Genomic DNA, 56656 nt, shown 5'->3' on the forward strand with positions numbered 1-56656 from the left:
AGCAGCACCAGATCGGCTCCGGGCGGCGCCTCGGCCAGCGCGCGCCATTGCAGCCGCCCGCGCTCGATCAGCGGATCGAGCCCGTCGAGCGCGAGCAGGCGCGCGCGCGGATCAGCCATTGCCGCCGCCAGCGCCGCCGGATCGCCGCGCAACCGATCGGCGCGGTCGATCGTGGCACCCGTGAAGCCGGGCCTTACCCGGCCACGCTCAGCGCGCGGCAAGGTCGCGATAGACCGCGGCGATCATCTCGTTGCGCAGCGGCCATTTGTCGGCGGGGAAATAATTGACCATGCCGGTGCCGCGCACGCGGTTCCTGGGGTCGACCCAGGCGATCGTGCCGGCAGCGCCACCCCATCCATAGGTGCCCGCCGCCGGACCGCCGGGCACGTCCTCGAGCGTGACCGATCCCGCCGCGCCATAGCCGCTGCGCGGCAACGCCGCACCTCCGGTCGCGCCCGCGACGCCGCCATAGGTGACGCCCGCCGGCAGCAGGTTCGACATTGCGATCCGCGCCGTCTCGGCCTTCATCACGCGCCGCCCGTCGAGCTCGCCCAGATTCTGGAGCATGTGCAGGAACCGGTCATAATCGCGTGCCGTCGATACCAGCCCCGCACCGCCATAGGCGAAGGACGGCGCATCGAGAAAGGTCGAGGTCGCCGCCGGATCGCCGGGCAGCAGATTGTCGCCCGCCCAGATGTAGTTGTCGGCCAGCCGCCCCGCCTCGCTCGCGGGCACCTGCCAATAGGTGCTCGTCATGCCCAGCGGTTGCAGGATGCGCGTGGAAACGAACTGCTCGAACCCCATGCCCGATGCCGCCTCGATCACCGCGCCGAGCACGTCGATGCTCATCGAATAGCTCCACTGCGTGCCCGGATCGGCGATCAGCGGCAGCGTGGCGGTACGCTCGGCGAACTGCTTCAGGCTCGTCGGCCGGACGGGGCGCACCGCCGCCTCGATCTGGCGGTTGGCGGCAAAGGGCACGAGGCCCAGCCGCTCATATTCCTTGAGCAGCGGCCCTTTGGTGTTGATCGAATAGCCGAGCCCGGCGGTGTGCGTCAGCAGGTGCCGTACGGTGATCGCGCGCGTGGCGGGGCGCGAGGCGAGGCTGTTGGCGGGGTCGGTGAGCACCGTCATCTTGGCGAAGCCGGGAAAGAAATCGCTGATCGGCTGGTCGAGCGCGAGCTTGCCGTCCTCGACGAGCATCATCGCCGCCATGCCGGTGATCGGCTTGGTCATCGAATAGATGCGCCACAGCGTATCGGGCGTCGCAGCGGCCGCGCCCGCACCGGTGGCGATCGTGCCGGCAGCGGCGAAGCGGGTGGGCGCGTCGCCCTGCCCCGTGGCGAGGACGATGCCCGGCGCCTTGCCCTCGGCGACATAGCGCGCCGCCATCGCATCGAGCGCCGATTCCGCGCGCGCCGGGGCGGCGGGTGCGCGCGCCGCCTGTGGCTCGGCAGGTGCGGTGGCAGCGCAGCCGGCCAGCACGAGCGCCACTGCCGCACTGGCGGCAATTCCCTGAACCAGCTTCATTCGCGCATCCCCTCGAACATTGCAGCCGCCTTGGCGAACACCGTCGGCAGCCCGGCCGACTCGATTTGGGCGATCGGCCACCATTCGCCGTCCGCCACCGCGATGTGCCCGTCGATTACGGCGCTCGCAAGCGCCGAGACGAGCGTGAAATGCGTGAAGCCATGCTCGCTGGTCGCCGGGCTGATACGCCAGTCGGCCTCGGCGGGCGCATCGGCAAGGCCCGGCGGCGCGTCGCTCCACGGCCCCGTCGGCAGCGCGCGCATGCCGCCCAGCAACCCGCGCGCGGGTCGGCGAACCAACAGCACCGCGCCATCGCGCTCGAGCCAGAACATCGTGCCGTGGCGCACCGGTCGCGCGCGCTTCGTCGGCTTCACCGGAAAGCGATCGGGCACGCCTGCCGCCAGCGCGCGGCAATGGCGCGCGATCGGGCATAGCAGGCAGCGCGGCGCGCGCGTGGTGCAGATGGTCGAGCCCAGATCCATCATCGCCTGCGCGAAATCGCCCGCATGCGCATCGGGCGTGATCGCGTCGGTCGCGGCGCGGATCGCCGGCTTGGCGGCGGGCAGCGGCGTGTCGATCGCCGCGAGGCGCGCGACGACGCGCTCGACATTGGCATCGACGACGACGGCGCGCCGCCCGAACGCGATCGCGGCGATGGCGGCGGCGGTATAATCGCCGATGCCGGGGATCGTGCGCAGCGCCGCCTCGCTGTCGGGCAGGCGGCCGCCATGGTCGGAAACGATGGCGCGTGCGCCCTTCAAGAGGTTGCGCGCGCGGGCATAATAGCCAAGCCCCGCCCAGGCGGCCATCACCTCGGCATCGTCGGCGGCGGCCAGGCGGGCGAAATCGGGCCAGCGCGCCACCCAGCGCTCGAAATGCGGGCGCACGGTGGCTACCTGCGTCTGTTGCAGCATCACTTCGGACAGCCAGACGCGATAGGGGTCGGGCGGCGGCGTGCCCGGCGGCGCGCGCCACGGCAGCTCGCGCGCGTGGCGATCATACCATCCGAGCAGATCGCTCGCGACCGAAGGAAGATTGGCAGACACAGGCCGGCTATGGCATGAGCATGCGCGATGTCGAAGGCGCCCCGCACCCGTCAGCCGCAAAGCGTTGCTCCGCCGCCGCGCTCGAACCGCGTGCGGCCGGTGGCCGATCTTCTGCCCGACATCGGCGGCGCCGCCTTTCGCCGCTTCGGCTTCGTCCAGTCGGCGGTGGTGAGCCGCTGGGGCGAGATCGTCGGCGAGCGCTATGCGCGCGTCTCCTCGCCCGAATCGATCCGGTTCCCGCATGGCAAGCGCGCCGACGGCACGCTGACGCTGACGGTGGCGGGCGCGCACGGCCCGATGATGCAGCATATCGCGCCCGAGATCGTCGAGCGCGTCAACCGCTTCTTCGGCTATGCCGCGGTCGCGCGCATCGTGATCCGCGCCGGCGAACTGCGCCGTCCGCGCGCGCGTGCGACGCCGCGCCCGGCCGCGCCGCCGCTGCCCGCCGAGCTCGGCGATTCGCTGCGCGACATCGCCGATCCCGAGTTGAAGGCCGTGCTCGAGGCGCTGGCCTCGGGGCTGGCCGAACCCAAATCGATCCCCGTTCTTGGCAAGGTGCGTTGATGCGTCTGTTCTGGTTGCTTGCCGCGCTGATGAGCGCGTTCCTCCTGTCCGCCGGCGCCGATGCGCAAGGGCAGCGCGACTGGCGCAAGGCCGTGCGTGCGACGCCGGGCGGCGCGCATGTCGTCGGCAATCCGGCAGCCAAGGTGAAGCTGGTCGAATATCTGAGCTACACCTGCCCGCATTGCGGCGAGTTCGTGCGCGATTCGAAGGCGCCGCTGCTCGACGGCATGGTCCGCAACGGATCGGTGAGCATCGAATTGCGCCCGCTGACGCGCAACGGTATCGATCTGGCGGCCGGCATGCTGGTGCGCTGCACCGGCCCCGCCGGGCTGCTCGCCGCGCAGGAAGCGGTGTTCGCGCAGCAGCCGGCGATGCTCGCCAAGGCGCAGAGGCTCCAGATCGCGCAGGACGCGCCGCAGGCCCAGCAGCTGAAGGCCGCCGCCGATGGCACCGGCCTCACCGCCCTGCTCGACAAGCGCATCCCCGGCGGCGCCGCCAAATGTCTCGCCGCCACTGCCGATCGCGACCGGCTGATCGCCATCGCACAGGGCGCCTCGGGCCGCATCCGCGGCACCCCCAGCTTCGAGATCAACGGCCAGCTCGTCGAAGGGCATGACTGGGCGAGCCTCGAACCGCAACTGCGTGCCGCCGGCGCGCGCTGAACCCCTATTTCCGACGGAGTGAAACTGATGCGTGTCATCCTGGCACTTGCCCCCATCGCGCTGCTCGCCGCCTGTGGCGGCGACGCCGGCAATTCGAGCGCGCCCGCCGAACCCGTTGCCGGCGCGACGCCACCCGCCGGCCAGCAATGGACCGAAGTCGTCTCCGAGACGCCCGAAGGCGGCTTCCGCATGGGCAACCCCGATGCGCCCATCAAGCTCGTCGAATATGGCTCGCGCGGCTGTCCTGCCTGCGCCGCCTTTGCGCGTGACGGCTATGAACCGCTGACGCAGATGGTCAGCTCCGGCAAGGTGAGCTTCGAGTTCCGCGACTTCCTGCTCGGATCGGGCGCCGACATCGCCGCCGCGGCGCTGGGGCGCTGCGGCGGGCCGGGGCCGTTCTTCCCGATCATGGAGCAGATGTACGCCAACCAGCCGCAATTCTTCGAGCGGCTCCAGGCGATGACGCCCGAGGTGCAGGCACAGATGCAGAATATGAGCCCCGCCGAGCAGGTGACGGCAGTCGCCGAGCAGGGCGGCTATCTCGAATTCGTTCAGCAGCGCGGCATTCCCGAGGCACAGGCGCGCGCCTGCCTCGCCGATACCGCGACGATCGAGCGGCTGGTGAAGGCGACGCAGGACGCGACCGAAGTAACGGGCACGCCGAGCTTCTTCATCAACGGCGACAAGATCGACGCGGTGAGCTGGGAACAGGTGCAGGCGGCGCTGCGCCAGCGCGGCGCCTGACGCACGACGAATGCGGATCACGCGGCTCCGCCTGACCGGCTTCAAGAGCTTCGTCGATCCCGCCGACCTGCATATCGCGCCGGGCCTCACCGGCGTCGTCGGCCCCAATGGCTGCGGCAAGTCGAACCTGCTCGAAGCGCTGCGCTGGGCAATGGGCGAAAGCTCGGCCCGGTCGCTGCGCGGCGCGGGCATGGAGGACGTGATCTTCGCGGGCACCGCGACGCGGCCCGCGCGCGAATTCGCCGAGGTGGCGCTCCACGCCGAGGGACTGGCAGGCGCCGACGAGGAGGTAGAGGTCGTCCGCCGGATCGAGCGCGGCGCGGGTTCGGCCTATCGCATCAACGGCCGCGACGTGCGCGCCAAGGACGTGGCGCTCCTGTTCGCCGATGCCGCAACCGGTGCGCATTCGCCTGCGCTCGTCAGCCAGGGGCGCATCGGCGCGATCATCGCGGCGCGCCCCGCCGAGCGCCGCGCGATGCTCGAGGAAGCCGCCGGCATCGCCGGGCTGCATGTGCGCCGCAAGGATGCCGAGGCGCGGCTGCGCGCGACCGAAGCCAATCTCGAGCGGCTGGGCAGCGTGATCGCCGATCAGGATGCGCGCGCCGGCGCACTGCGGCGCCAGGCGCGCCAAGCCGAACGCTATCGCATCCTGTCGGACCGCATCCGCACCGCCGAGGGCCGGATGATCTTCGCGCGCTGGCGCGACGCCGCCGCCGCCGCCGATCTCGCTCGCACCGAGGCTGCCGACGCCGACGCGCTGGTCGCCGCTCGGCAGGCGGCACAGGCAACCGCCGAGCACGCACAGGAAACGGCACAGCGCGCGCTCGGCGATGCGCGCTCGGCAGCGCAGGCGGCGCGCGATGCCGCCACCGCCGCCGCCGGCCATCTCGATGCGCTGCGCCGCGAACGCGCCGGCGTCGAGCGCCGGCTCGACGAGCTGACACAGGCCGCCAGGCGGCTGGCCGAGGACCGCGCACGCGAAGGAAGCCTCGCGAGCGACGCCGCCGCGACGATCGCGCGGCTGGGCGACGAAGCCAAGGCGCTCGACCGGCGGATCGCCGACGCGACACAGCGCATTCCCGCGCTCGACACCGTGCTCGCCACCGCCGAGCGTGATGCGCGCGATGCCGAGGTCGCGCTGGCACAGGCGCTGGCAGCACAGGCGGCCGAAGCCGCCGAGGTGCGGGTCGCCGAGGCTGCGCGACTCGCCGCGCAGGCACGCCACGAGCGCACGCGGCGCGACGCCGCGCGCATCGATGCCGAGCGCGCGACGCTGGGCGACGCGGCCCCGCTGCACAGCGCGCGCGATGCCGCCATGACGGCGCGCGCCGCCGCCGCGCGCAACGCTGCTGCCGCGCGCGATGCGCTCGCCACCGCCGATGCCGAGGAGCGCGGCGCGATCGAGGCGCGGCAGCGTGCGCAGGCAACGCGCGCACAAGCGCATGCCGATCTCGCCACGCTCGACAGCGAAGCCGCCGCACTCAGCCGCGCCACGCGGCCGGGCCCGCGCGAGCGGCTGCTCGATCTCGTGCGCCCCGCCCCGGGCTATGAGCGCGCACTCGCCGCCGCGCTCGGCGACGATCTCGAGGCAGGGCGCGACCCCGCCGCCGATCGCCACTGGACGGGCGCCGATGCGCAGCCGGGCGATCCGCCGCCGCCGCCGGGGGCCGTGCCGCTAGCCACGCAGGTCGCAGCGCCCGCGCTGCTGGCCCGCCGGCTGGCACAGACCTTCGTCGTCGAGAGCGACGACGGACAGCCGCTCGCCGCGGGGCAGCGCATCGTGACGCTGGCAGGCGAGATGCGCCGCTGGGACGGGCTGATCGCGCGCGGCAGCGGCGCGGCGGCGGCCGAGCGGCTCGAGCGGCTGAACCGGCTGCGCGCAATCGAGGCCGCGCGCCCTGCCGCCGCCAGCGCGCTCGATGCCGCCGATGCCGAACTCGCACGCATCGAGGCGGCGATCGCCGGCGCGCGCGCGGCGGCGGCCGACGCCCGCCGCCTGCTCGAAGCGAGCGACCGCAGCGAACGCGAAGCGGCGCGCGGCGAGGATCGCGCGACCACCGCGATCGAGCGGCTCGATGCGCAACGCACCGATCTCGACGCACGCGCGGCGCGTGCCGGCGCCGATCTGGCCGAGGCTGCCGACGAACTCGCGCGCGCCGATGCAGCAATCGCGGCGCTGCCCGACGGTCGCGCGACGCGCGAGCGTGTCGTGAGCCTGTCGACCGATGCCGACCGGCGACGCGTCACCGTCGCGGTCGCGCGCGGCGATCGCGCCGCTCTCGAGCAGGCGCTCGCACAGGATCGCGAGCGGCACGCCGCCGCGCTTGCCGAGGCCAAGGGCTGGCGCGCGCGTGCCGGCGAAGCTGCGCGCCGCATCGCCGAGCTCGTCAAGCGCGGCCGCGAGACCGATGCCGAGCGCGCACGCCTCGCCGACCGGCCCGCGCAACTGCTTGCGGCGAGCGCCGATGCCGAACGCGCCGCGCGTGGCGCCCGCGACGCGGCCGATACGCGCGCCGACGCCGAGCGCGCGGCAGAAACGACGCTCCGCCACGCCGAGACGACCGCGCGATCGGCGAGCGAGGCGCTCGCAGAAGCGCGCGAGGCACGTGCGGGCGCCGCCGCGCGTGCCGAAAGCCAGGATCTGCGCCGCGTCGAGATGGGGCGTGTGTCGGGCGAGCGGTTCGAATGTCCGCCGCCCCTGCTGCCCGAACGCGCGGGCTTCGAGGCTGTCGAAGTCGGCACCCCCGCCGACGAGGCCGCGGCGCACGAGCGGCTGATGGCCGAGCGCGAGCGGATCGGGCCGGTCAACCTCATCGCCGAGGCCGAACTCGCCGAGCTCGACGCCGCGCGCGGCGCCAATGCGCGCGAGCATGACGAGCTGGGCGAAGCCGTCACGCGGCTGCGCGGCGCGATCCACACGCTCAACCGCGAGGGGCGCCAGCGGCTGCTCGCGGCGTTCGAGGCAGTCGACGGCCATTTCCGCCGCCTGTTCGCGACCTTGTTCGACGGTGGCGAGGCGCATCTGGCGCTGGTCGATTCGGACGATCCGCTCGAAGCCGGGCTCGAGATCATGGCGCAGCCGCCGGGCAAAAAGCTGCAATCGCTGACGCTGCTGTCGGGCGGCGAACAGGCACTCACCGCCGTCGCGCTCATCTTCGGCCTGTTCCTCACCAATCCGGCGCCGATCTGCGTGCTCGACGAGGTCGACGCCCCGCTCGACGACGCCAATATCGACCGTTTCTGCGACCTGCTCGACGCGATGACGCGCGAGACCGATACGCGCTATCTGATCGTCACGCACAATGCCGTGACGATGAGCCGCATGCACCGGCTGTTCGGCGTCACGATGATCGAGCGCGGCGTCAGCCGGCTGGTCAGCGTCGATCTGGGCGCCGCCGACGCGCTGCTCGCCGCCGAATAGCGCGTCAGGCGATCGGCAGGCGCTGGCGGCGCGTCGCCGCGACATAGGCCTGCATCCCGCCGACCGCCGCCTGCGACAGCGCCATGAAGGCGCGCCGACGGTCGAACGGATCGTCGCTGCGTTCGAGCAGGCCGGCTTCCTGCATCGTCTTGATCCAGCGAAGCGCCGTCGTCGAAGGCACCTGCGCCGCGATGCACAGGCTCGATACTGATACGCGCGCGCGCTCCAGATGCGCTGCGAACAGGTCGAGCAGCATGTCCCAGGCGGGATCGGCGAACAGATCGGCGGGGAAGAAGCGCGCGCGGAGGCGGCGTGCGGCGATGGTCGCGCGGATTTCGCCCGCGTCGATCGCGGGCGTCGCTTCGGCCGGCGGCTGCGCGACGAAGCCCATGCTGCGATCGCGCAGATTGTCGGCGGCGAGCGGCGGCTCGCTTCGCGCCAGCCGCGCCAGCGTCTCGGCGATGCGGGCCACCTCGGCGTTGAGCGTGCGCAGCCGGTGCTGCTCGGCCTCGCGCGCGGCATCGTGGAGGCGCGGTGCTTCGGTTTGCAACGCCAGAATGGCGGCGACGCGATCGAACGGGTCGGGATCGCACAGCAAATGCGCATCTGGATGCGTCAGCCGCGCGGCGACGAGATCGAGCCGGTCGGCGCCGAAACTGGCGATCACCGGGATCGCCCGCTCATGCGCCAGCAGATCGATGCCGGTCAGCAGATCCTCGGCCAGCGCGTCGGGCACGCCGGCCAGGTCGATGGCGATCGCCTCGATGCGCGGCGTCCTGGCGATCGCGGCGCCGGCTTCGGCCGGGTCGAGCTGCTGCTGGATGCGCGCGCCGGCGGCGGTGCCGGCCTCGACGATGTCGGCGCGGCCCGAGCCTTCGCATGCGATCACCAGCATCGCACGCTCGTCGCGGCCATCGAAGGCATATACGGTCGGCTCGGCTTCATGTCGCATCATGCCCATGTTCCTGTAAGGACCGGGCCGATCATGCGGCAATATACGCAAGTTGCGCAATCCGCTGCTGTCAAATCGGATCGAAAGAATTGAGCTGCGCGCTATTTTCGGTCCGAAACGGCTATGTTCTCAATCGAGCGCCTTCACGATTTCCTCGACCATCTTTTTCGCGTCGGCAAGCAGCATCATCGTGTTGTCGCGATAGAACACGTCGTTGTCGACGCCGGCATAGCCCACGCCGCCCATCGATCGCTTGATGAACAGCACGGTCTTGGCCTTCTCGACGTCGAGCACGGGCATGCCGTAGATCGGCGAGCTCTTGTCGGTCTTGGCGGCGGGGTTGGTCACGTCGTTGGCGCCGATGACGAAGGCGACGTCGGTCTGCGCGAACTCCGAATTGATGTCCTCGAGCTCGAACACCTCGTCATAGGGGACATTGGCCTCGGCGAGCAGTACGTTCATGTGGCCGGGCATGCGGCCGGCAACGGGATGGATGGCGTATTTGACGCGCACGCCATGTTCCTTGAGCTTGTCGCCCATCTCGCGCAGCACATGCTGCGCCTGCGCCACCGCCATGCCGTAGCCGGGGACGATGATGACCTGTTCGGCCTGCTGCATCAGGAACGCGGCATCATCGGCCGAGCCGCGCTTCCACGGGCGCTGCTCCTTCGCTTCTCCACCCCCTGCCGCCGCCTCGGCACCGAAGCCGCCGGCGATGACCGAGAGGAAGCTGCGGTTCATCGCGCGGCACATGATGTAGCTGAGGATCGCGCCCGAGCTGCCCACCAGCGCGCCGGTGATGATCATCGCGCTGTTCTCGAGCGTGAAGCCCATCGCGGCGGCCGCCCAGCCCGAATAGCTGTTGAGCATCGAGACGACGACGGGCATGTCCGCCCCGCCGATGGGAATGATAAGCAGGAACCCGATCGCGAAGGCGAGCACCAGCAGCACCCAGAACGGCCAGCCGTCCTGCGTATGCGCGAACTGCGCGACGAGAATGAGGATCGCGGCGAGCGTACCGAGGTTGATGAGGTGGCGCGCGGGCAGCAGGATGGGCTTGCCCGACATGTTGCCGTTGAGCTTGAGAAACGCAATCACCGAGCCTGAGAAGGTGATCGCGCCGATCGCCGCACCCAGCCCCATCTCGACCTTGCTGACCGGATTGATGACGGCGAAGGGCTGGCCGATCATCGGCACCACCATGTCGGCGATGCCGAACGCCATTGGGTTGAGATAGGCCGCGACCGCGACGAGCACCGCGGCCAGGCCGACAAGGCTGTGGAACGCGGCGACGAGCTGCGGCATCGCCGTCATCGCGATCCGCCGCGCGGTGACGATGCCAATCACCGCGCCGACACCGATCGCGGCGAGGATTTCGAGCATCGCGACGATGTCGATCCGGGCGAACAGCGGCCCGGTAGCGACAACGCTACCTTGGGGTCCTTCGAGCACCAGGCCGACGCCCTGCATCGGCAGATGCGTCACCAGCGTCGTCACGACCGCGATGGCCATGCCGATCATGCCGAACCGGTTGCCGCGCTGGCTCGTCGCCGGCGACGACAGCCCGCGCAGCGCCAGGATGAAGCATACGCCCGCCACCAGATAGGCCAGCGCCGCGAACGAATTGCCGGCGGTTACGTGCTCCATCCCTCGACCCCTCTCGTCACCCCGGCTTAGCGCCGGGGTCCCGCTTCTTCTTCTCGGTGCTAGTGCTTGGCCGGCGCCGCCGGCCGTTCCTTCTTCTTGTACATCGCCAGCATCCGGCTGGTGACGGCGAAGCCGCCGAAGATGTTGATGCTCGCCAGCACCACGGCGATCAGCCCCAGCCATTTCGACACCGCGAACCCCGCTGCCGCCGCCGCCACCAGCGCGCCGACGATGATGACGCTCGAGATCGCATTGGTCACCGCCATCAGCGGCGTGTGCAGCGCCGGCGTCACCGACCAGACGACATAATAGCCGACGAAGCACGCCAGCACGAAGATCGACAGGATGCTGATGAAGTCCATGAGCCTACCTTTCATCCTCCCCGGCACGGGGAGGGGGACCATGCGCAGCATGGTGGAGGGGGGCCGCCGCCGACGCAACGATCATTCGGACCACAGCGTCGATGTCACATAGCACATCGCGCGCAGGCACGCGGTACAACCGATAGCGGTTCGTGCGAAGAAACCGGTCGCGCTCGATGTCGCGCGCGGGCCTGTCGGCCCGGTCGTGCGCCTCTCCATCGACCTCGACGCAAAGGCGCGCGGACGCGGCGTAGAAGTCGATTACATACGGGCCGATCGGGTGCTGGCGGCGAAAACGAAGGCGTGCGCGGCTGCCGCAGAGCGCTTGCCAGAGCAATATTTCAGGGTAGCTCATATCGCGGCGCAGCTTCCGCGCGATCGACACCTCCGGGCGGAGAACCCGCGGCACGCCCCCTCCACCGCGCTTCGCGCGGTCCCCCTCCCCGTTCCGGGGAGGATTTGGGCTCACCGCCCACCCCCCAATATGTGCCGCGCCAACACCTGCTGCACCGCGACGATGTTCGACCCCGCCGAAACCTTAACCTCAAGCGGCTCGTCGGTGCCCGTGATCCAGATCGCCAGATCGGCGTCCATGTCGAAGGTGCCCGCGCGCTCGATCGACCAGCGCGTGATCGAGCGATAGGGCACGCTCTCGATCTCGACCTTGCGGCCCGTCAACCCCTGCACATTGACCGTGCACAGCCGCAAATTGGTGAGGAACACGATATCGCGGATCGTCTTGAAGGCGATCAGCACCTGCTCGCCTTCGATCAGCACCGGCGCATATTCGCGCGCGACGCTCGCGGCGCTCGTCTCGGTGGCGTTAAACAGCCCCATCAGCGCGCGCCGGCGCCGGTCACGACAGCAGCCGCGCGTGCACCACCTGCCCGCCGCGCGTCAGGCGGATCGCGTCGCCGATCTCGTCGCCATCGGGCAGCGCGGGGCGGCCGGCATCCTTGTCCCAATGCGCCGACAGGAAATTGTAGAGGTTGCGCGCGAACAGCGCCGATGCGTCGGCGGCGAGCCGGCTGGCGACGTTGCGATGGCCCACGATCTTCACGCCGTGCCGCTCGACCGTCTCGCCCGCCACCGCGCCCTCGACATTGCCGCCCTGATCGACCGCGAGGTCGACGATCACGCTGCCCGGCCGCATCGAGGCGACCTGCGCGTCGCTCACCAGCCGCGGCGCCGCACGGCCGGGGATGAGCGCCGTGGTGATGACGATATCCTGCTTGGCGATGTGCGACGAGACGAGCTCGGCCTGCGCGGCCTTGTAGGCGTCGCTCATCTCGGTGGCATAGCCGCCACTGCCCTCGCCTTCGATGCCCTGCACCGCCTCGACGAAGATCGGCTTGGCGCCGAGCGACAGGATCTGTTCCTTCGTCGCCGAGCGTACGTCGGTCGCCGATACCTGCGCGCCCAGCCGGCGTGCCGTCGCGATCGCCTGCAAGCCGGCGACGCCCACGCCCATCACGAACACGCGCGCGGCCGAGATCGTGCCGGCGGCGGTCATCATCATCGGGAAGGCACGGCCATATTCGGCCGCCGCGTCGAGCACCGCCTTGTAGCCGGCGAGGTTCGACTGCGAGGAAAGAATGTCCATCGACTGCGCGCGCGTGATGCGCGGCATCCATTCCATCGCCATCGCCTCGGCGCCGAGCGCGGCATAGCGATCGACACGCGCGCGCTGGCCGAAGGGATCGAGCCCCGCGACGATCCACGCGCCGGGCTTGAGGCCGGCAAGCGTATCGGGATCGGGGCCCTGCACGCCGAGCACGATATCGGCATCGGCGAGCACCGCCGCGCGGTCGCCCACGCTGGCACCGGCGTCGCGATAGGCGGCATCGTCGATCGACGCGGCCAATCCCGCGCCCGCCTCGACGGCGATATCGGCGCCGAGCTGTGCGAACTTCTTCGCCGTTTCGGGCGATGCTGCGACACGCCGCTCCCCCGCGGCGGTTTCGCGGAGGACGGCGATGCGCACGATCAGGTAGCGATCAGCCAGATGACGGCGGCAGTGACCACCACCGTAATCCCGGTGCCGAGCTTCAGGAAGCGCATGAAGCCGGCAAAGGTATCGTCGCGCAGCGGCGTTTCGGCATGGTCGGCCTGGTGTTCGGCCATCGAAGCAATTCTCCCAAGATGTCGCCTATCCTTAATCATGCGCCCCCGGCTGCGGCAAGCCGGATTTGCCGGCATCCGGCAGCGCACGCCGCGTCTTTAAGCGCATCTTCACCCGCGCGCTTTAGCCCGGATGGCCGAAACCGGGACAGTGGGGACAGCCAGTGACGATAGGCCAGCGCCTGTGAAGCGTAACGGACAGCGCATGCTGATGCTGATCGACGACGAGCCCGCGCAGCGCCGGCTGGTCGCGGTCATCGCCGCGCGGCGCGGCTGGCGCACGGTGTTCGCCGGCGATCACGAAATGGCGCTGGCGATGCTCGGCACGCCCGACGGCATGGCGCTCGATGCGATCCTGCTCGATCACTGGGCGCCCGAATGCGATGCCGCAGCGCTCATCGCCGAGTTGCGCGCCAACCGCCCCGCGCTGCCCATCCTGATGCTCACCGCCAACGGATCGGTCGCCAACGCCGTCGAGGCGATGCGCGCGGGTGCCACCGATTTTCTCGTCAAGCCACTGGCGGCCGAGCGGCTGCTGTCGGCGCTCGACGCCGCGATGGGCGGGCCGAGCGCGGGCGAGCTGCGGCCGCTCACCGAGAAACTGTCGATGCCGCTGGCGTTCGACGAGATCGTCGGCTCGGCACCACAGTTCCGCGCCGCGCTGGCGATTGCCGCCAAGGCGGCGCGCGCGCGCGTGCCCGTACTCATCGAAGGGGAAAGTGGCGTCGGCAAGGAAGTGATCGCCGAGGCGATCCACAATGCATCGCCGCGCGCGCGCAAGCCGCTCATCCGGGTCAATTGCGGCGCTATTCCAGCCAATCTGGTCGAATCGGAACTGTTCGGCCACGAGAAGGGCGCCTTTACCGGCGCGTTCGAGCGCAAGATCGGCCGCTTCCAGGAAGCCGAGGGCGGCACCATCTTCCTCGACGAGATCGGCGAGATGCCGCTCGACGCGCAGGTCAAGCTGCTGCGCGTGCTGCAATCGGGCGAGATCCAGTCGCTGGGCGCGCGCCATACCCGCATCGTCGACGTGCGCGTGCTGGCGGCTACCAACAAGACGCTCGCCGACGAGGTCGAGGCCGGGCGGCTGCGCGAGGACCTCTATTACCGCCTCAACGTCGTGCAGGTGACGATCCCGCCGTTGCGCGATCGCCCCGGCGACGTGCCGCCGCTGGCACGCCACCTGCTCGCGCGCGTCACCGAGCAACCGGGCCTCAGGCCGCTGGGCATCACCGACGACGCGATCGCGCTGCTCGCGGGCTATGAGTGGCCGGGCAATGTGCGCCAGCTCCAGAACGCGTTGTTCCGCGCGGCGGTGCTGTGCGACGGCGATGCGCTGACGCGCGCCGATTTTCCGCAGATCGCCCAGATGGCGGCGGCGCGCACGCATCCGGTGCCCGCCAATCACGGCATCGCCCCGTCGGGCGGCGTCACGCTGTTCCGCGCCGACGGCAATCTGCGCGCGCTGGAAGAGATCGAGGCCGACGTCATCCGCCTCGCGATCGGCCATTATCGCGGGCGCATGACCGAAGTCGCGCGCCGCCTCGGCATCGGCCGCTCGACGCTGTACCGCAAGCTCGGCGAACTGGGGATCGATCAGTCGGCGGCGTGAGCCGGGCTTACGCCGCGCACCCCTCCACCACCCGCTGCGCGTGCAGTCCCCCTCCCCGTTCCGGGGAGGTGCGTGTAGGGTGCGCGAATGGACTTCACCCGCCGCACCGCACTCGTCACCGGCGCCGCATCGGGCATCGGCCTCGCCACCGCGCGACTGCTCGCCGGGGCGGGCGCGCGGATCGTCGCCATCGACCTGAACCGTGACGCGCTCGCGGCGGCATTGCCCGAGGCGATGTGCCATGTCGGCGACGTCGCCGATCCTAACTTCTGGGCGAACCTCGTGCTGCCGCCGCTCGATCATGTCGTCGTCAATGCTGGCGTCGCGGGCGCGGCGCCGATCGTGACGATGGACTTCGCCGAGTGGCGGCGCATCCTCGGCGTCAATCTCGACGGCGCGTTCCTCACGCTCGCGGCGGGGCTGCGTGCGCTGCGCGACGGCGGCAGCATCGTCGCGGTCGCATCGGCTGCAGGGATCAAGGCCGAGCCGGGCATCGCCGCCTATGGCGCATCGAAGGCCGGGCTGCTCCAGCTGATGCGCGTGGCTGCCAAGGAAAGCGCATCGCGGCGCATCCGCGTCAATGCCATCGCGCCCGCCGGCGTCGAGACGCCGGTGTGGGACGCGGTGCCGATGTTCGCCGATCGCGCCGCCGCGATCGGCCGCGACGCCGCCTTCGCCGAACTCGCGGCACTTGCGACGCCGCTCGGCCGCTACGCCACCGCTGACGAGGTCGCGCGCCAGATCGCCTTCCTGCTGGGCGACGAGGCGGCACTCGTCACCGGCAGCGTGCTGGTGAGCGACGGCGGCTATCTGCTCTGAGGGAACCCGCCCCGGCCTCGGGCGCTTGCCCAACAAAGCCAGCCGGGAGCGCCTGCATGTCCGATCAGCCGTTGAGCCGCCGATACTTCATGCAGCTCGGCGCTGCGGGCGCCGCCAGCGCGATAGCGAGCGGTGCCGCAGCGCAGGACCGGCGGCTCGACCTGCCCAATCGCGCGATCGGCCGCCCGGCGCCGCAACTGGGCGGTCCCGCCGAGCTTCCCGATGCCGAGAAGGTCGGCATCGCCGTCGTCGGCCTGGGCAAGCTGGCGCTGGGCGAAGTGCTGCCCGCCTTCGGCCAGTGCAGGGCGGCGAAGCTCGCGGCGGTGGTGAGCGGCGATCCGGCGAAGGCGCGGCGCGTGGCGGCGCAGGCCGGGCTGCCCGACGATGCGATCTATTCGTATGAAAGTTACGACCGCATGGCGCAGGACCGACGGATCGACGTCGTCTACATCATCCTGCCCAACAGCCTGCATGCCGATTATACCGTCCGCGCGTTCAAGGCGGGCAAGCACGTGCTGTGCGAAAAGCCGATGGCGACGACCGAGGCCGATTGCCGGCGGATGATCGCCGCCGCCGAAGCGGCGGACCGCAAGCTGATGATCGCCTATCGCTGCTTCTTCGAGCCCGCCAATCTGGAAGCGATGCGCGTGATGCGCTCGGGCACGCTCGGCAAGATCCGTTCGTTCTCGAGCGACAATGGCCGGCCGTCGAGCCTTTCGGACCCCGCCGACCAGTGGCGGCTCGACGGGCCGCTGTCGGGCGGCGGCGCGCTCACCGACATCGGCATCTACGGCATCAACGGCGCGCGCTATCTGCTGGGCGAGGAACCCGTCGAGGTCCGCGCCTGGGCCTATACCGACAAGAGCGATCCGCGCTTCGCCGAGACCGAGGATGCCATCCACTGGCAGTTCCGCATGGCATCGGGCGTGATCGTCAACGGATCGACGAGCTTCTCCTATGCCTCGACCAGCCGGTTGCAGGCCGTCGGCGAGAAAGGCCGGCTGGTGATGGACCCCGCCACCAATTATCGCGGCATTCAGCTGGCGGTGCACGAAGGTGGCGTCGAGCGGCGGCCGCAGACCCCGGCGATCGATCAGTTCGCACGCGAGATGGACGAGATGGCAATGGTGGTGCGCCGCAATCGCCCGATCGCCGCAACGGGCGAGGAAGGGATGCAGGACGTGCGGCTGATGCTCGCCATCCTCGAATCGGTGCGGCAGGGCGGCGCGGCGGTGCGCACCGACTGGGGCTACAAGCGCGCCGTCGATCCGGTCGAGCTGGCCGACCGCAAGGCCTGAGTTTCAGCGCCCCACCAGCGCATGGTCACGCAGGCCGCGCCATATGCGCAGCGCCTGCACGCTGTCGGCGACGTCGTGGACGCGCAGCAGTTGTGCGCCCGCCTCGGCGCCTCTCAGCGCCAGCGCGATCGAACCGCCCAGCCGCTCGGCCGCGGGCGCCTCGTTCGACAAGGCGCCGATGATGCGCTTGCGGCTGGCCCCCAGCAGGATCGGGCAGCCAAGGCCGTGCAGCATCGCCAGTCCGTTGAGCAGCGCCAAATTGTGCCCCAGCGCCTTGCCGAAGCCGATACCCGGATCGACGACGATGTTCGCGCGATCGACACCGGCGGCGACCACTGCCTCGATCCGCGCCTCGAGCCAGTCGAACACCTCGACCAGCGCGTCGTCATAGCGCGCATCGCCATCGGCGCCCTTCTTCGGATCGGGCGAGTGCATCAGCACTACCGGGCAGCCCGCCTTCGCCACCACCTCGGCGGCGCGGTCGTCCCAGGCGAGCGCCGCCACGTCGTTGACGACGTGCGCGCCCGCCGCCAGCGCGGCTTCCATGACGCTGGCCTTGCGCGTGTCGATCGCGACGGGAACGCCGCTCGCCGCCAGCCGCTCGATCACCGGCACGACGCGCTTCGCTTCCTCGCCTTCCCACACCAGCGGCGCGCCGGGGCGCGTCGATTCGCCGCCGACATCGATGATCGCGGCGCCCTTCTCGGCCATCGCGACGCCTGCCGCGGCAGCGGCGGCGGGATCGCCATGATGCGTGCCGCCATCGGAAAAGCTGTCGGGCGTCACGTTGAGAATGCCCATCACCAGCGGCTGGTCGAGCCGCAGCACGCGCTCGCCCGCGCGGATCGGCGGACGCGGCGCGGCGATGCGATTCTCAAGCAGGCGCAAGCGATCGGCCTGCGCGGCGGGCAGTCGCTCGATCAGCCCGGGCAGATCGGCGACCCCGATCGTGCGCTGCGCCACGCGCGCGCCGGCATCGACCGCGATCAGCTCATAGCCCGCGAACCACTGCATTCCGCCCGCCAGCCGCGTGACCTCGCCATCGCGGCCGATCGGCGTGTCGACGAAATGGAAAGGGCGCAGATATAGGCGCGCGGAGGCGGGAACGGCGATCATCCCCGCGCTGTACCGGCGCCGCGCGGCGTGCGAAAGAGCGCGCCATGCCGCCCCGGTTCCGTGACGCCACGCCTGCCGATGTGCCCGCGCTGCACGCGCTCGTCGAGCGTGCGTATCGCGGAGAAGCGGCGCGCACCGGCTGGACGCACGAGGCCGATCTGCTCGGCGGCCAGCGCACCGATCCGGCGATGCTCGCAGCGCTGCTCGCCGATCCCCGCCATGCGATGCCGCTCGCGTTCGATCCTGCCGGCGTGCTGCTGGGGTGTGTCAGCATCACGCAGCGTGCCGATCGCCTCGCCTATCTTGGAATGCTGACCGTCGATCCCGCGCGACAGGCGGCCGGCCTCGGTCGCGCGCTGCTGGCCGAAGGCGAGCGCGTCGCCGCCACGCGCTTCGGCGCGACGCGCATTGAGATGACGGTGATCGTCCAGCGCCCCGAGCTGATCGCCTGGTACGAGCGCCGCGGCTATTGCCTGACGGGCGAAACGCGCCCCTTCCCGCACGGTGACGCGCGCTTCGGTGTGCCGGTGCGGCCCGATCTGGCGTTCGTGGTGCTCGACAAGCTGCTCGGCTGACGCCTCAGCGCTCGGCGCGCCAGCCGCCGGCATCGCCCGGTGCCGGCTCGATCGTGCGGTCGCCGACCAGGCCTTCGAAGCGGCGTCCGTTCGCCGTGAACGTGATGCGATCGCCGCGCAGCATGGCGTCGGTCAGGATCGCGGCGTCGAGCGTGCCCGAAATCCGCTGATAGCGCTGTTCGATCGTCAGCGTCGCGGCGCCCCCGCCGGGCAGCGCCATGCGCCATTGGCCCCCCGCGACGGCGGGCACGATCCAAAGATAGACGCGGCGTTCGTCGACGCGCGTGAAGCCGTCATGCGTCCAGTCGCCCATGTCGAAGGCGTGCGCCACCACGCGGCTGCCGGGACGCATCTCGTTGAGGATGCGCGGGCGCAGTTTCAGGTTCATGTCGGGCATCAGGTACAAGGTCAGCACATCGGCGTCGCGCAGCCGCGTGTCGAACAGGTTCTCGCGGCGAAAGCGTACGCGCGGCGAAAGCTCGGCCTCGCGCGCCAGCCAGTTGGCGCGCGCGACCAGCCGCGAATCGATGTCGATGCCCAGCGCCTCGGCCCCGCGCTTGCCCGCCGCGATCGCGATGCGCCCGTCGCCCGAGCCGAGGTCGATCAGCAGATCGTCGGGGCCGACCTCGGCGATATCGAGCATCGCCTCGACCACGGGTTCGGGCGACGGGACGAAGGGCGCGTCGCGCTCCTGCCCGAACGCGGACAGGAGCAGCGACAGCGAGACGAGCGCGGTAATCATCGTCGCCGTCTAGCGCTATTTCGCGCTGCGCTGAAGCGGTGCCGGCCCGCTCCCCCACCCGGCCACCCACGAGAGTATCCTGTTGGGTGGCCGGGTGGGGGAGCGGGCCGGCACCGCGCTGTTCAGCTCTGCTAAACCAAAGACCGCGACGATGCGCCAGCTTGGCGCGCGCTCAATCGGTCGGGAAGCCGCGTACCTTGAGCAGCGCGTTGACGTCGGGGTCGCGCCCGCGGAACTGGCGATAGGCCTCGGCGCGATCGGTCTCGTTGCCCGTCGACAAGAGGATGTCGGCAAAGCGCTTCGCCGTCGCCTGATCCCACGGCCCGCCGGCTTCCTCGAACGCCGCCCAGGTATCGGCGTCCATCGTCTCGGACCACAGATAGCTGTAATAGCCCGCCGAATAGCTGTCCGACGAGAACAGGTGATTGAACTGCGGCAGGCGGTGCCGCATCACGATCTCGCGCGGCATGCCGATCTCGTCGAGCGCCGCCTTCTCGAACGCATCGGGATCGACGATGCCGTCGGCCTTGGTGTGCAGCTTCATGTCGACGATCGCCGAGGAGAGATATTCGACCGTGGCAAAGCCCTGGTTGAAGGTCTGCGCGGCGATCACCTTGTCGAGCAGCGCCTGCGGCATCGGCTGCTTCGTCTCGTAGTGCCGCGCGTACTTGTCGAGCACGTCGCGCGTCAGCAGCCAGTGCTCGTTCACCTGGCTCGGATATTCGACGAAGTCGCGCGGCGTGCCGGCAAGCCCCGGATAGGTCACGTCCTGCAACAGCGAATGGATCGCGTGGCCAAATTCGTGGAACAGCGTCTCGGCATCGTCGAGGCTGATGAGCACCGGCTCGCCGGGTGCGGCGGGCGCGAAATTGTTGTTGTTCGAGGAAAGCGGCGTCTGCGCCGGCGCCAGATCGCGCTGCGAGCGATAGGTCGTCGCCCATGCGCCCGAACGCTTGCCCGTCCGCGCGAAATCGTCGCGATAGAACAGGCCTACATACTGGCCCTCGCGGTCGGTGACTTCGTACACGCGTACACGCGGCTCGAATACGGGGACCTTGCCCGTGATTTCCTTGAAATTGAGGCCGTAGAGCCGGTTGGCGGCGTAGTAGGACGCCTCGATGATGTTATCGAGCGCGAAATAGGGCTTCAGCTCGGCCTGATCGAGGTCGTAGCGCGCCTTGCGCACCTTCTCCTGATAGAAGCGATAGTCCCACGGCTCGATCGTGATCGCCTGACCTTCCTTGGCGGCGATCGCCGTCATGTCGGCGACTTCCTGTTTCACGCGGCCGACCGCGGCGGGCCATACGCGCATCATCAGGTTCATCGCGGCATCGGGCGTCTTGGCCATCGTGTCCTGCATCCGCCAGTGCGCATGCGTCGGAAAGCCGAGCAGCCTTGCCCGCTCGGCGCGCAGCTTGACGATGTTGGCGATCGTCGCGTTGGTGTCGTTGGCGCCGCCATTGTCGCCGCGATTGACGAAGACGCGCCACACCTTCTCGCGCAGCGCGCGATCGGTGCCGAAGGTGAGTACCGGATCGACCGCCGAGCGCGTGTTGACGATCGCCCAGCCCGTCTGCCCGCGCTCCTTGGCGGCAGCCGCGGCGCCCGCCTTCACGCTGGCGGGCACGCCGGCGAGCTCGGCTTCGTTGGTGATGAGGATCGAAGTCGATTCGTCGGCGAGCAGCTTTTCGGAAAAGGTCGAGAACTCGCTGGCGAGCGCCTGGTTGAGCCGCGAGAGCTCGGCCTTCTGTTCGGCGTTCAGCTTCGCGCCCTGGCGCACGAAGCTGTCATAGGTGCGCTCGACCAGCCGGCGCTGCTGCGGATCGAGCCGCGCGCGATCGTTCCACACCGCCTCGATGCGCTGGAACAGCATCGGATCGAAGGTGATCTCGTCGTTCGCCGCGGCGAACTTCGGCGACCATTCGCGGTCGAGCGCCTGATATTCCTTGTTGTTGTTGTTCGACGTCATCACGCCGAACACCGCGAACACGCGATTGAGCCGCTTGCCGGCATTCTGCATCGGCACGAAGATCGATTCGAACGTCGGCACCGAGCGCTTGCGCGTGATCGCCTGATATTCGGCGCGGCGCTCGGCCAGCGCGACCTCGAATGCCTGCGGGAACAGCTCGGGGCGCACCTTGTCCCACGGCGGCACGCCGCCATAGGGGCCGGTCCATTCGGCGAGCAGCGGATTGGCGGCGATCGCGGCGGAATCGGCGGCGGCGGCGGGTGCCGGCGCGCTTTGGGCCAGCGCGGTCATCGGCACCAGCGAAAGCGACGTGGCGGCGAGCAGAAGCGTGCGCAAGAAACATTCTCCGTGAATTGCATGGGTCGAAGATAGCGATGGCAGCGCGCGAATGAACCCCCGCTGGCCGTTCCCGCGACCGGGGAACTGCGCGCTGCCCGACAAAGTTCTGCGACATTCACCGGCTAGGCCCGCCGTGCCGGCAGCCATGCCGGCGTGTGCCCCGCTTGCAGAACTGGACCCAGATGCCCCGCTTTCCCCGCACCGCAACTGCCTTGTGGCTCGTGCTGCTGCCCGGCGCCGCGCTCGCGCAGCAGGCTCCCCCCGAACCGCCGGAAGTGACGGGCGCCGAGGTCGATGCCGGCGAGACCGAGGCCGCCGACGAGATCGTCGTGACGGGTGCGCGCGAACGCGGTGCGGTGATCGGCGACGTGCCGCCCGAACAGCAGCTCTCGCCCGCCGATATCCGCGCCTATGGCGTCAGCTCGGTCGCCGAGCTGCTCGAGGAACTGAGCCCGCAGACGGGATCGGGGCGCGGGCGCGGCGGCGAGGCGCCGGTAGTGCTGCTCGAAGGACGGCGCATCGGCAGCTTCCGCGAAATCCGCGAACTGCCGACCGAAGCGATCCTGCGCGTCGATATCCTGCCCGAGGAAGTCGCGCTCAAATATGGCTATAGCGCCAACCAGCGCGTGGTGAACTTCGTGCTGCGCCCGCGTTTCCGCGCGATCACCGTCGAGGTCGAGGGCAACGCGCCCACCGATGGCGGCACCGCGAGCGGCGAGGCCGAGGTCAATTATCTGCGCATCAACCGGCTCGGCCGCCTCAATGTCGAGCTCGAGGTCGAAGCGCAGAGCGCGCTCACCGAGGCCGAGCGCGATCTGGTACCCGACAGCGGCGGATCGCCGTTCGATCTGGCCGGCAACGTCGTGGCGGCGCGCGGCGCGGCCGAGATCGATCCCGCGCTGAGTGCGCTGGCGGGCACGCGCGTCACCGTCGCACCCGTCACCAGCGCCACGCCCGGCCTCGCCGATTTCGCTGCCGGCGCCAACATCGCCAACGTCACCGATGTCGGCGCTTTCCGCACGCTGCGCCCTTCGAGCCAGAGCGTGCGCGGCAATGCCGTGCTCGCGCGCACCATCTTCGGCGACGTCGCCGCCACCGCGACTTTGGGCTTCGACTTCGGCGATTCGCGCGCGCTGCTCGGGCTGCCGGGCATCGACCTGTCGTTGCCGGCGACGAGCCCCTTCTCGCCCTTCGGCACCGAGGTGCGCGTGCTGCGTGCCATCGACGCGCTGGGGCCGCTGCTGCGCGAAACGCAGAGCCGCGAGGTCGAGGCCGCGATCAGCGCCAACGGCAATGCCGGCGACTGGCGCTGGACGCTGACGGGCAACTACACGCGCAACCAGACCGATACCGAGACCGATCGCAGCCTCGATCTGGCGACGTTGCAGGCCGGCGTCACGGCGGGCGGCGCCAATCCCTTCGGTGCCTTGCCGGCACTCGCGCTGCTTCCCGCCGATACCGCGCGCTCGGTCAGCAACGTCGCGCGCGTCGACGGCGTGGCGAACGGCGACCTGTTCGCGCTACCCGCCGGCGACGTTTCCACCAGCGTGCGGCTGGGACTGCGCAGCCAGAGCCTCGACAGCCGCTCGGTGCGCGCCGGCCTCGTCCAGACCGCCGATATCGGGCGGCGCAGCGCCAATGCGCAGGTCAATCTCGACCTGCCGATCACCAGCCGCCGCGCGGGCGTGCTCGATGCGATCGGCGACCTCTCGCTCAACGCCAATGCCGAAGTCGACCGGCTATCCGATTTCGGCACGCTCACGACGCTCGGCTACGGCCTCAACTGGTCGCCGATCCGCGCGCTCAGGCTGATCGCCTCGGTCAGCCACGAGGAAGGCGCGCCCAGCCCGCAGCAGGTCGGCAACCCCGTCATCCAGACCCCCAATGTGCGCGTGTTCGATTTCGTCAACGGCGAGACGGTGGACGTGACGCTCGTCGAGGGCGGCAATCCGGGGCTGCGCGCCGACAATCGCGACGTGTTCAAGCTCGGCGCCAATCTGCGCCCCTTCGACGATATCGATCTCAGCCTGCGCGCCGACTATACCAGCAGCACGATCCGCGACCTCATCTCGGGCTTCCCCACCGCGACGGCCGAGATCGAGGCGGCGTTCCCCGATCGCTTCACGCGCGATCCCGCCGGGCGGCTGATCGAAATCGACAACCGCCCGGTCAATTTCGCGCGCAGCGAGCGGTCGCAGATCCGCTACGGCTTCAACCTGTCGCTGCCGATCACCGGCACGCTCCAGCGCCGCGCGCGCGAGGTCCGCGAAGCCGGCGGCGATCCGCGCGCGGTGTATCGCGAGGCCTATGGCCTGCCCGAACGCGGCAACCGGCGCCGCGAACAGCCGCCCGCCGAGGGAGCCGCGACGCCCGAGGGACAGGCACGCGCTGCCGAGACCGCAGAGGCCGAGCGGCCACGTCGGGGCCGCGGTGGTGGTGGGGGCTTCGGTCGCTTCGGCGGCGGTCGCGGCGGCGCGCAGGGCGGCGGGCGCTTCCAGTTCTCGGCCTTTCACACCGTCCGGCTGACCGAGACGATCCTGATCCGCGACGGTTTGCCCGAGCTCGATCTGCTCGATGGATCGGCGACCGGCAGCCGCGGCGGTCAGCCACGGCACGAGGTGCAGCTACGCACCGGCTTCACCAAGGACGGGTTCGGCGCACGCCTCAACGCCGATTGGCAGTCGGGCACGCGCGTCGATGGCGGCACGCCTGCCGAGACGCTCTTCTTCGACGATTTCGCGACGTTCGACCTGCGATTGTTCGCCAATCTGGGGCAGATGCCCGATCTGGTGCGCGACAATCGCTGGCTGCGCGGCACGCGCGTCACGCTGGCGGTGAGCAACCTGTTCAACGCGCGCCTGGGCGTGCGCGACGCCGCCGGCGTGGTGCCGCTCGGCTACCAGCCCGCGCTGCTCGATCCCGTCGGGCGATCGGTGCGGGTCGAACTGCGCAAGCTGTTTTGACGGCGGGCGGTGCCGCGCGACCTCAGCGCTCGACCACCTGCCCGCGCATCGGCGCGAGCTTCGAGAGGAAGCGGTTCTGCGCGGCGAAGCTCACGCCTTCGGCAGCCATCGCGAACTGGAGGTTCTCGACGATCCGGTTCATGTCGGCCTGCTGCACGCCCATGTCCTTGTGCGCGTTGCGCATGTCGCGCCCCGAATAGTCGCAGCCGGCGTTGAGGATGAAGCAGAACTGCTCGAAGATCGTGCGCCGTAGCCGCACCTGATCGTGGTTGGCGAAGATCTCGCCGATCACCGGGTCGGCGAAATTGCGGTTCACGAAGGTATCGACGATGCGGCGGATGCCAGCCTGCCCGCCGAACGCCTTCGCCATCCCGTCCCCTGCGAACGCGCGCGCGCCGGCATTGGCGTTCGACGGCGCATAGGCGGCCACCGGCTCCTCGCCCGGCATCGCGTGCGGCGCGGGTGCCGCATCGGCGGGCACGGTCTGCAATGCCATCAGTAGCGCGATCGAAAACATCGTCAGAATCCTGCCTGGAGCTGAAAGAGCACGCCGCGCTGCTCGGGCACCGTCGCCACCGATCCGAGATCGGCATAAGCGAGCGTCGCGGTGAGGTTGCGGTTGAGCGCATAGGCGGCGAACAGGTCGTACCAGTCGTCCTCGCGCGCGATGCCGAGCTTGTCGGGCTTCGAGCGATACTCGCCACCGACCGCGAACTTGCGCGATATCTGGTAGGCGAGTGTGCCTTCGAGATGGAAGTCGTAGGCGTCGCTCTTGTCGCCGCCGAAACCCAGAAGGCCGTTCTGGTTGGCCTTGGTCAGCCGCCCGGTGACGCTGGCGAGCACGCTGTGCGACAGGAACAGCTTGGTCGCGCTGGCATAGAAATCGGTGCCCTCGGCATGGCGCCCGCCCACCGCGCGCACTACCGCGCCGTCGAGATTCTTCTTGTGCTGCGCGCCGATCGCCACCGCGGGCAGCGCCGACGGACCATAGACCATGTCGCCGAACAACTTGACCTTGAGGCCGAACACGTCCTGATCGAGCTTGTAGTCGTTGCCGAGCCCCAGCGCGCCGCCCACCCAGTTGGTGTCGAGCATCTGGCGCGCATAGCTCACCTCGACGCGGTCGAAGATGCCGATCGCGATCGAGGCGCTGCGGAAGTCGTAATCCTCGACCTCGGCCACGGTCGCGCTGGCCTGCACGCCGATGCCGTCCTTGGTCGAATTGCCCGCGATCGTCGCCCAAGGGGTAAGCCCGCCACCTGAGGCGCCCTCGATCGTCGAGATACCGTTGGTGAGCACCAGCTTGCCGCCATGACGCATGTCCTGCGCATGGGCGGATGCCGGGAGCAGCGCGACAGTGGCACCCAATATGGTGGCGATCTGCGTAGTCCGTCTCATGAAGGCCGGCATAACCGCGCAATCGTTAAGGCGCTGTTGACTGCGCCGTCCCTGCATTTCGGCAGGTCGGTACGCCCAGGCACCGTTAAGGGAAGCTTGAAGCTTTTGTCCGAAACGGAGGCAATGACTCGCTTCGCTCTCGCCCTGCCCGCCCTGCTCGCAACGCTTCCGGTGGCGCATGCCGGCACGCTCGACCTTCGCCTCGTCGATGCCGCCGGCCGCCCCGTTCCCGATGCCGTCGTCACCATCCGGCCCGATGCCGGCGTGCCGCGCGGGCCGATCCGCTTTCCCTGGGGCACGACGATGACCCAGCAGGACATCGCGTTCAATCCGCGCGTCCTCATCGTCCCGGTCGGCGCCACCGTCGCCTTCCCCAATCGCGACAAGGTGCGCCACCACGTCTATTCCTTCTCGAAGCCGGCGCGCTTCGAGATCAAGCTCTACGGCCGCGACGAGACGCGCAGCTATACCTTCAAGACGCCCGGCGCGGTCGCGATCGGCTGCAACATCCACGATGCGATGAACGGCTATATCAAGGTGGTCGATACGCCGTTCGCCGCCAAGTCCGATGCGCAGGGGCTGGCGCGGATCGCCGGCGCCAGCGGCGCCGCCACGGTGACGATCTGGCACCCGCGCATGAAGGCCAAGGACAATCAGGTGACGATGCGCGTCCCGCTCGACGCCACGGGTACGGTATCGCGCCGCGTCGCGCTGGCGCTTCGGTAAGCAGATGCGGCCGGCGATCCGGCGCGGGTGGACGCTCGATCCGCGCCGCTCGCTTTCGGCGCGGCTCACGCTCGTCTACGCCGCGCTGTTCGCGCTTGCCGCCGCGCTCATCCTGCTCGGCGCGCGCTGGGGCATCGAGCGTTATGCCGAACGCGCGATCAATGCCGAGATGCAGGCGGGCGCCAAGGCGTTCGGCCGCGTCACCGCGATGCGCTATGCGCAGCTCGGCGATGCCGGGCGCGTGCTCGCTTCCGATTTCGGCTTCCGCGCCGCCGTGGCAACCGGCGATGCGCCGACGATCGGCTCGGCGCTCGCCAGTCTCAAGCGCCGCTTCGATCTCGAACAGGCGTTCGTCGTCGATATCGACGGGCAGGTGACGGGGTTCGACGGCCAATTGTCCGAAGGCAAGGGCGATCGGCTGCTCGGCGCGCTCGATGGCGGCGTCGATCGCGGCGTGCTGCGCTCGGGTGGCCGCGTCTACAATGCCGCCGCCGCACCCATCGAGACGCCGATGCTCCTCGGCTGGGTGGTGTTCGCCAAGGAGATCGACGCCGCCGAGATGCGTGAGTTGGGGCGCCTCACCTCGATGGACCTGCACCCTGCGATCGTGCCCGTGGCCGATTTGCCGGCGGGCACCACGCTCGACGCACGCGACGCGAAGGTGATCGCGCGCGATGGCGAGCGCATCCTGCTGCGCGCCTCGCCAGTGCCGGTGTTCGGCGGGCGCACGCCGCTTGCCCTCACGCTCGAATATTCGCTCACCGCGGCGCTGGCGGGCTATCAGCCGATGCTGTGGTCGCTGCTCGGTTTCGGCCTGCTCGGCGTCGCGATCGCCGCGCTTGGCAGCCATGTCGTCGCCCAGCGCATCACTCGCCCGATCAAGGCGCTCGATGCCGCCGCGCGCCGCGTGAGCGCCGGCGAATCGGCGCAGGTGCCCGTCGAGACGCGTGACGAGCTCGGCCGGCTCGCGGGCAGCTTCAACCGCATGGTCGTCGCGATCGAGGACCGCGAGCAGCGCATCGCGCACATGGCGTTCCACGATTCGCTCACCGGCCTCGCCAATCGCGCGCTGCTGCGCGAGCATGTCGCGCGGCTGCTCGCGCGCGGCCAGGGCTTCGCGTTGCTGTGCCTCGACCTAGACAATTTCAAGGTGGTCAACGACACGCTCGGCCATCCCACCGGCGACGCGCTGCTGTGCGAGATCGCCCGCCGGCTCCAGGCCGCCTGCCCCGATGCGTTCATCGCGCGGCTTGGCGGCGACGAGTTCGCGCTGGTCGCCGAGGAGAGCGCGCGTACGCCCGATCGCCTAGGCCGCGATCTGCTGGCGGCGATCAGCGCGCCGGCGACCGTCAACGGCCACCGCGTGGTGCCCGGCACCAGCATCGGCATTGCCATTGCGCCGCACGACGGCGCCAACGCCACCGATCTCCAGAAAAACGCCGATCTCGCGCTCTACCGCGCCAAGCGCGAGGGCAAGGGTGGCCTGCGCTTCTTCGAATCGGCGATGGACGAGGAAGCGCAGAAGCGCCGCCAGATGGAACTCGACCTGCACGACGCGATGCGCGAAGGGCAGCTGTTCCTCATGTTCCAGCCGCTGTTCGATCTCGGCAAGGGCCGCGTCTCGGCATTCGAGGCGCTGATGCGCTGGCAACATCCCGAACGCGGCCTCATCTCGCCCGTCGATTTCATTCCGCTCGCCGAGGATACCGGCCTCATCGTGCCGATGGGCGCATGGGCGATCCGCGAGGCCTGCCGCGCCGCGCGCCAATGGCCCGATCATGTCCGCGTCGCGGTCAACGTCTCGGCGGTGCAGTTCCGTAATCCGGGGCTCAATACGGTGGTGATGCAGGCGCTCGCCGAAAGCGGCCTCGCGCCCGACCGGCTCGAGCTCGAGATCACCGAGAGCCTGTTCATCGACAATGTCGAGGGCGTGCTCGCCTCGCTGCATTCGCTGCGCGCGCTCGGCGTACGCGTGGCGCTCGACGATTTCGGCACCGGCTATTCGTCGCTCAGCTATCTGCGCTCCTTCCCGTTCGACAAGATCAAGATCGACCGCAGCTTCATCATCGACCTGCTGTCGAGCGATGGCGCCACCGCGATCATCAAGTCGATCACCACGCTCGCCGATGCACTCGGCATGGAGACGACTGCCGAGGGCGTCGAGAATGTCGGCCAGCTCGATATCCTGCGCGAGCAGGGGTGCAGCCACATTCAGGGCTTCTACTTCTCGCGCCCGCTGCCCGAAGGCGCGATCGCCGAGCTGTTCGCCGAGGAACGCGCACGCGCCGCCGCCTGAGTTGCGAAAGTCGTGCCCGACGACTTCGCCCCTCCGCCACGCGGCGCTTGAATAGCGCGGCCGGCATGATATAGGCCTCGCCTCGCACGGTGGCCCAGACTGCCCCGTGCGCCGGTCGGGGAATAGCTCAGCCTGGTAGAGCACTGCCTTCGGGAGGCAGGGGCCGGAGGTTCGAATCCTCTTTCCCCGACCAATTTCATCCCGCCGCATCCGCACCGCCGCCGCGATTGACATCGCCGCCGCGCCGCCGCATCCCCGCGCCAGATGGTGCCCTTCGGGGCTAAGAGGGAAGCCGGTGCGAATCCGGCGCTGTACCCGCAACTGTCAGCCGGGAGCCCAAGGCCAACATGTCACTGGAGGAAACTCCGGGAAGACGGCCCCAGGGTACTGATCGGCCAGCCAGGAAACCTGCCATCGCGTCGTTCGTACCCGGCCGGGAACAGCCATCAGGTACGAGGAGCGATCCTCGCGTGACGACAAACAGGCCAGCGCCGCGCCGGGTTTCCCGGCTGGGCCGACATGTCGTTCACGCCCGCGGGCGCCGCTTGGCGGCGGTGCCCCGCGCACATGAGGATTGCCGATGCGATTGCCCCATTCCCTGTCCGCGCTGGCGCTTGCCGCCACCGCGACGCCCGCCGCCGCCCAGACCGCCGACGACCTCACACGCAGCATCGAGGCCGATCGCGACATCGTCGTCACCGCCAGCCGCACCGACCGCGACCGCGACGAGATCGGCCAGTCGGTGACGGTCATCACCGCGCAGGAGATCGAGGCACGCCAGAGCCAGGCGGTGGTCGACCTGCTGCGCACCGTCCCGGGCGTCACCTTCACGCGCAACGGCGGCGTCGGATCGGCGGCGGGGCTCAACATCCGCGGTGCCGAGACCGACCAGAATGTCGTGCTGATCGACGGCGTGAAGATCAATGATCCCTCGGGCGTCGGCGGCGGCTTCAACTTCGGCAACCTGCTGGTGGGCAATATCCGCCGGATCGAGGTCGTGCGCGGCTCGCAAAGCGTGCTGTGGGGCAGCCAGGCGATCGGCGGCGTCGTCAACCTGCTTACCGCGCCGCCTACCGACGCGCTGGGCGTGAACGCGCGCGCCGAATATGGCTGGCGCGATACCGCACAGGCCGTCGCCAACGTGTCGGGCAGCTTCGGGCCGGTCGCGGCCAGCGCGGGCGCCGGCTGGTTCCGCACCGACGGCATCTCGTCGTTCAGCGAGGCGCGCGGCGGCTTGGAGCGCGACGGCTACGAGCAGTTCGGCGCCAACGCCAAGCTGCTGGTGACGCTCACCGACACGCTCTCGCTCGATCTGCGCGGCTATCATGCTGACAGCACCGTCGATGCCGACGGCTTCGCGCCGCCGAGCTTCGCATTCGGTGACACGCGCGAGACCGCGACGACGCGCGAGACGATCGGCTATGCCGGCATCAACCTGTCGCTGCTCGGCGGCCGCTTCCGCAACCGCTTGGCCTTCGCCTATACGCGCACCGATCGCGACGGCTTCGATCCCGCCGGCAGCCCGCAGGTGACGTTCGAGGCCGAAGGCGAGAACGAGCGCTTCGAATATCAGGGCATCCTCGACCTCGATGACGCCATATCCGCGACCTTCGGTGCCGAGACCGAGCGTTCGCGCTTCGCCGCCGCCAGCTTCGGCGGCCCGCCCGACATCGCCGATGTGCGAATCACCAGCTTCTATGGCGAAGCGACGGTGAAGCCCTTCGCCGGGCTCGCGCTCACCGGCGGCGTGCGCCACGACGATCACGAGACCTTCGGCAGCGCCACCACCTTCGCGGCATCGGGCGCGTACAGCCCCAATGACGGCGCCACGCTGATCCGCGCCAGCTATGGCGAGGGGTTCCGCGCACCCTCGCTCTACCAGCTCTTCTCGATCTACGGGAATCGCACACTCGATGCCGAGCGTTCCGAAAGCTTCGATGCCGGCGTCACGCAGCGGCTGCTGGGCGACACGCTCGAACTGGCGGCAACGTGGTTCCGGCGCGACACGCGCAACCAGATCGATTTCGTCTTCTGCCCACCCGCCGCCACGACGGGCATCTGCGTCGATCGCCCCTTCGGCACCTATGACAATATCCGCCTGACCGATGCCGAGGGCGTCGAACTCGCGCTGACGATGCGCCCAACGTCTGCGTTCACGCTGATGGGGCAATACAGCTTCATCGATGCCACCAATCGAGCCACCGGCCTTGCGCTCGCGCGACGCCCGCGCGAGACCTTCTCCGTGGTGGCCGATTACGCCTTTGCTTTCGGCCTCGATCTGGGTGCCACGCTGGCGCATGTCGGCGACAGCTTCGACGATGGCGGCAACCTCAACCGGCTCGACGGCTATGTGCTCGCCGACATCCGCGCGGCGATCGCGCTCACCGATGCGATCGAACTCTACGGACGTGTCGAGAACCTGTTCGACGAACGCTACGAAACGGTGCGGCTCTACGGCACGCCCGGCCGTGCGGCCTATGCCGGTGTGCGGCTGGCGATGTGATGCGCTGGCCGGCGATCCTCCTCGCGCTGCTGGTGGCGGGGTGCGATGTCGCACCGCCGCCACCAGCGCCTGCCCGCGCGATGCGGATCGTCAGCCTCGATTACTGCGCCGACCAGTATCTGCTCAAATTCGCCGATCGCGCGCGCATCGCCGCCCTGTCGCCCGATGCGACGCGCGACTTCTCCTACATGCGCGCCGCCGCACGCGGGCTGCCACAAGTAGCCGCGCGCGCCGAGGACGTGCTGGTGCTCAGGCCCGATCTGGTGATCCGCTCCTATGGTGGCGGACCGGGCGCCGAAGCCTTCTTCGCATCGGCCGGCGTGCCGGTGCTGCAACTGGGCTATGCCGGTGATCTGGCGGCGGTACGCCAGGCCGCGATCGACGTGGCGGCGCAGCTCGGCGAACCCGCGCGCGGCCAGGCGCTGGCGTCGCAGATCGACACGCGGCTGGCGGCACTCCCGGCGACCACGCGCACGGAGGCGCTATACCTAACCCCCGGCGGCGTGACGGCGGGCGAAGGCACGCTGATCGCCGCGATGTTCGACGCCGCCGGCCTCGCCAATTTCCAGCGCGAGCCCGGCTGGCATCCACTGCCGCTCGAACGGCTCGCCTATGAAGCGCCCGACATGATCGCAGCCGCCGATTTCAACGACAACCAGCCGCATCGCTGGAGCGCCGCGCGTCACCCCGTCGCGCAGCGGCAGATGGCCGATCGCCCGGTAGTGCCGATCGAGGGCGCATCGACCGCCTGTGGCGGCTGGTTCGTGCTCGACGCGATCGAAGCACTGGCCGAAGGTGCCGCGCGATGAGCGCCCGCACGCTCAACCTTTCGCTCGCCGCCGCGTCGCTCGCCGCGATCGTCGCCGCCTGCTTCCTCGGCTCCACCCCGCTGCCGCCCGCGCGACTGCTGGCGGCGCTGTTCGGCATGGGCGATGCGGGCGACACCATCGTCGTCTGGGCGATCCGCCTGCCGCGCGCCATCGCCGCCTTCGTCGTGGGCGCAGCACTCGGTGCGAGCGGCGCGGCGTTGCAGGGGCTGCTGCGCAATCCGCTCGCCGAACCGGGCGTACTCGGCGTCTCGGCAAGCGCCGCGCTGACGGCGACGGTGACGCTGCATTTCGGCTTGGCCGCCGCCTTCGCCTGGGCGCTGCCGATCGCGGCGGTGACGGGCGCGCTCGCCGCCACCGCGCTGCTGGCGGCGGCGGCGATCCGCACGGCGTCGATCGTGACGCTGATCCTGATCGGCGTCGCGCTCTCGAGCTTCGCCGGCGCGCTGATGGCGCTGCTCACAAACCTTGCGCCCAACCCCTTCACGCTCGCCGATATGGTCGCGTGGATGCTGGGTTCGGTCGCCAATCGCAGCTTCGCGGATATCGCGCTTGCGCTGCCGTTCCTCGGCGGCGGCGTCGCGCTGCTGTTCGCCACGCGCCGCGGCCTGTCGGCGCTGACGCTCGGCGAGGAAGCCGCGGCGGGCGCCGGGCTCGATCTCGCGCGCCAGCGGCTGGCGGTGGTGGCGGGCGCGGGGCTGGCGACGGGCGGCGCGGTGGCGCTTGCCGGCGCGATCGGGTTCGTCGGCATCGTCGCGCCGCATCTGGTGCGTGCGCGTGTCGGTCACGATCCCGCCGCCACGCTGCTGCCCGCGTCGCTGCTGGCGGGGTTGTTCCTCGTCGCCGCCGATATCGGCGTGCGGCTGATTCCCGGCGATGGCGAGTTGAAGCTCGGCGTGGTCGCCGCTTTGGTGGGCGCGCCGCTGTTCGCGCTCATCGCCGCGCGGCGGAGGACGGGCGATGGCTGAACTGTCGGCGACGGGCATCGGCGTGACGGCGGATGGACAGGCAATCGTCTCCGAGGCCGATCTGCGGCTGGCACCGGGCGAGCTCGTCGTGCTGCTCGGCCCCAATGGCGCGGGCAAGACTAGCCTGTTGCGCGCCGCGATCGGGCTTGCGCGCCCGGCGTCGGGCAGCGCGACGATCGGCGGGCGTGACGTGTTCGCGACGCCGCCTGCCGAGCGCGCCCGGATGCTCGCCTATCTGCCGCAGGCGCGCGCGCTGGCCTGGCCGCAATCCGTGCGCGACGTCGTGGCGCTCGGCCGCTTCGCGCACGGCGCGGCACCCGGCCGGCTGGGCGCCGCCGACGCCGCCGCCGTCGCACGCGCGATCGACGCCGCCGATCTGGCGCACCTCGCCGATCGCTCGACCGCGACGCTGTCGGGCGGCGAGGTGGCGCGCGTCCATCTGGCGCGCGCGCTCGCGGCCGAGGCGCCGCTGATCGTGGCGGACGAGCCCGTCGCCTCGCTCGATCCGCGCCACCAGCACCGCGTGATGACGCTGCTGCGCGGCTTCGTCGCGGCCGGCGGCGGCGCGCTGGTAGTGCTGCACGATCTCGATCTGGCGGCGCGCCATGCCGATCGGCTGGTATGGATGGCGGGGGGGCGCATCGTCGCCGACGGCCCGCCCGCCGCGACGATGACCTCCGATCGCATCGCCGCCGTCTACGGCGTCGCCGCGCGCGTGCTCGATACCGGCGCCGGCCGCCACGTCATCGTCGAGGGCGCGCTCTAACCCGCCATCAACGCCAGCAATGCGAAGCTCGCGAGCCAGTGCGTGCCCATATAATCGTCGGCCAGGTGCGGCAGGCTGGCGGCCAGATGCGCCTCGGCGGTCGCGCGCGCGGGCACGATGGCGGCGTGATCTTCGGGAAGCGCCGCCGCGATGCGCCGCCAGCACCATGCGCGCGACAGGTTCAGCCCGTCGAGATGCGCGATCTTGCCGTCGCTGCGGTCCGATACGGTCGCGGGCGTGAACAGGCTCGCGGGCGCACCGGCTTCCGCGCGCGGCAGGAAAGCGTCGAACCATGCAGCGAAGTCGGCCGGCGGCAGCACCGCCGCCATCAACAGCGCCTCGATCAGCGCGGGCGACAGGAAGGCATCGCCTTCGGGCTCCCATGCCTGGCAATCGCGGTCGCCGCGATAGGCATTCAGCGCCCAGCCGATGATCGTTTCCGCCAGCACCGCATCGTGCCGCCGCGCCCATGCGAGCGCGTGGACCAGCGCGAACGCGGTGTTGAAATGCGTGCCGGTGCGGATCGGATAGGTCAGGCGCGGCAGATAGCCGGCGAACCGCTCGGCGAAGGCGCGCGCGAGCGGCTCGAGCGCCGCGCCCCAGCCGGCATCGTGACGCGCGGCCTCGCCATGCAGCGCCAGCAGCCAGCCCCAGCCATAGGGCCGCTCGAACCCGGCGCTTGCCGGGCGCGCCAGATAGGCGAGCTCGCCCGCCACCTTGTCAGGCACCAGCATCGCATCGGCGCGCGCGCGAACCTCGCCGGCTTCGGGCAGGCCGGGATGGAGCCGCGCGATGGTGAGCAGCTGCCACCAGCCATGCACGCAGCTGTGCCAGTCGAAGCTGCCGTGGAAGATGGGGTGCAGCTCGGCGGGTGCGCGCACATCCTGCGGCCCCGTCATCACATGATCGAGCTTGTAGGGCCATTGCTGCCCGATATGCCCCAGCGTCAGCCGCGCGAACCCTGCGGCCATGTCGCACGTCAGGTGCGTCATCGCGCGAACCCCAGCCACCAGATGAGGAAGATGTTGACCGCGAGCAGCGGCAGCGCGGTGCCGATCTGCCGCTTGATAACGGCGTTCTGGTCCCTCAGTTCGAGCAGGGCGGCGGGCACCAGATTGAAGTTCGCCGCCATCGGCGTCATCAGCGTGCCGCAGAAGCCCGCGAGCATCCCGATCGAGGCGATCACCGCCGGATCGCCGCGATAGGTGCCGATCAAGAGCGGAATGCCCACCGCCGCCGCCATCACCGGGAAGGCGGCAAAGGCATTCCCCATCACCATCGTGAACAGCGCCATGCCGAGGCCATAGGCGATCACCGCGCCCGCCACGCTCCCCTCGGGAATCGCGCCGCCGATGATCTCGCCCACCACTTCGCCCACGCCCGCCAGCGCGAACACCGCGCCGAGGCTTGCGAGCATCTGCGGCAGCACCGCGGCCCACCCCACCCCGTCCATCAGCCGCCGCCCTTCCTCGAACGCGGTGGCGGGGCGCGGGCGCAGCCACGCCTGTGCGACCGCGAGCGCCAGCATCGCGCCGATCGCCAGCGCCACCAGCGTCGTCTGGCGCGGATCGAACCATGCCGGAAACTGCTTGAACGCAAAGGTGCCGATCAGCGCGACGGCGGGAATGACGAGCGCGGGGAGGAACAGCCGGTTGCCGCGCCGTGCGGCTTCGGCGGCGCGCTCCCCGGCGCTGGTGGTGAGGTTCGCGCCACGCCCCATCGCGCCGCTGCCCGCGATCGCCACCAGTCCGAGCACCAGCACGCCGTTGCCGACATCGCCGAGCAGGTCGCCGGCAAGGAAGCTCACCGCGATCAGCGCGTAGAAGATGGCGTTGCCCCACCGCTTCGCATTGCTGCGGTCGAGCGCGCTCAGCACCGCGAACGCGGCGAACACCACGCCCGCGATCGTGTAGATGAAGGGCAGCCCGATCATGTGCGAAAGCGCCGGTCGAACCACAGCAGCCGCGCGCCGTGGATGACGAGTGCCGCGATCGCCGTCGGGATCGCCCAGACCGAAAGCTCGAACGGCTCGACGAGGATGCCATAGCCCTCCAGCACGCCGCGCATCAGCAGGATCGATCCGATCGCGATGAAGATGTCCTCGCCGAAGAACAGCCCGACATTGTCGGTCGCCGCCGCCATCGCCGGCACGCTCTCGTCGGTCTTGTCGCGCTCGGGCGACTGGAGATCGGCGGCGGCCTCGGCCATCGGCGCCACCAGCGGGCGCACCGTCTGCGCGTGTCCGGCGATCGAGACGAGCCCCAGCGCCGCGCTCAGCTGGCGGAAGACGAAGTAGAACAACAGCAGCCGCCCCACGGTGGCGCCGCGCACGCGCGCGATCAGCTCGCGCGCGCGCTGCTGCAATCCGTGGCGCTCGAGCAGGCCGATGACGGGGAGCACGATGTAGATGGCCGTCACATAGCGGCTGTCGTTGAACGCCTTGCCGAAGGCGGCGAGGATGGCCAGCGGATCGATCCCCGCCGCCAGCCCCGTCACCAGCGCCGATGCCGCCACCACCAGCAGCGGGTTGAAGCGCAGCAGGAACCCCGCGACGATGAGCGCGATGCCGGCCAGTACCCACATCAGCCTGCCTCCCCATAGCCGCCGCCGCCCGGCGTCTCGATCACCAGCACGTCGCCTGCCGCCAGTTCGACGCCCGCGACCGCGCCCAGCGTCTCCACCCGCCCGTCGGCGCGCTCGACGCGATTGACGCCGCACGCCCCCGCGCCACCGCCCGCCAGCCCGAAAGGCGGCACATGGCGATGGTTCGAGAGGATCGCCGCATGCATGGGCCTGAGGAACCGCAGCCGCCGCTCGGCGCCGTCGCCGCCGCGATGCGCGCCTTCGCCCCCCGATCCGCGCCGGATGGCGAAGCGCTCGACGAGCACGGGAAAGCGCGTTTCGAGGATTTCGGGGTCGGTCAGGCGGCTGTTGGTCATGTGACTCTGGATCGCGGCGCACCCGTCGAACCCCGGCCCCGCGCCGGTGCCGCCGGCGATCGTCTCGTAATACTGGTGGGTGCCGTCGCCGAAGGTCAGGTTGTTCATCGTCCCCTGGCTCGCCGCCAGCACGCCCAATGCGCCGAACAGCGCATCGGTGACGACCTGGCTCGTCTCGACATTGCCCGCCACCACCGCGGCCGGATAGCGCGGATCGAGCATCGATCCCTCGGGAATGACGATCTCGACCGGCCGCAGGAAGCCGTCGTTCAACGGCACCGATGCGTCGATCAGCGTGCGCACGACATAGAGGCAGGCGGCACGCACCACCGCGCGCGGCGCGTTGAAATTGCCCGGCCGCTGTTCGCTGGTGCCGGCGAAGTCGATCGTCATGCGGCGCGCCGTGCGATCGATCCGCACGGAAACGCGCACCACGCCGCCCTCGTCGGTCGGATAGGCGAAGTCGCCCTCGGCCAGATCGGGGATCAGCCGCTCGACCGCTTCGGCGGCATGGTCGAGCACATGGCGCATATAGGCGGCGACGACATCGGCGCCGTACTGCGCGCACGCATCGAGCAGCCCCGCGCTGCCGCGCGCGCAGGCGGCGATCTGCGCCATCAGGTCGCCGATATTCTGGTCGACATTGCGCGCGGGCCATTTGCCGCTCGACAGCAGCGCGCGCGTCTCGGCTTCGCGCAGCCGCCCGCCCTCGACGAGCAGCCAGTTGTCGAACACCACGCCTTCCTCGTCGATCGTCCGGCTGTCGGCGGGCATCGATCCGGGGCTGATGCCACCGACATCGGCATGATGCCCGCGCGCGGCGACGAAGAAGTCGGGCGCCGCGCTCTCGGGCGACGCGAAAACCGGCTGGATGACGGTGATGTCGGGCAGGTGCGTGCCGCCATCATAAGGCGCGTTGACCGCATAGACATCGCCGCGCCTTATGCCGCGACCGTCCTCGGCGCGCTTCGTAAGGATGGCGCGTACGCTGACGCCCATCGATCCCAGATGCACCGGGATATGCGGCGCATTGGCGATCAGCGCGCCGTCGCCGTCGAACAGCGCGCATGAGAAATCGAGCCGCTCGCGGATGTTGACCGATGCCGCGCTGTGCCGGAGCGCCGCGCCCATCTCTTCGGCGAGCCCCATGAACATGCCGGCGAAGATCTCGAGCCGCGCGGGATCGCGCCGTGTCGACACCGCTTCGGCTTGGCGCGCGCCGGCGCGCTCCAGCACCAGCATCGCGTCACGCTCGACGGTGGCGCGCCATCCGGAGGCGACGAAGGTGGCGCCCGTCGCCTCGGCGATCAGCGCCGGACCCTCGACCGGACGGGCATCGCGCGTCGCATGCGTGTCGCCGCCCGCCTCGCCCGCCGGCAGAATCGCCTCGGCGCGCAGCATCTCGACCAGAACGGGCCGCGTGTTGGCATAGCCGAAGCGCTGCCGGTACGCGGCATCGAAGGCTTTGCGCATCGCCGCCGCGTCGCCGAGCGGCACTTCGACCGCGCCCTCGGTACCCGCGCTCACCAGATGCGCTGTGAGTTCGACGCGCACGCCGTCGTCCGCGCCCAGCGCCGCGCGCGCTTCGCCGGCCAGCGCATCGGCCATGCCCGCCACCGCTTCGGCCTCCAACGGCAGCCCCACGGTGCGCTCGCGCACCTCGCGCCGGTCGGCCAGCCCCATGCCATAGGCCGAGAGCACGCCCGCCAGCGGATGCACCAGCACCGTGTCGATGCCCAGCGCATCGGCTACCGCGCAGGCATGCTGCCCGCCCGCGCCGCCGAAACAGGCGAGCGCGAAGCGCGTGACGTCATGTCCGCGCGCGACCGAGATGGTGCGGATGGCATTGGCCATGTCGGCTACCGCGATCGCCACGAACGCGGCGGCGAGCTCCGCGACATCGGGCGCACCCTCGCCCATCGCCGCGCGTACTTCTTCCAGCCGCGCGCGCGCTGCCGTCGCGTCGATCGGCTCGTCGCGGTCGGGGCCGAAGACGTGCGGGAAGTGATCGGGATCGAGCCGGCCGAGCACCAGATTGCAGTCAGTGACGGTGAGCGGCCCGCCGCGCCGGTAGCAGGCCGGCCCCGGCACCGCGCCCGCCGATTGCGGCCCCACCGCCAGCCGCCCGTCCTCGAACCGGCAGATCGATCCGCCGCCCGCCGCCACGGTGTGGATGCGCAGCATCGGTGCCCGGATGCGTACGCCCGCCACGATCGTCTCGTTGTCGCGCTCGTAGCGGCCGGCATAGAGCGACACGTCGGTCGATGTGCCGCCCATGTCGAAGCCGATGACGCGATCATATCCTGCGCGCCGCGCCGTCTCGGCCATGCCGACAATGCCGCCCGCCGGGCCCGAGAGCACCGCATCCTTGCCGCGAAACGCCGCACCCGGCGTCAGCCCGCCGTTCGACTGCATGAACAAGGCCGGCTCTCCGCCCAGCGCCGCCCCGAGCCCCGCGACATAGCGCCGCAGCACCGGCGACAGATAGGCATCGACCACGCTCGTATCGCCGCGCCCCACGAGCTTGACGAGCGCGCCGACCTCGTGGCTCACCGATATCTGCGTGAAGCCGATCGCCCGCGCGATAGCCGCCAGCGCGATCTCGTGCGCAGGATAGGCGTGCCCATGCATCAGCACGATCGCGACGGCGCGCAAGCCCCGGTCATATGCCGCCTGCATCGCTACACGGGCGCGCTCGGTATCGAGCGGCGTCAGCACGGTCCCTTCGTTCATCACCCGCTCGTCGATCTCGATCGCCTCGGCGAACAGCGGCGGCGGGCGACGCACGGCGCGCGCGAACAGCTCGGGCCGGTCCTGCGTGCCGATGACCAGCGCATCGCCGAAGCCGCGCGTGATCGCCAGCAGCACGGGTTCGCCCTTGCGTTCGAGCAGCGCATTGGTGGCGATGGTGGTGCCGATCCGCGCCTCGAGCGGCGGCAGCGCGCCGTCGCCCGCCCCGGTCAGCTCGCGGATCGCGGCGACGGCGGCATCGTCATAGCGGCCGGGGTCTTCGGAGAGATATTTGGCGACGTGCAGCCGGCCGTCAGGTGCACGCGCCACCACATCGGTAAAGGTGCCGCCGCGATCGATCCAGAAACGCCAGCGCGGCGGTGATGCAGGCAAGGGCTGGCTCCATGACGGCGACGCCGCCCGTCATACGGCCCGATGCGCGCATAACGAAAGGCCGAAGTTCAGCCCGGTCCCGCGCGCGCCGCGTCGATCGCCGCTACGTCGATACGCCGCATCGTCGCCATCGCGTCGAACGCACGCTTCGCCTCGCCGCCGCCGGCGAGCAGTGCCTCGATCAGCGTGCGCGGCGTGATCTGCCAGCAGAAGCCCCAGCGGTCGCGGCACCAGCCGCAGTCGCTCTCGGCACCCCCATTGCCGACGATGGCATCCCAGTAGCGATCGGTCTCGGCCTGGTCGTCGGTGAGGATCTGGAAGCTCACCGCCTCGTCGGGCTTGAATTGCGGCCCGCCGTTGAGGCCGCAGAACGCACGGCCGAGCACGGTGAAATTGACGATGATCTCGTTGCCCGCGGCGCCGCCGGGGAAGTCCGATGGCGCCTCCGCCGCCTCGCCCACATGGCTGTCGGGGAAGGTGGCGGCATAGAATTCGGCCGCCTTGCGCGCCTCGCCATGGTCGAACCACAAGACCGTCGTCAGTTTTTCCATCGTCACGCCTCCGCCTTGCGCGCGCCGACCAGCCCGAAGCGCACGCCCGCCCCGTCCTCGGCCACCAAGGCATAGTCGCCGCCGGGGATCTGGTCGGGCCCCTGCACCATGCGCCCTCCCGCCTCGCCGATCCGCGTCACTGCCGCGTCGATATCGTCGACCATGAAATAGGGCTGCCAGCCGCGCCGGCCGCCCTTGAAGACGTTCATCGTCGCGCCGATGCAAATGTCGCCGGCATGGACGAACTTGTAGTCGCCGAGCGGCCCCATCGGCATCGCGCCCTCGTGCCGCAGCCCCAGCACCGCGCCGTAGAAGCCGATCGCGGCATCCTGATCGGCGGCGGTGAGCTCGTTCCACACCCCATGGCCCGGCGTCGCCTGCTCGGCGGCGACGAAGGCGCTGCTGTCCTCGTCGCTCTCGCCGCGCATGATGTAGAAGGCATGGCCCTGCGGGTCGGTCGCCATCGCCATGCGACCGACGCCGGGCATGGTGGTGGGCGGCATGTGGATCGCGCCGCCCTGCGCGGTGATCGCGGCGGCGGTTGCGTCGACATCGTCGACGCCGAAATAGGTGAGCCACACCGGCCCGCCCTCCATTCCCGGCGGCAGCGGCATCAGACCCGCCACCGCCGCGCCGTCGGGTGCCGAGAACAGCCGATAGTCCATGCCCGCCATGCCGCTGTCGGCCGCCTGCCAGCCGGCGACATGGGTGTAGAAAGCCTGCGCGGCATCGGCATCGACGGCCAGATGCTCGTACCAGACGGGAATACCCTGTGCGTTCGCCATGATGCCCTCCGCTCAGCGATCGACGATGGGGACGAAGCCGCCGAACATCATGCGCTTGCCATCGAACGGCGCGTCCTGCCCGGTCATCCGCGGATCGGCCATCACCTTCTCCCAGCCGGCGTCGCGCGTCGCCTTGTCGGGCCATTCGACCCAGCCATAGGCCGCCGTCTCGCCATCCTGCCGATGCACCGCGCGGTGGAAATCGGTCTGCTTGCCGTCGCGCACATCGTCGGCAAAGGCATCGACCACGCGCAGCGCGCCGTTCTCGAGGAACGCGGGCGCACATGCCGCCGAGAATCGCGCATAGGCGTCGCGCGCGTCGAGCGGCATCGGCATCACCACGCCGTCGATATAGCCGGTGCCGGCGCCCTGTCCCTCGTCGCACACGCTCTCGAAGCCGCCCCACACCATGCGCTTGCCGTCGAACGGCATCGTCGCGCCGACTTCCTTCATCCGGGGATCGGACATGATGCGCGCATTGGCGGCGTCGCGCGTCGCCTTGTCGGGATATTCGATCCAGCTGAACAGCACCGTCTCGTCCTCGGCCGCGTCGACCGCGCCCCACAGGTCGTTCACCTCGCCACGCGGCACATCGTCTGCCCAAGCCTCGACCATCCGCGTCGCGCCGAACTCCCTGAACAGCGGCGCGGCGTCGTCGGCATGCTTCTTGTACGCTTCCTTGTTGGCGCTGGGCACGGGCACTAGAAAGCCCTCGACATAGGTCATGGCATCTCTCCTGCTGTATCTATCATTGCGCCGCGATGCGTTGCGCCACGCGTTCGAGCTGGTCGGCGGCGGCGCCCCAGCCTGCATGGAAGCCCATCGCCTCGTGCTGCGCACATGCCTCTTCGGTCCAGTGGCGACAGGTGGCGGTGTAGCGCGTGCCTTCGCCGGCATCGGCAAGCTCGATCGTCGCGACCATGAACGGCCCGCGCGGCCGCCAGTCGGGCGTCAATGCATCGGTGAAGACGATGCGCTCGCCGGGCACGATTTCGAGGATGACGCCCGCGCCCTCGTCGACGCGCTCGCCCGCAGGGCCTTCCATCACGGTGCGGAAGATGCCGCCTGCGCGCCACTCGACTTCGCTTTCGGCCACCCGCCACGGCGCGGGACAGAACCATTCATCGAGATGCTCGGTCCAGGCACGCCACACCGCGTCGCGCGGCGCGGCGATCACGCGGTCGATCATGAGTTCGTTGGGCATGGATGCTCCTGTCAGGCGGCGACGGGTTCGTCGCGAAAATCGCCGAGCTGCGCGGCCAGCGCGCGCTGGAAGGCGGGCCGCGCCTCGCCGCGATCGACATAGGCGGCAAGCGCCGGTCGCGGATCGATCAGTTCGGCGCGCGGGCAGGCGCGCAGCACCGTCACCATTGCGATGTCGGCGATGCTGAACGCGTCGCCGAGCCATGCCCGCTCGCCCAGCGCGTCGGCCAGCCGGTCGAGCCGCTGGCCGAGCTGTGCCACCAATCCCGGTCGCCGCAGTCGCGCCCATTCCTCGCCGGCTGCGAAGATGTCGACCGTGCCGAGCTGCATCGTGAACGGCTCGACCGAATTATATGCCGCGAACAGCCACGAGACGACCCGGTCGCGCGCGGCACCGCCTTGCGGCAGCAATTGCGCGTCGCGCTCGCCGAGATGCAGCAGGATGGCACCGCTCTCGAACAAAGAGACGTCACCGTCGCGCAGGACGGGCACCTGTCCCCAGGGCTGCTCGGCAAAATAGTCCTCCTGCCGCGCGCGCGCGTCGAGCAGGCGCATGGCATAGCGCAGGCCGATCTCCTCGCACGCCCAGCGCGGGCGCAGATCGCGGACATGCCCGCGCGCGAAATCGGGCACCCAGTCGAAACCGGTGATGGTGATGGCATCGCTCACATGCCGCTCCTCTCAGGCAAAACCGATCGTGGCGCCATGGCACGCGACGATCGCGAGCGCGGTGAGCGCGAACGAAAGCGACGCGATCGCCAGGCTGCGGGCGGTCGACACCGCGTCAGGCCGCGGCCGGCGCCGCGCCCATCGCGTCGGCGGCGGCGGCCATGTCCATGAACATCGGCTCGAAGACGTGACCGTCGGGGTCGGCGAAGGCACGGCTGTACATGAAGCCCATATCCTGTGCGGGGCGCACATCGGCAGTGCCGCCCGCGTCGGCGGCGGCCTGCACTACCGCGTCTACCGCCTCGCGACTGTCGAACGAGAGGCACAGCAGCGTCTCGGTCGTGGTGGCTGAATCGGCGATGGCGCGGCCTTCGGGCAGGAAGGTGGCGAAGAAGGCGCGGTCGAGCAGCATCACGCTGATCGTGTCGGACCAGACCATCGCCGAGGCCTGCTCGTTCGAGAACATCGCGTTCCGCGTGAAGCCGATGGCTTCGTAGAACGCCGTGGCACGCGCGACGTCCGCCACTGCCAGATTGACGAAAATCGATTTCTGCACGGGTCGCTCCTCGATTCGCTTGCGTTGACGGTGCTGCGCCCCTTGGTTATTAAAAGCAACAATGAAGTTAGAAAAGATGACGGATCGCATCGAAGGCAGGACGAAGCGCTGGTATCCCGACGCATGCGGCACCGCGCTCGCGCTCGAGTTCGTCGGCGAGCGCTGGTCGCTGCTCGTGATGCGCGAGCTGATGCTCGGGCCGCGCCGCTTCTCGGACCTGAAGGCCGACCTCACGGGCATCAGCGCCAATATCCTCACGCAGCGGCTGCAAGGGCTCGAGGCGGCGGGCATCGTCACGCGCGAGCGGCTGCCGCCGCCTGTCAATACGCAGGTCTATGCGCTCACGCCCTGGGGGTACGAGGCCGAACCCATCTTCCAGACGATGGGCCGCTGGGCGACGCGCTCGCCCGAACATGATCCGACGCTGCCCTTGTCACCGGTATCGGCGATGCTCTCGCTGCGCACGATGATCCGCCCCGGCGGCGGCTATCCGCCGATGCTGCTGGGCTTCGGATTTCCGGGTGCCGGCTTCGTGGGAAGGCTCACCGCCGATGCGCTCGATATCGAGCGTGGCGATCCCGCCAAAGCCGATGTCGCGTTCGAAACCGACCCCACCACCTTTGTCGGCCTAGTCTATGGCAAGCGCCCGTTCGCCGATGCCGAGGCGGCCGGAACGCTGCGGCTGACGGGCGACCGCGCGGCGGCGGCGGCCTTTGTGGATCTGTTCGCGCTGCCGCCCAAGATCGCTCCCGGCTGAACGCCGCGCGTTGCGTCCGCCGCCCGAGGGCCTATGTGTCAGCCGACCCGCCGACGACGAAAGCCCGCGTGCATGAACGATCTGCCCAACACCCAGCCCGACAGCCGCGAGACGACGCTGCTCGAGGCGCCCGACCGGATGGTCAAGGTGCGCGAGCTGTTCGGCATCGATACCGACATGGAGGTGCCCGCGTTCAGCGAGGCTGACGAGCGCGTGCCCGATCTCGATCCCGCCTACGTCTTCGATGCCGACACGACGCTGGCGGTGCTGGCAGGCTTCGCGCACAACCGCCGCGTCATGGTGCAGGGCTATCACGGCACCGGCAAGTCGACGCATATCGAACAGGTTGCGGCCCGCCTCAACTGGCCGTGCATCCGCATCAACCTCGACGCGCATATCAGCCGCATCGACCTGATCGGCCGCGACGCGATCGTGCTGCGCGACGGCCAGCAGATCACCGAGTTCCGCGAAGGGTTGCTGCCCTGGGCGCTGCAGACGCCGACCGCCCTGGTGTTCGACGAATATGACGCCGGCCGCCCCGACGTGATGTTCGTCATCCAGCGCGTGCTCGAGACCGAGGGCAAGCTCACGCTGCTCGACCAGAACCGCGTCATCCGGCCCAATCCGTGGTTTCGCTTGTTCGCGACCGCCAATACCGTTGGCCTTGGCGACACCTCGGGGCTGTATCACGGCACCCAGCAGATCAACCAGGGCCAGATGGACCGCTGGAACATCGTCGTCACGCTCAACTATCTGCCCGCCGCCACCGAGGCGCAGATCGTGCTCGCCAAGTCGGGTGAATATGACAAGCCCGGCGGCAAGGCGGTGGTCGAGAACATGGTGCGCGTCGCCGACCTGACGCGCCGCGGCTTCGTCAATGGCGACATCTCGACGGTCATGTCGCCGCGCACCGTCATCACCTGGGCGCAGAACGCACTGATCTTCGGCGATGTCGGCTTCGCCTTCCGCCTGTCTTTCCTCAACAAGTGCGACGAGGCCGAACGCCCGCTGGTCGCCGAATATTATCAGCGCGTGTTCGGCAAGGACCTCCCCGAAAGCGTGGCGAGCAAGCGCTGAGGCACGGCCGGGAATGACACGCGCCGAAGCCCTGCAACGTCTGCGACACCACCGTGCCGAACTGAACGCGATGGGCATCGAGCATGTCGCGATCTTCGGATCGACAGCGCGTGGCGAGGCTGACGCGAAGTCGGACCTCGACCTGGCGATCAGATTGCGACCGGACGCTCGGCTTGGCTGGGATTTCTTCACGCTCGACGAGCGCGTTGGCTCGCTGCTCGGGGTGTCCGTCGACCTTGTTACCGAACCAGCATCTCGGACGCGGCTGCAGGCCGCCATAGATCGGGACCGAGTGGATGTTTTCTAGCCGAACGGCCCTTCGGCTGCGCGACATCGTCGAGGATGTCGATCGCATCACGACCTTTCTGGGAGACGCCAGTCTGGACGTGTTCGTAGCCGACGAAAAAACGCTGTTCGCGGTGGAGCGGCTGCTGCAGCGCATAACCGAGGCCGCTGTGCAGATCGATCCCGATGAGGCTGCGTCGATCGGCCCCGATCTACCCGTTGCCAAGATGCGCGCGCTCGGCAATCGGCTGCGGCATGAGTATCGCGAGGTCGATCGCCGCGTGATTGACGAGATCGCTCGCAACGAACTGCCGGCGTTGCGTGCCGCCTGCGTCGCCGCGATGGAACGCTGATGCCCAATCAGTCCGATCTCGACCGCTTCCGCGACGTCCTCGCCGGCACCGCGCGTGCGATCGCGCGCGATGGCGAGGTCGAGCTTTCGTTCACCGCCGATGCGCCGAGCCAGGCAGGGCGCAGCATCAAGGTGCCGATGCCCGGCCGCGCGCTGCCGGCCGAGCAGGTGGCCGAGGCGCGCGGCTTCGCCGATGGCTATGCCCTGCGGCTGCGCCATCACGACGTGATGAAGCACGCGCGCGCCGCGCCGCCCGAACCCGTGGCGCGCGCGGTGTTCGATGCGGTGGAGACCGCGCGCATCGAGGCGCTGGGCGCCGCCGGCTATGCGGGCGTCGCCGACAATCTCGCGTCGAGCCTCGAAATGCGGATGCGCTCGGACCCGATCGCCCGCGCGCGCACCCGCGACGAGGTGCCGCTCTCGAGCGCGATCCAGCTCATGGTGCGCGAGCGCCTGACCGGCCGCGCCCCGCCCGCGGGCACGCTGCCGGGGCTCGCGCTCGTCGCCGACTGGATCGAGGAGAAGGCGGGCCGCGACCTCGATGCGATGGCGCTCGCGATCGACGATCAGGAAGCCTTCGCGCGCATCGTCGCGGCGCTGCTCGAGGATCTCGAACTTACCGAAGGCGAGATGGCGCCCGACGATGCCGACGAGGGCGGCGCCGAAGACGAGGGCACCGATGACAGCGAGCAGGACGAGGGCGAGGACGAAGGCGAGCAGGACCAGGGCGAGGGCCAGGTCGAGGCGCGCGGCGAGCAGCGCGAGAGCGAAAGCGACGCCGGCGAAGGCGAAAGCCGGCAGGCGCCCGATGACATGGACGCGATCGACGGCGATCCGGGGGAAGATGGCGAGGAAGGCATGCTGCCCGTCCGCCCCAACCGCCCGCTCTCCGATCTGCCGCCGCAATTCGACTATCGCGCCTTCACCACGCAATATGACGAGGTGATCGCCGCCACCGAGCTGTGCGATCCCGAGGAGCTGGTCCGGCTGCGCGCCTATCTCGACCAGCAGCTGCTGTCGTTGCAGGGCATCGTCACCAAGCTGGCCAACCGCCTCCAGCGCCGGCTGATGGCGCAGCAGAGCCGGGCATGGGATTTCGACCAGGAGGAAGGGTTGCTCGATGCCGCGCGGCTGGCGCGCGTGGTGGTAAATCCCACCCAGTCGCTCAGCTACAAGGTCGAGCGCGACACCGATTTCCGCGACACCGTGGTCACGCTGCTCATCGACAATTCGGGCTCGATGCGCGGCCGCCCCATCTCGATCGCGGCGATCAGCGCCGACATTCTCGCGCGCACGCTCGAGCGCTGCGGCGTCAAGACCGAGATATTGGGCTTTACCACGCGTGCGTGGAAGGGCGGGCAGGCGCGCGACGCGTGGCTTGCCGCCGGCCGCCCGCCGCAGCCCGGCCGCCTCAACGACGTGCGCCACATCGTCTACAAACAGGCCGACGAGCCGTGGCGACGCGCACGCAAGTCACTCGGCCTGATGATGCGCGAGGGGTTGCTCAAGGAGAATATCGACGGCGAGGCACTGCTTTGGGCGCATGGCCGGCTGCTCGCCCGTCCCGAGGAGCGCCGCATCCTGATGGTCATATCGGATGGCGCGCCGGTCGATGATTCGACGCTCAGCGTCAATTCGGGCAGCTATCTCGAACGCCATCTGCGCCAGGTGATCGGCTGGATCGAATCGCGCTCGCCCGTCAGCCTCGTCGCCATCGGCATCGGTCACGACGTCACGCGCTATTATAACCGTGCCGTCACGATCATGGACGTCGATCAGCTCGCCGGCACGATGATCGACCAGCTCGCCAGCCTGTTCGACGACGAATGACGCGCGTGGCCGCGCCTGACGGCGGCTTTGTCGGGCCGGTGAAGCGCTCGATCACGATCGCCGGGCACGCCTCGTCGCTCAGCCTCGAGCCCCCTTTCTGGCAGGCGCTCGAAGCCGCGGCGCGCGCACGCGGACTGCCACTCTCGGCACTGGTCGCCGCGATCGATGCAGCGCGGATCGAAAGCGACGATCCGCCCAACCTGGCCAGCGCGATCCGCAGCTGGCTTCTGATCGACGCGCAGCGCACATCAGCCCGTTCGGTCACGACTTGATCCGCAATCGATAGCCGATGCCGAGCTCGTTGCCGATCAACGAGCCGATGGGGGCCGGGCTTTCGAGCTTCTGCCGGAGGTTCCGGATGACGATGCGAAGATATTCGATCTTCGGGTCGTAGCCGCCCCAAACCCGCGCCAGGATCTGTTTGTGCGTGACGACGCGCCCGGGATGCTCGGCAAGCATGGCAAGGACTGCGAACTCCTTGCGTGTTAGATGGATTTCGGCACCCATGCGGCAGACCATGTGCCTCGACAGGTCGATCGTCACGTCTTCCGCCTCGACGACCATCTGCGCGTCCGTGTCGTACCGCCGCAGCGCTACGCGGAGCCGAGCCAGCAGTTCCTCGCTGTCGAACGGTTTGGTGATATAGTCGTCGGCCCCGAGATCCAGCGCCGCGACCTTGTCGTCGGTCGTCTCGCGCGCCGATACCACCAGCAGCGCGATCGATCGTTCGCGCGCGATCACCGGCACGAGCTCAAGGCCATCGCGTCCGGGCAGCCCCAGGTCGAGCAGCACCGCGTCGGGTCGCTGGCGCTCGAACGCGGCCAGCGCCGCGCGCGCATCGGCAGCTTCGGCAACGCCGTGACCCGCGCGTTCGAGCGCCTGGCGCAGCAGGCGGCGGATCGCCGGTTCGTCATCGACAATCAGTATCTGCGCCATCAGACCTGCCCCTCGACGATGGGATCGCGAATGATGGCATCTGCCGGAAAACGGAGCGAAAAGGCCGCGCCGCGCTCGCCATCGTCGCGGTTGCGCGCCTCGACGGCAATACCCATCGCTTCGGCGAACGCCTTGACGATGGCGAGACCCAGCCCCGTTCCGGTGGCCGCGCGATCCGAGCCGTCGAACCTGCGGAAGGTGTCGAACACCAGGTCTTCCTGCCCCGGCGGAAGTCCGGGCCCGCGATCGATAACCGAGAGCTGCAACGCCCCGTGACGATGCGTGCCGGCCACCCGGATTTCGGTGCCGGCATCGCCATAGCGCCCGGCATTGTCGAGCAGATTCAGAAGGCAATGGTGCAGGAGATGCGGATCGCAGCGCACGAGCGGCAGGTCGGGCGGCACGTCGAGCCGGATCGCATGGCCGGTCAGCGCGGTGCGCGCGTCATGCGCGGCGCCGGTCACGGCATCGGCCAGGTCGACCGGCTCGATCGCCAGCGACAATGCCCCCGCCTCGATCCGCGCCATATCGAGCAAGTTGGCGACGAAGCGATCAAGCCGGTTCGCTTCCTGCTCGATCGTGCCGATCAGCTGCGGCGTGACGCCGTGGCGCAATTCGGACGCCGCCGCCTTCACTGCGGTCAGCGGCGTCCGCAGATCGTGACCGACCGACGAGAGGAGCGCGCCGCGGAGCCGGTCGCGCGTCCGCATCGTCTCGACATCGCGCATTTCGCCTTCGAGACGCAGTCGTTCGAGCACCATGGCCGCCTGGTCGAGCAGATTGGTCAGCAAGGGCAGCTGGTCGGCGCGGATCGGGTCGGCGGTGCCGTCGCGCGCGATCCCGAACACGGCTAGCACCGTTCGGCCATGCGCGAGCGGATGAAACGCCCAGTCCGAAGCGGTGAGCGTGCCCGAGCCGCGTCCGGTCGTGGCCGAATGGTCGAACGCCCATTGCGCCGCCGCGAGATCGAGCGTGCCGAGCCGATGGTCGTTGCCGTCGGTCGTCTGCACCGCCAGCCCGGTCGGCCCCGCCGCCAGCAGCACGGTGTGGACGCGCAGGATGCGCCCGACCTCGACACAGATTGCCCGCCTGACGCTGGCATCGTCGGCAAGTTCGGCGAGCTCGCGCAGGAATCCCGTCAGCGCCGCGTTGGTCCGCGCGCTCTGGCTGGCGAGGTCGGCCTGCGCGCGCACGCGCGCTGCCAGATGGCTGGTGACGAAGGCGACGCCGAGGAGGACGAACACCGACACGACATTTTCGGGGTTGCTGATCGTGAAGGTGCCGGTCGGCGGCAGGAAGAAGAAATTATAGGCAAGGCTGGACAGGAGACCCGCCATCAGACCGGTGCGAAGCCCGAACAGGCTGGCCGCAGCCATCACGGGTAGCAGATACAGCATGCCGACATTGCCGAGGTTGAGAACCTGCGACAGCGCGATCGCCAGCGCGGTAACGCCGGCGATCATCGCGGTCGTCGCGGCATGGCCGGTGCGCGTTCCCCATTCGCCGCGACGCGGGCGCGCACGATCGGGGCGCGAGGTGGCTTCGTCGTTGGGCAGCACGTGCACGGTGACGCCGGGCGTTTCGCGCACCAGCCGGTCGACCACCGATCCGTGTCGCAGCTCGAACCAGCGCGAGCGACGCGACTTGCCGAGGATCAGCTGCGTGGCGCGCGCATCGTGGAGGAACACCTTGATGCCGTCGACCACGCTCGGCGCGGGCACCGTCGCCACGGCCGCGCCGAGCTGCGTCGCGAGCGTCATCGTCGCGGCGATCCGCGCGTGCTGCGCGTCGGTGAAGCCGGCGACGCGCGGCGTCTCGATGAACAGCGCCGTCCACGGCCCGCGCAACCCGTCGGCAACGCGCTTGCCGGCGCGCACCAATCCGTCGGCGCCCGCCAGCTCGCTGATCGCCACGACGATCCGCTCGGCCCCCGCCCAGGTTCCCCCGACCCCGAGCGCACGGACATGCTCGAGCATCTGCGCATCCACCGCCTGCGCCGCGCGCGTCAGCGCCAGCTCGCGCAGCGCCGACAGGTTGGACTTCGAGAAGAAATGCTGGAGCGCGCGCGTCGCTTCCTGCGGCAGATAGACCTTGCCCGCCTTCAGCCGCTCGATCAGCTCATCGGGCGGAATGTCGACCACCTCGATCTCGGCGGCTTCGAGCACGCTGTCGGGCACCGTCTCGCGCACGCGGACGCGTGTGATGCCGGCGACGATGTCGTTGAGGCTTTCGACATGCTGGATATTGACGGTGGAGTAGACGTCGATGCCCGCCGCCAGCAGCTCGGCAACGTCCTGATGGCGTTTCGGGTGGCGACTACCCGGCGCGTTGGTATGTGCCAGCTCGTCGACCAGCGCGAGGCGGGGACGACGCGCGAGCACGCCGTCGATATCCATTTCATGCAGCGTCCGCCCCTCATAGGCGACGGCGCGGCGCGGCATGATTTCCAGCCCGCGCGTCAACGCTTCGGTTTCGATGCGGCCGTGCGTCTCGACCACGCCGATAACGACGTCGACGCCCTCCTTCGCGCGCGCCTTGCCCTCGGACAGCATCTCGAACGTCTTGCCGACGCCGGGTGCTGCACCGAGGAAGATCTTCAGCCGGCCGCGCCCTTCCTGCGCAGCCTGGCGCAGCAATGCCTGGGGGTCGGGCCGGCTGTCGTTCATCGGGTCCCGGATGCGTCGAGCGCGCGGTTGAGCGCAAGCACGTTGACATGCGGTTCGCCGAGCAACGGGCGTTCGACTGCGGCTGCGACCAGCGCTTCGACCTGCGCCTCGGGCAGGCCGCGCACGCGCGCGACGCGCACAACCTGTGCCCGCGCGGCCTCGGGCGAGAGATCGGGGTCGAGGCCCGATGCGCTCGCGGTCACGAGATCGGCGGGAATCGGGCCGCTAACGCCCTCGGCGCGGCGCCCTTCGACGTCGGCCGCGACACGATCTGCAAGCGTCTGGCTGGCCGGGCCGAGGTTCGAGCCGCCCGAAGCGAGGCCGTCATATCCCTCGCCAGCCGCCGAGGGGCGCGTCTGGAAATAGCGATCGGACGTGAACGCCTGCCCGACCACGCTCGACCCGATGACGCGGCCGTCCTGCTCGATGAGGCTGCCGTTCGCCTGCGCCGGAAACAGTGCCTGCCCGATGCCGGTCATCGCCAGCGGATAGGCGATGCCGAGCAGCGCAGCGAACAGCAGCGCCATCACGATCGCGGGACGCAGTGCGGACGTGAAATCCTTGCCCATGTTCGAATACTCCTTAGGCCAGACCGAGGCCGCCGACCACGAGGTCGATCAGCTTGATGCCGGCGAACGGGGCGACAAGGCCGCCAAGCCCGTACACGGCGAGATTGCGCGCCAGAAGCGGGCCGGCGCCCATCGGTTTGTACGCAACGCCCTTTAGCGCGAGCGGCACCAGTGCAGGGATGACGAGCGCGTTGAAGATGATCGCCGAGAGGATGGCGCTTTCGGGCGTCGCGAGGCCCATCACGTTGAGCACGCCGAGCCCCGGATAGAGCGCGACGAACATCGCGGGGATGATCGCGAAATATTTCGCCACGTCGTTGGCGACCGAGAAGGTGGTGAGCGCGCCGCGCGTCATCAGCAGCTGCTTGCCCAGGCCCACGACCTCGATCAGCTTGGTCGGATCGCTGTCGAGATCGACCATGTTGCCCGCCTCGCGCGCCGCCTGCGTGCCGGTGTTCATCGCCACCCCGACATCGGCCTGCGCCAGCGCGGGCGCGTCGTTGGTGCCGTCGCCGCACATCGCGACGAGGCGTCCGCCCTGCTGCTCCTTGCGGATCAGCTCGAGCTTGTCCTCGGGCGTCGCCTGCGCGAGGAAATCGTCGACGCCGGCCTCGGCGGCGATCGCGGCTGCGGTGAGCGGATTGTCGCCGGTAATCATCACCGTGCGGATGCCCATCTGGCGCAGCTCGCCAAAGCGTTCGCGGATGCCCGCCTTGACCACGTCCTTGAGGAAGATGGCCCCGAGCAGCCGCCCGTTGCGGGCGACCGCAAGCGGCGTACCGCCCGCGCGCGCGATCTCGTCGGTAACGCGGCGAAGCTCGGTCGCCGCAGCGGTTTCGCCGAGGCCAGGATTGGCCTTGAGGATCGAATCGACCGCGCCCTTCTGGATCAGCGTGTCGCCGAGCTTCACGCCCGATACGCGCGTCTGTGCGGTAAAGGCGATGACCTCGGCAGATGCCGGCAACGCGCCGGACTGGCCGAACCGCTCGCGTGCGAGAACGACGATCGAGCGGCCCTCGGGCGTCTCGTCGGCAAGGCTGGCGAGCAGCGCCGCTTCGGCCAACTCGGCCTCGCTCGCACCGCCCACGGCGCGGAACTCGCTCGCCTGCCGGTCACCGACGGTGATCGTGCCCGTCTTGTCGAGCAGCAGCACGTCGATGTCGCCCGCGGCCTCGACCGCGCGGCCCGACTTGGCGAGCACGTTGAACCGCACCAGCCGGTCCATGCCCGCGATGCCGATCGCGGAAAGGAGCGCGGCGATCGTCGTCGGGATCAGCGTGATGAGCAGCGCAGCGAGAATCGCCACGGGGATCGATCCGCCCGCATAGCTGGCGAAGCCGGGAATGGTCGCCACCGCGATGAGGAAGATGATCGTCAGGCCGGTAAGCAGGATCGTCAGCGCGATCTCGTTGGGCGTCTTCTGCCGCTCGGCGCCTTCGACCAGCGCGATCATGCGGTCGAGAAACCCCTGGCCGGGTTCGACGGTGACGCGCACTTTGATCTGGTCGGAAATCACGCGCGTGCCCGCGGTCACGGCCGAGCGGTCGCCGCCCGCCTCGCGGATGACGGGGGCGCTTTCGCCGGTGATCGCGGCTTCGTTGACCGATGCCACGCCCTCGATGACTTCGCCGTCCGAGGGGATGAGATCGCCGGTCTCGACCAGCACGACGTCGCCGATCGTGAGGCGGGTGGCCGGCACCGCTTCCCAGCTGTCGGCCACGCCGGTCAGCTTCTTGGCCTTCAACTCGGCCTTTGCATCGCGCAGGCTGGCCGCCTGCGCCTTGCCGCGCCCCTCGGCCAGCGCCTCGGCAAAGGTACCGAACAGCACCGTCAGCCACAGCCAGACGACGAGTTGCAGCTTGAAGCCGGTGGCAAGCTCGTCGTTTCCGACGGCGAGCAGCACCGTCAGCAGCAACGCGACGATCGCGGTGGTGAACATCACCGGGTTGCGCACCAGCTGGCGCGGATCGAGTTTGAGAAAGGCGTCGCGGATCGCCGGTGCGATCAGCTCTGCCGTGAACATGCTCTGCGACTTGGCCATTGGCGGGCCCTTCAGGAAAGCTGGCCGCGGATCATCGCGAGATGATCGGCGATGGGACCGAGCGCGAGGCTCGGCAGGAACGTGAGGCCGCCCAGCACCAGCACGATGCCGACGAGCAGGCCGACCCAGAGACCGCCGGTCGTGGGGAACGAGCCGGCGCCCGCCGGGGTGTGCCGCTTGGCGGCGAGGCTGCCGGCGATCGCCAGCATCGGCACGATGACGAAGAACCGCCCGATCCACATCGCGACGCCGAGCAGGCCGTTGTACCAGGGCGTTCCCGCGCTGAGGCCGGCAAAGGCCGAGCCGTTGTTGCCGACCGCGGATGCGAACCCGTACAGCATTTCGCTGAAGCCGTGCGGCCCCTTGTTGAGCGGCCCGGCAAGCCCCGCCCCGGTCACCGCCGACAGCGCGGTGCCGCCGAGGATGACGAGCGGCAGCACCGCGATCGCCAGCACCGCAAGCTTCACCTCGCGCGCCTCGATCTTCTTGCCGACATATTCGGGCGTGCGCCCAACCATCAGCCCGGCGACGAACACCGCGAGGATGGCGAACAGCAGGAAGCCGTAGATGCCCGCACCGACGCCGCCGATCACGACCTCGCCCAGCTGGATGTTGAGCAGCGGGATCATGCCGCCGAGCGGCGTGAAGCTGTCGTGCATGGCATTCACCGCGCCGCACGAGGCGGCGGTCGTGACGACCGAGAACAGCGCGGAGGCGGCGATTCCGAAGCGGACCTCCTTGCCCTCCATGTTGCCGCCGGCCACGCCGAGCTGCGCCAGCACGGGGTTGCCCGCCGCTTCCTGCCAATAGGTCACGCCGACGCCGGCGACGAACAGCAGCATCATCGCCGCCAGGATCGCCCAGCCCTGCCGCGTGTCGTCCACCGCCTTGCCGAAGGTGTAGGTAAGCCCCACGCCGATCGAGAAGATCGACAGCATCTGGACGAAGTTGGTGAGCGCATCCGGATTCTCGAACGGATGCGCCGAGTTGGCGTTGAAGAAGCCGCCACCATTGGTGCCGAGCATCTTGATCGCTTCCTGGCTGGCGACGGGACCGAGACCGAGTGTCTGGCGCGCGCCCTCGAGCGTCGTCAGGTCGACCGAGCCGGCGAGCGTCTGCGGCACGCCGCTGGCGATCAGGAACAAGGCGTAGACCACGCAGACCGGCAGCAGCAGATAGAGCGTGACACGCGTCACATCGGCCCAGAAATTGCCGATGCCGATCGCGCCGCCCGCGGGCGCCTGGCGACGGGCGAACCCGCGAAACAGCGCAAAGGCGAGCGCGATGCCCGTCGCCGCCGACAGGAAGTTCTGGATCGTCAGTGCCAGCATCTGGCTGAGGTTCGACATCGCCGCCTCGCCCGAATACCATTGCCAGTTGGTGTTGGTGGTAAAGCTGATCGCCGTATTGAACGCGCCGTCGGCGCCGATCCCGGCATGGCCCAGCGGATTGAGCGGCAGCAGGCCCTGCAATCGCAGCAACGCATAGGTGAGCAGCAGCAGCGCCAGGTTGAACAGCAGCATGTGCACGGCGTAGCGCCGCCAGCCCTGTTCCTGCGCCGGGTCGATGCCCGAAAGACGGTAGAAGCCGCGCTCGACGGGGCCGAGCACGACATGGAGCGGCGTGCGGCGCCCTTCGTAGAGCGCGAACAACCACAGGCCGATCGGCTTGGCGATCAGCAGCAGCACCGCGACGAAGGCGAGGATCAGTCCCCAGCCCTGGATGGTCATGGTTTCGCCCCCTTCAGAAGCGTTCGGGGCGGAGCAGTACCGCCACCAGATAGGCCAGCAGGCCGAGCGCCGCGATTGCGGCCAGCCACAGGTCGATGGTCATCGCCGGCCCCTCACGCCCGGTCGCACAGGCGGACATAGGCGAAGCTAAGCGCCGCCAGCCCCGCGATGATCGACAGCCAGATGATGTCCTGCATGCTATGTCCCCCGGTCAGAAGGCGGCGGTGAGCGAGACGAGCGCGGTGCCGCCGGCGATGTTGCCGGTGCCGTCCTGCCCCTTGCTGAAGCTCGGCCGCAGATAGGCGGCGTCACCGTTCGAGATGTCGGTCGCGACATAGGCGACGCCGAGCGTCAGGTTGCGCCACGTCGCGTCCGCGCCCAGCGACCAGTCCCAGTAGCGACCCGTCGGTGCGACGCTGGTGGCGTTGGGACCAAGCCCCGGATTGCCCCAGCTGTGCCCGATATGCGCCTTGGCCGTCAGCGGCGTGCCCGGAACCGCGACCGCCGCGTCGCCCCAGAGATAGGTGTTGTCGTTCTTCGCGCCGGGATCGTTGTAGACGCCGGCCGCGGCATCGGCGCCGGTGAAGTACCAGCGGCCCAGCGCTTCCTGCTTCGGCGCAT

53 protein-coding genes, 1 tRNA gene and 1 riboswitch (2 of these 55 running past the window's edge) are annotated in these 56656 nt (G+C 69.7%); of the genes, 22 read left to right on the forward strand and 32 right to left on the reverse strand.

Annotated elements, in window-relative coordinates:
- The 3 genes in view from nudC to FBR43_RS02790 are tightly spaced (each overlapping or abutting the next) and all read right to left on the reverse strand, a layout consistent with a single transcriptional unit that may run on beyond the window.
- A protein-coding gene (gene nudC, locus FBR43_RS02780) for an NAD(+) diphosphatase (protein WP_249276419.1) crosses the window boundary here: on the reverse strand, positions 1 to 221 show its 5' end (the start). 670 nt of this gene lie to the left of the window's left edge; 221 of the gene's 891 nt are visible here — the first part of the coding sequence; the start codon lies at positions 219 to 221; its stop codon lies beyond the left edge, outside the window.
- Positions 208 to 1530, reverse strand: coding sequence for a serine hydrolase domain-containing protein (locus FBR43_RS02785; protein ID WP_136941686.1), 1323 nt, complete (start codon positions 1528 to 1530; stop codon positions 208 to 210). Before FBR43_RS02785 ends, nudC begins: the two co-directional genes overlap by 14 nt.
- Positions 1527 to 2576, reverse strand: a complete 1050-nt coding sequence (locus FBR43_RS02790) for an A/G-specific adenine glycosylase (RefSeq protein ID WP_136941687.1) — start codon at positions 2574 to 2576, stop codon at positions 1527 to 1529. The genes FBR43_RS02785 and FBR43_RS02790 overlap by 4 nt, the downstream gene beginning before the upstream one ends.
- Before the next feature lie 27 nt (positions 2577 to 2603).
- Between FBR43_RS02790 and FBR43_RS02795 the strand changes: the two genes are divergently transcribed.
- From FBR43_RS02795 to FBR43_RS02810, 4 genes are read left to right on the forward strand one after another with little or no spacing between them, the layout of a single operon-like run.
- Positions 2604 to 3140: a DUF721 domain-containing protein gene (locus tag FBR43_RS02795; protein ID WP_136941688.1), complete on the forward strand. Its 537-nt coding sequence runs from the start codon at positions 2604 to 2606 to the stop codon at positions 3138 to 3140.
- Positions 3140 to 3802 (forward strand): DsbA family protein, encoded by a 663-nt coding sequence (locus tag FBR43_RS02800; protein ID WP_136941689.1) that lies wholly within the window; start codon positions 3140 to 3142, stop codon positions 3800 to 3802. The genes FBR43_RS02795 and FBR43_RS02800 overlap by 1 nt, the downstream gene beginning before the upstream one ends.
- A 27-nt stretch (positions 3803 to 3829) precedes the next feature.
- Positions 3830 to 4546 carry a thioredoxin domain-containing protein gene (locus FBR43_RS02805; protein ID WP_169542444.1) on the forward strand — a complete coding sequence of 239 codons (717 nt, stop codon included), beginning with the start codon at positions 3830 to 3832 and terminating at the stop codon, positions 4544 to 4546.
- 10 nt (positions 4547 to 4556) lie between these two features.
- Positions 4557 to 7967: a chromosome segregation SMC family protein gene (locus FBR43_RS02810; RefSeq protein WP_136941690.1), complete on the forward strand. Its 3411-nt coding sequence runs from the start codon at positions 4557 to 4559 to the stop codon at positions 7965 to 7967.
- Positions 7968 to 7971: 4 nt separating this feature from the next.
- Here the strand turns inward: FBR43_RS02810 and FBR43_RS02815 are convergent, their stop codons facing one another.
- The 7 genes from FBR43_RS02815 to FBR43_RS16025 all read right to left on the reverse strand — a co-directional run bounded on the left by FBR43_RS02815 (position 7972) and on the right by FBR43_RS16025 (position 13052).
- Positions 7972 to 8922: a winged helix DNA-binding protein gene (locus FBR43_RS02815; RefSeq protein WP_136941691.1), complete on the reverse strand. Its 951-nt coding sequence runs from the start codon at positions 8920 to 8922 to the stop codon at positions 7972 to 7974.
- 126 nt (positions 8923 to 9048) lie between these two features.
- Complete coding sequence (locus FBR43_RS02820) at positions 9049 to 10566, reverse strand: NAD(P)(+) transhydrogenase (Re/Si-specific) subunit beta (protein WP_136941692.1); 1518 nt, start codon at positions 10564 to 10566, stop codon at positions 9049 to 9051.
- Between the two features lie 59 nt (positions 10567 to 10625).
- Positions 10626 to 10928: an NAD(P) transhydrogenase subunit alpha gene (locus tag FBR43_RS02825; RefSeq protein WP_136941811.1), complete on the reverse strand. Its 303-nt coding sequence runs from the start codon at positions 10926 to 10928 to the stop codon at positions 10626 to 10628.
- 4 nt (positions 10929 to 10932) lie between these two features.
- Positions 10933 to 11337, reverse strand: a complete 405-nt coding sequence (locus FBR43_RS02830; protein WP_394344002.1) for an endonuclease domain-containing protein — start codon at positions 11335 to 11337, stop codon at positions 10933 to 10935.
- A 56-nt stretch (positions 11338 to 11393) separates the two neighbouring features.
- Positions 11394 to 11765, reverse strand: a complete 372-nt coding sequence (locus FBR43_RS02835) for a PH domain-containing protein (RefSeq protein WP_136941693.1) — start codon at positions 11763 to 11765, stop codon at positions 11394 to 11396.
- Positions 11766 to 11784: 19 nt separating this feature from the next.
- Complete coding sequence (locus FBR43_RS02840; RefSeq protein WP_136941694.1) at positions 11785 to 12912, reverse strand: NAD(P) transhydrogenase subunit alpha; 1128 nt, start codon at positions 12910 to 12912, stop codon at positions 11785 to 11787.
- 2 nt (positions 12913 to 12914) lie between these two features.
- Positions 12915 to 13052, reverse strand: coding sequence for a hypothetical protein (locus FBR43_RS16025; RefSeq protein ID WP_169542445.1), 138 nt, complete (start codon positions 13050 to 13052; stop codon positions 12915 to 12917).
- Between the two features lie 181 nt (positions 13053 to 13233).
- On the opposite strand from FBR43_RS16025, the gene FBR43_RS02845 reads away from it, so the two are divergent.
- From FBR43_RS02845 to FBR43_RS02855, 3 genes are all read left to right on the forward strand, one after another.
- Positions 13234 to 14661: a sigma-54-dependent transcriptional regulator gene (locus FBR43_RS02845; RefSeq protein ID WP_136941695.1), complete on the forward strand. Its 1428-nt coding sequence runs from the start codon at positions 13234 to 13236 to the stop codon at positions 14659 to 14661.
- 87 nt (positions 14662 to 14748) lie between these two features.
- Complete coding sequence (locus FBR43_RS02850; protein ID WP_136941696.1) at positions 14749 to 15480, forward strand: SDR family NAD(P)-dependent oxidoreductase; 732 nt, start codon at positions 14749 to 14751, stop codon at positions 15478 to 15480.
- 56 nt (positions 15481 to 15536) lie between these two features.
- Positions 15537 to 16778, forward strand: a complete 1242-nt coding sequence (locus FBR43_RS02855) for a Gfo/Idh/MocA family protein (RefSeq protein WP_136941697.1) — start codon at positions 15537 to 15539, stop codon at positions 16776 to 16778.
- A 3-nt stretch (positions 16779 to 16781) separates the two neighbouring features.
- Here the strand turns inward: FBR43_RS02855 and folP are convergent, their stop codons facing one another.
- Positions 16782 to 17894, reverse strand: coding sequence for a dihydropteroate synthase (folP, locus tag FBR43_RS02860; protein ID WP_136941698.1), 1113 nt, complete (start codon positions 17892 to 17894; stop codon positions 16782 to 16784).
- 44 nt (positions 17895 to 17938) lie between these two features.
- On the opposite strand from folP, the gene FBR43_RS02865 reads away from it, so the two are divergent.
- Positions 17939 to 18469 (forward strand): GNAT family N-acetyltransferase, encoded by a 531-nt coding sequence (locus FBR43_RS02865; protein ID WP_136941699.1) that lies wholly within the window; start codon positions 17939 to 17941, stop codon positions 18467 to 18469.
- Between the two features lie 4 nt (positions 18470 to 18473).
- Here FBR43_RS02865 and FBR43_RS02870 read toward each other — a convergent pair whose 3' ends face one another.
- Positions 18474 to 19211 carry a class I SAM-dependent methyltransferase gene (locus FBR43_RS02870; protein ID WP_136941700.1) on the reverse strand — a complete coding sequence of 246 codons (738 nt, stop codon included), beginning with the start codon at positions 19209 to 19211 and terminating at the stop codon, positions 18474 to 18476.
- Positions 19212 to 19383: 172 nt separating this feature from the next.
- Positions 19384 to 21516, reverse strand: coding sequence for a M3 family metallopeptidase (locus FBR43_RS02875; protein ID WP_317128306.1), 2133 nt, complete (start codon positions 21514 to 21516; stop codon positions 19384 to 19386).
- 185 nt (positions 21517 to 21701) lie between these two features.
- Between FBR43_RS02875 and FBR43_RS02880 the strand changes: the two genes are divergently transcribed.
- Positions 21702 to 24482, forward strand: coding sequence for a porin family protein (locus FBR43_RS02880; RefSeq protein ID WP_136941701.1), 2781 nt, complete (start codon positions 21702 to 21704; stop codon positions 24480 to 24482).
- Between the two features lie 22 nt (positions 24483 to 24504).
- Here the strand turns inward: FBR43_RS02880 and FBR43_RS02885 are convergent, their stop codons facing one another.
- Together FBR43_RS02885 and FBR43_RS02890 are read right to left on the reverse strand one after the other, a co-directional pair.
- Positions 24505 to 24978, reverse strand: a complete 474-nt coding sequence (locus tag FBR43_RS02885) for a group I truncated hemoglobin (RefSeq protein ID WP_249276420.1) — start codon at positions 24976 to 24978, stop codon at positions 24505 to 24507.
- Between the two features lie 23 nt (positions 24979 to 25001).
- Positions 25002 to 25880 (reverse strand): DUF3034 family protein, encoded by an 879-nt coding sequence (locus FBR43_RS02890; protein ID WP_136941703.1) that lies wholly within the window; start codon positions 25878 to 25880, stop codon positions 25002 to 25004.
- 123 nt (positions 25881 to 26003) lie between these two features.
- Here FBR43_RS02890 and FBR43_RS02895 point away from each other — a divergent pair, with 123 nt between their 5' ends.
- From FBR43_RS02895 to FBR43_RS02925, 7 genes are all read left to right on the forward strand, one after another.
- Positions 26004 to 26606, forward strand: a complete 603-nt coding sequence (locus FBR43_RS02895; protein ID WP_136941704.1) for a cupredoxin domain-containing protein — start codon at positions 26004 to 26006, stop codon at positions 26604 to 26606.
- Between the two features lie 4 nt (positions 26607 to 26610).
- Positions 26611 to 28902: a putative bifunctional diguanylate cyclase/phosphodiesterase gene (locus FBR43_RS02900; RefSeq protein WP_136941705.1), complete on the forward strand. Its 2292-nt coding sequence runs from the start codon at positions 26611 to 26613 to the stop codon at positions 28900 to 28902.
- Positions 28903 to 29018: 116 nt separating this feature from the next.
- Positions 29019 to 29095 (forward strand) — tRNA-Pro (locus FBR43_RS02905).
- A 55-nt stretch (positions 29096 to 29150) separates the two neighbouring features.
- Positions 29151 to 29331: riboswitch (cobalamin riboswitch) on the forward strand.
- A 157-nt stretch (positions 29332 to 29488) separates the two neighbouring features.
- Entirely contained in the window at positions 29489 to 31405 is a 1917-nt protein-coding gene (locus FBR43_RS02910) for a TonB-dependent receptor plug domain-containing protein (protein WP_394344003.1), read from the forward strand.
- Positions 31405 to 32214, forward strand: coding sequence for an ABC transporter substrate-binding protein (locus tag FBR43_RS02915; protein ID WP_136941707.1), 810 nt, complete (start codon positions 31405 to 31407; stop codon positions 32212 to 32214). The genes FBR43_RS02910 and FBR43_RS02915 overlap by 1 nt, the downstream gene beginning before the upstream one ends.
- A complete protein-coding gene (locus FBR43_RS02920) occupies positions 32211 to 33200 on the forward strand; it encodes a FecCD family ABC transporter permease (protein ID WP_136941708.1) in 990 nt (329 codons plus the stop codon). The genes FBR43_RS02915 and FBR43_RS02920 overlap by 4 nt, the downstream gene beginning before the upstream one ends.
- Entirely contained in the window at positions 33193 to 33966 is a 774-nt protein-coding gene (locus FBR43_RS02925; protein WP_136941709.1) for an ABC transporter ATP-binding protein, read from the forward strand. Before FBR43_RS02920 ends, FBR43_RS02925 begins: the two co-directional genes overlap by 8 nt.
- Here the strand turns inward: FBR43_RS02925 and FBR43_RS02930 are convergent.
- The 10 genes from FBR43_RS02930 to FBR43_RS02975 all read right to left on the reverse strand — a co-directional run bounded on the left by FBR43_RS02930 (position 33963) and on the right by FBR43_RS02975 (position 43792).
- A complete protein-coding gene (locus FBR43_RS02930; protein WP_136941710.1) occupies positions 33963 to 34958 on the reverse strand; it encodes a DUF2891 domain-containing protein in 996 nt (331 codons plus the stop codon). The two genes, FBR43_RS02925 and FBR43_RS02930, sit on opposite strands and share 4 nt — an antisense overlap.
- Positions 34955 to 35899 (reverse strand): DUF979 domain-containing protein, encoded by a 945-nt coding sequence (locus FBR43_RS02935; protein ID WP_136941711.1) that lies wholly within the window; start codon positions 35897 to 35899, stop codon positions 34955 to 34957. The genes FBR43_RS02930 and FBR43_RS02935 overlap by 4 nt, the downstream gene beginning before the upstream one ends.
- On the reverse strand, positions 35896 to 36549 hold the full coding sequence (locus tag FBR43_RS02940) for a DUF969 domain-containing protein (RefSeq protein WP_136941712.1): 654 nt from the start codon (positions 36547 to 36549) through the stop codon (positions 35896 to 35898). The genes FBR43_RS02935 and FBR43_RS02940 overlap by 4 nt, the downstream gene beginning before the upstream one ends.
- Positions 36549 to 40028: a hydantoinase B/oxoprolinase family protein gene (locus FBR43_RS02945; RefSeq protein ID WP_136941713.1), complete on the reverse strand. Its 3480-nt coding sequence runs from the start codon at positions 40026 to 40028 to the stop codon at positions 36549 to 36551. The genes FBR43_RS02940 and FBR43_RS02945 overlap by 1 nt, the downstream gene beginning before the upstream one ends.
- Positions 40029 to 40096: 68 nt before the next feature.
- A complete protein-coding gene (locus FBR43_RS02950) occupies positions 40097 to 40579 on the reverse strand; it encodes a VOC family protein (protein ID WP_136941814.1) in 483 nt (160 codons plus the stop codon).
- Between the two features lie 2 nt (positions 40580 to 40581).
- Complete coding sequence (locus tag FBR43_RS02955; RefSeq protein WP_136941714.1) at positions 40582 to 41364, reverse strand: VOC family protein; 783 nt, start codon at positions 41362 to 41364, stop codon at positions 40582 to 40584.
- A gap of 12 nt (positions 41365 to 41376) precedes the next feature.
- Positions 41377 to 42090, reverse strand: a complete 714-nt coding sequence (locus tag FBR43_RS16650) for a DUF1428 domain-containing protein (RefSeq protein ID WP_136941715.1) — start codon at positions 42088 to 42090, stop codon at positions 41377 to 41379.
- A gap of 22 nt (positions 42091 to 42112) precedes the next feature.
- Positions 42113 to 42568 carry an SRPBCC family protein gene (locus tag FBR43_RS02965; protein ID WP_136941716.1) on the reverse strand — a complete coding sequence of 152 codons (456 nt, stop codon included), beginning with the start codon at positions 42566 to 42568 and terminating at the stop codon, positions 42113 to 42115.
- 11 nt (positions 42569 to 42579) lie between these two features.
- A complete protein-coding gene (locus tag FBR43_RS02970; protein ID WP_136941717.1) occupies positions 42580 to 43236 on the reverse strand; it encodes a glutathione S-transferase family protein in 657 nt (218 codons plus the stop codon).
- A 115-nt stretch (positions 43237 to 43351) separates the two neighbouring features.
- Positions 43352 to 43792 carry a VOC family protein gene (locus FBR43_RS02975; protein ID WP_136941718.1) on the reverse strand — a complete coding sequence of 147 codons (441 nt, stop codon included), beginning with the start codon at positions 43790 to 43792 and terminating at the stop codon, positions 43352 to 43354.
- Positions 43793 to 43868: 76 nt separating this feature from the next.
- Here FBR43_RS02975 and FBR43_RS02980 point away from each other — a divergent pair, with 76 nt between their 5' ends.
- From FBR43_RS02980 to FBR43_RS03005, 6 genes are all read left to right on the forward strand, one after another.
- On the forward strand, positions 43869 to 44549 hold the full coding sequence (locus tag FBR43_RS02980) for a winged helix-turn-helix transcriptional regulator (protein WP_249276421.1): 681 nt from the start codon (positions 43869 to 43871) through the stop codon (positions 44547 to 44549).
- A 72-nt stretch (positions 44550 to 44621) separates the two neighbouring features.
- The gene (gene cobS / locus FBR43_RS02985) at positions 44622 to 45626 is read left to right on the forward strand and encodes a cobaltochelatase subunit CobS (RefSeq protein WP_136941720.1); all 1005 of its coding nucleotides are present in this window, start codon (positions 44622 to 44624) and stop codon (positions 45624 to 45626) included.
- A gap of 13 nt (positions 45627 to 45639) precedes the next feature.
- Positions 45640 to 45933, forward strand: coding sequence for a nucleotidyltransferase family protein (locus tag FBR43_RS02990; RefSeq protein WP_136941721.1), 294 nt, complete (start codon positions 45640 to 45642; stop codon positions 45931 to 45933).
- Positions 45923 to 46264, forward strand: a complete 342-nt coding sequence (locus FBR43_RS02995; protein WP_136941722.1) for a HepT-like ribonuclease domain-containing protein — start codon at positions 45923 to 45925, stop codon at positions 46262 to 46264. Before FBR43_RS02990 ends, FBR43_RS02995 begins: the two co-directional genes overlap by 11 nt.
- The gene (gene cobT, locus FBR43_RS03000) at positions 46264 to 48093 is read left to right on the forward strand and encodes a cobaltochelatase subunit CobT (RefSeq protein WP_136941723.1); all 1830 of its coding nucleotides are present in this window, start codon (positions 46264 to 46266) and stop codon (positions 48091 to 48093) included. Before FBR43_RS02995 ends, cobT begins: the two co-directional genes overlap by 1 nt.
- Positions 48090 to 48365 carry a ribbon-helix-helix domain-containing protein gene (locus FBR43_RS03005; protein ID WP_136941724.1) on the forward strand — a complete coding sequence of 92 codons (276 nt, stop codon included), beginning with the start codon at positions 48090 to 48092 and terminating at the stop codon, positions 48363 to 48365. The genes cobT and FBR43_RS03005 overlap by 4 nt, the downstream gene beginning before the upstream one ends.
- Here FBR43_RS03005 and FBR43_RS03010 read toward each other — a convergent pair.
- The 7 genes from FBR43_RS03010 to FBR43_RS03040 form a co-directional block, all read right to left on the reverse strand.
- On the reverse strand, positions 48355 to 49029 hold the full coding sequence (locus FBR43_RS03010; protein ID WP_136941725.1) for a response regulator transcription factor: 675 nt from the start codon (positions 49027 to 49029) through the stop codon (positions 48355 to 48357). The two genes, FBR43_RS03005 and FBR43_RS03010, sit on opposite strands and share 11 nt — an antisense overlap.
- Positions 49029 to 51695, reverse strand: coding sequence for a sensor histidine kinase (locus tag FBR43_RS03015; RefSeq protein WP_136941726.1), 2667 nt, complete (start codon positions 51693 to 51695; stop codon positions 49029 to 49031). Before FBR43_RS03015 ends, FBR43_RS03010 begins: the two co-directional genes overlap by 1 nt.
- Entirely contained in the window at positions 51692 to 52264 is a 573-nt protein-coding gene (gene kdpC / locus FBR43_RS03020; RefSeq protein ID WP_136941727.1) for a potassium-transporting ATPase subunit KdpC, read from the reverse strand. Before kdpC ends, FBR43_RS03015 begins: the two co-directional genes overlap by 4 nt.
- Before the next feature lie 13 nt (positions 52265 to 52277).
- Complete coding sequence (gene kdpB, locus FBR43_RS03025) at positions 52278 to 54305, reverse strand: potassium-transporting ATPase subunit KdpB (protein WP_136941728.1); 2028 nt, start codon at positions 54303 to 54305, stop codon at positions 52278 to 52280.
- 11 nt (positions 54306 to 54316) lie between these two features.
- Positions 54317 to 56035 (reverse strand): potassium-transporting ATPase subunit KdpA, encoded by a 1719-nt coding sequence (kdpA, locus tag FBR43_RS03030; protein WP_136941729.1) that lies wholly within the window; start codon positions 56033 to 56035, stop codon positions 54317 to 54319.
- A gap of 13 nt (positions 56036 to 56048) precedes the next feature.
- Entirely contained in the window at positions 56049 to 56138 is a 90-nt protein-coding gene (kdpF, locus tag FBR43_RS03035) for a K(+)-transporting ATPase subunit F (protein WP_136941730.1), read from the reverse strand.
- Positions 56139 to 56246: 108 nt separating this feature from the next.
- Positions 56247 to 56656 carry the 3' end of a TorF family putative porin gene (locus FBR43_RS03040; protein WP_394344004.1) on the reverse strand. Its footprint extends 445 nt past the window's final position, so 410 of the gene's 855 nt are visible here — the last part of the coding sequence; the start codon falls outside the window, past its right edge; it ends in the stop codon at positions 56247 to 56249.

Origin of the sequence: Sphingomonas baiyangensis, from assembly GCF_005144715.1 — a bacterium.
GTDB classification, from domain to species: Bacteria; Pseudomonadota; Alphaproteobacteria; order Sphingomonadales; family Sphingomonadaceae; genus Sphingomonas; species Sphingomonas baiyangensis.

Coding starts and splice junctions, on each gene's coding strand:
- folP (WP_136941698.1), bottom strand. CDS start 17,894: ATGATCGCCGTTCCCGCCTCCGCGCGCCTATATCTGCGCCCTTTCCAT.
- FBR43_RS02920 (WP_136941708.1), top strand. CDS start 32,211: ATGAGCGCCCGCACGCTCAACCTTTCGCTCGCCGCCGCGTCGCTCGCC.
- FBR43_RS02825 (WP_136941811.1), bottom strand. CDS start 10,928: ATGGACTTCATCAGCATCCTGTCGATCTTCGTGCTGGCGTGCTTCGTC.
- FBR43_RS03005 (WP_136941724.1), top strand. CDS start 48,090: ATGACGCGCGTGGCCGCGCCTGACGGCGGCTTTGTCGGGCCGGTGAAG.
- FBR43_RS02900 (WP_136941705.1), top strand. CDS start 26,611: ATGCGGCCGGCGATCCGGCGCGGGTGGACGCTCGATCCGCGCCGCTCG.
- FBR43_RS02785 (WP_136941686.1), bottom strand. CDS start 1,530: ATGAAGCTGGTTCAGGGAATTGCCGCCAGTGCGGCAGTGGCGCTCGTG.
- FBR43_RS02815 (WP_136941691.1), bottom strand. CDS start 8,922: ATGATGCGACATGAAGCCGAGCCGACCGTATATGCCTTCGATGGCCGC.
- kdpA (WP_136941729.1), bottom strand. CDS start 56,035: ATGACCATCCAGGGCTGGGGACTGATCCTCGCCTTCGTCGCGGTGCTG.
- FBR43_RS02805 (WP_169542444.1), top strand. CDS start 3,830: ATGCGTGTCATCCTGGCACTTGCCCCCATCGCGCTGCTCGCCGCCTGT.
- kdpB (WP_136941728.1), bottom strand. CDS start 54,305: ATGGCCAAGTCGCAGAGCATGTTCACGGCAGAGCTGATCGCACCGGCG.
- kdpC (WP_136941727.1), bottom strand. CDS start 52,264: ATGGGCAAGGATTTCACGTCCGCACTGCGTCCCGCGATCGTGATGGCG.
- FBR43_RS02940 (WP_136941712.1), bottom strand. CDS start 36,549: ATGTGGGTACTGGCCGGCATCGCGCTCATCGTCGCGGGGTTCCTGCTG.
- FBR43_RS02980 (WP_249276421.1), top strand. CDS start 43,869: ATGACGGATCGCATCGAAGGCAGGACGAAGCGCTGGTATCCCGACGCA.
- FBR43_RS02935 (WP_136941711.1), bottom strand. CDS start 35,899: ATGATCGGGCTGCCCTTCATCTACACGATCGCGGGCGTGGTGTTCGCC.
- FBR43_RS02850 (WP_136941696.1), top strand. CDS start 14,749: ATGGACTTCACCCGCCGCACCGCACTCGTCACCGGCGCCGCATCGGGC.
- FBR43_RS02800 (WP_136941689.1), top strand. CDS start 3,140: ATGCGTCTGTTCTGGTTGCTTGCCGCGCTGATGAGCGCGTTCCTCCTG.
- FBR43_RS02930 (WP_136941710.1), bottom strand. CDS start 34,958: ATGACGCACCTGACGTGCGACATGGCCGCAGGGTTCGCGCGGCTGACG.
- cobS (WP_136941720.1), top strand. CDS start 44,622: ATGAACGATCTGCCCAACACCCAGCCCGACAGCCGCGAGACGACGCTG.
- FBR43_RS02995 (WP_136941722.1), top strand. CDS start 45,923: ATGTTTTCTAGCCGAACGGCCCTTCGGCTGCGCGACATCGTCGAGGAT.
- FBR43_RS02855 (WP_136941697.1), top strand. CDS start 15,537: ATGTCCGATCAGCCGTTGAGCCGCCGATACTTCATGCAGCTCGGCGCT.
- FBR43_RS02990 (WP_136941721.1), top strand. CDS start 45,640: ATGACACGCGCCGAAGCCCTGCAACGTCTGCGACACCACCGTGCCGAA.
- FBR43_RS16025 (WP_169542445.1), bottom strand. CDS start 13,052: ATGGCCGAACACCAGGCCGACCATGCCGAAACGCCGCTGCGCGACGAT.
- kdpF (WP_136941730.1), bottom strand. CDS start 56,138: ATGACCATCGACCTGTGGCTGGCCGCAATCGCGGCGCTCGGCCTGCTG.
- FBR43_RS02835 (WP_136941693.1), bottom strand. CDS start 11,765: ATGGGGCTGTTTAACGCCACCGAGACGAGCGCCGCGAGCGTCGCGCGC.
- FBR43_RS03015 (WP_136941726.1), bottom strand. CDS start 51,695: ATGAACGACAGCCGGCCCGACCCCCAGGCATTGCTGCGCCAGGCTGCG.
- FBR43_RS02915 (WP_136941707.1), top strand. CDS start 31,405: ATGCGCTGGCCGGCGATCCTCCTCGCGCTGCTGGTGGCGGGGTGCGAT.
- FBR43_RS16650 (WP_136941715.1), bottom strand. CDS start 42,090: ATGACCTATGTCGAGGGCTTTCTAGTGCCCGTGCCCAGCGCCAACAAG.
- FBR43_RS02880 (WP_136941701.1), top strand. CDS start 21,702: ATGCCCCGCTTTCCCCGCACCGCAACTGCCTTGTGGCTCGTGCTGCTG.
- FBR43_RS02955 (WP_136941714.1), bottom strand. CDS start 41,364: ATGGCGAACGCACAGGGTATTCCCGTCTGGTACGAGCATCTGGCCGTC.
- FBR43_RS02885 (WP_249276420.1), bottom strand. CDS start 24,978: ATGGCATTGCAGACCGTGCCCGCCGATGCGGCACCCGCGCCGCACGCG.
- FBR43_RS02925 (WP_136941709.1), top strand. CDS start 33,193: ATGGCTGAACTGTCGGCGACGGGCATCGGCGTGACGGCGGATGGACAG.
- FBR43_RS02965 (WP_136941716.1), bottom strand. CDS start 42,568: ATGCCCAACGAACTCATGATCGACCGCGTGATCGCCGCGCCGCGCGAC.
- FBR43_RS02795 (WP_136941688.1), top strand. CDS start 2,604: ATGTCGAAGGCGCCCCGCACCCGTCAGCCGCAAAGCGTTGCTCCGCCG.
- FBR43_RS02895 (WP_136941704.1), top strand. CDS start 26,004: ATGACTCGCTTCGCTCTCGCCCTGCCCGCCCTGCTCGCAACGCTTCCG.
- FBR43_RS02865 (WP_136941699.1), top strand. CDS start 17,939: ATGCCGCCCCGGTTCCGTGACGCCACGCCTGCCGATGTGCCCGCGCTG.
- FBR43_RS02870 (WP_136941700.1), bottom strand. CDS start 19,211: ATGATTACCGCGCTCGTCTCGCTGTCGCTGCTCCTGTCCGCGTTCGGG.
- FBR43_RS02890 (WP_136941703.1), bottom strand. CDS start 25,880: ATGAGACGGACTACGCAGATCGCCACCATATTGGGTGCCACTGTCGCG.
- FBR43_RS03010 (WP_136941725.1), bottom strand. CDS start 49,029: ATGGCGCAGATACTGATTGTCGATGACGAACCGGCGATCCGCCGCCTG.
- cobT (WP_136941723.1), top strand. CDS start 46,264: ATGCCCAATCAGTCCGATCTCGACCGCTTCCGCGACGTCCTCGCCGGC.
- FBR43_RS02810 (WP_136941690.1), top strand. CDS start 4,557: ATGCGGATCACGCGGCTCCGCCTGACCGGCTTCAAGAGCTTCGTCGAT.
- FBR43_RS02820 (WP_136941692.1), bottom strand. CDS start 10,566: ATGGAGCACGTAACCGCCGGCAATTCGTTCGCGGCGCTGGCCTATCTG.
- FBR43_RS02950 (WP_136941814.1), bottom strand. CDS start 40,579: ATGGAAAAACTGACGACGGTCTTGTGGTTCGACCATGGCGAGGCGCGC.